The following is a 57,671-nucleotide window of genomic DNA, read 5'->3' on the forward strand; positions in this document are numbered from 1 at the left end:
AGATGGCGAGCCGCTTGAACCAGCACGGCTGGAAGCTGGAAATGAAGGATCTCTTCCAGCACCCGACGATCGAAGAACTGACACAATATGTGGAGCGTGCCGAAGGCAAACAGGCAGACCAAGGCCCTGTGGAGGGCGAAGTTATCCTGACGCCGATTCAGCGATGGTTCTTTGAAAAGAACTTCACGAACAAACATCACTGGAACCAGTCGGTTATACTTCATGCCGCGAAGGGCTTTGATCCTGAACGGGTTGAAAAGACATTGCGGGCACTGATTGAGCATCATGACGCGCTCCGCATGGTCTACCGTGAAGAAAATGGCGACATCATTCAAGCGTATAAACGGATAGACGAGTGCGAGGTCAGCTTTGAAATCGTTGATCTGTACGGCTCAGATGAAGATATGCTGAAAAGCCAGATTAAGGTTCTTGCTGACAGTCTGCAAAGCAGTCTCGACCTGCAAAACGGACCGCTTCTGAAAGGGGAGCTATACCGCACGGAAGCAGGGGATCACCTGCTCATCGCTGTACACCATCTCGTGGTCGACGGCGTATCTTGGCGGATCTTGCTTGAAGACTTTGCATCAGGCTACATGCAGGCGGAGAAAGGAGAGCAAATCGTCTTCCCGCAAAAAACGAACTCCTTCAAGGATTGGGCAGAAGAATTGGCGGCATTCAGCCAATCAGCACACCTTTTGCAGCAGGCTGAATACTGGGCGCAAATTGACGCTGAAGAGGTTTCTGCTGTTCCGAAGGATGATGAAACAGAGGAGCGGATTGTCAAACATACCTCATCCGTCATCTGTGAATTAAATGAGGAAGACACTAAACACCTCTTAACAGATGTTCATCAGCCATATGGAACCGAGATCAATGATATTCTTCTCAGCGCGCTCGGATTAACGATGAAAGAATGGACAGATGGTGTCAAAATTGGCATCAATCTTGAGGGGCACGGACGGGAAGACATCATCCCGAATGTGAACATCTCCAGAACGGTTGGCTGGTTTACGGCACAATATCCTGTTGTGCTCGACATGTCTGAAACAGATGTCTCAGCGGTCATCAAAGCAGTCAAAGAAAACCTGCGCCGCGTTCCGGACAAAGGCGTCGGATACGGCGTTCTCCGCTACTTTACAGAACAAGCGGGAGCGCAAGGCTTCACACCGGAAATCAGCTTTAACTATTTAGGCCAATTCGACAGTGAAGTGAAAACGGATTTCTTTGAACCGTCCGCTTTTGATATGGGACGCCAAGTGAGCGAAGAATCAGAAGCCCTGTACGCTTTAAGCTTCAGCGGCATGATCCGTAACGGACGTTTTGTTCTTTCTTGCTCCTACAATGAGAAGGAATATGAAAGAGCAACGGTCGAAGCACAAATGGAGCGGTTTAAAGAAAATCTCCTCCTGATCATCCGCCATTGTACGGAAAAAGAGGACAAGGAATTCACACCGAGCGACTTCAGTGCGGGAGACCTTGAAATGGATGAGATGGGCGATATCTTTGACATGCTTGAGGAGAATTTGAAATAAAAATGCAAGGGAATTACAGAAGGCGGGAGCGAAACATATGAGTCAATTTAGCAAAGATCAGGTTCAAGATATGTATTACCTATCGCCGATGCAGGAGGGGATGCTGTTTCATAGCATCCTGAATCCCGGCCAGAGCTTTTACCTTGAACAAATTACGATGAAAGTAAAGGGCGACTTTAATATCAAATGCCTTGAAGAGAGCATGAATGTCATCATGGACCGGTACGATGTATTTCGTACCGTGTTCATTCACGAGAAAGTAAAAAGGCCTGTTCAAGTCGTATTAAAAAAACGTCAATTTCATATAGAAGAAATCGATCTGACACGTTTATCCGAAAGTGAGCAAACGGACAAAATCAATGAATACAAAGCACAGGATAAGATCAAAGGCTTTGATTTAACGCGGGATATTCCGATGAGGGCAGCCATCTTCAAAAAAGCTGACAACAGCTTTGAATGGGTGTGGAGCTACCACCACATTATTTTGGACGGATGGTGCTTCGGCATCGTCGTGCAGGATCTGTTTAAGGTATACAACGCCCTGCGCGAACAAAAGCCGTACAGTCTGCCGCCTGTCAAACCGTATAAGGAATACATCAAGTGGCTTGAAAAGCAGGATAAACAAGCATCGCTCCGCTACTGGCGCGAGTACTTGGAAGACTTTGAAGGACAGACGACGTTTGCGGAGCAAAGAAAGAAACAAAAGGAAGGATACGAGCCGAAAGAACTGCTCTTCTCACTGCCGGAGGCGGAAACAAAAGCTTTTACAGAGCTTGCGAAATCTCAGCACACCACTTTGAGTACCGCTTTGCAGGCAGTCTGGAGCGTACTGCTCAGCCGTTATCAGCGGTCTGACGATTTGACCTTCGGTACAGTCGTTTCCGGGCGTCCCGCGGAAATCAAAGGCGTTGAACATATGGTCGGCCTGTTTATCAACGTTGTTCCTAGAAGAGTGAAATTGGCTGAAAACATGACATTCAACGGTTTGCTCAAGCAGCTTCAGGAGCAGTCACTTGAGTCAGAACCGCATCAATATGTGCCGCTTTATGACATCCAAAGCCAGGCCAACCAGCCGAAATTGATTGACCACATCATCGTGTTTGAAAATTATCCGCTTCAGGATGCAAGCAATGAAGAAAGCGGTCAAAACGGATTCGATATGGAGGATGTTCATGTATTTGAGAAGTCGAATTACGATCTCAATTTGATGGCCTCCCCGGGTGACGAAATGCTGATCAAGCTTTCCTATAATGAGCTTGTGTTTGATGAAGCGTTTATGCTGCGCTTAAAATCCCAGCTTCTCACAGCGATTCAGCAGCTCATTCAGCATCCGGATCAGCCTGTCAGCACCATTGATTTCATTGATGAAAAAGAAAAAGAGTACTTGCTTAACGGCTTAAATCCGACACCTCAAACGTGTGAGCCAAAACCTCTGACAGATTGGTTCAAGGAGGCGGTGGACGTCAATCCAAGTGCACCGGCGCTCACATTTGCAGGCCGAACGCTGTCCTATCACGAATTAGACGAGGAAACGAACCGCCTCGCACGCCGTTTGCAAAAGCAAGGTGCTGGCAAAGGCTCTGTTGTTGCATTGTACACAAAGCGCTCACTGGAACTGGTGATTGGGATTCTCGGTGTGTTAAAGGCGGGAGCGGCTTATGTACCGGTTGACCCTAAGCTTCCGAATGACCGAATTTCATATATGCTGACCGACAGCGGGGCGGCATGTCTGCTTACACATCAGGAGATGAAAGAGCAAGCGAATCAGCTGCCGTTTACAGGCCAAACACTCATCATTGATGATTCCATCCGTTTTGAAGAAGACGCAAGCGATCCTGAAACCGTGATTGCACCTGATGATGCGGCGTATATCATGTATACATCAGGCACAACCGGAAAACCAAAGGGAAATATCACGACGCATGCCAATATTCAAGGATTAGTGAAGCACGTTGATTACATGACGTTTTCTGAGAAAGACACGTTCTTATCTGTATCGAATTACGCTTTTGACGCATTTACTTTTGATTTCTATGCTTCCATTCTGAATGGAGCAAGACTGATTATTGCTGATGAAAATACACTGCTTGATCCAGAGCGTCTCACGAGTCTCATCCGCCAAGAGAATGTCAGCGTCATGTTTGCGACCACAGCTTTATTTAATCTTCTCACAGATGCGGGAGAGGATTGGCTGAAGGGGCTTCGCTGTGTGTTATTCGGCGGGGAACGCGCGTCTGTGCCTCACGTCAGGAAAGCGCTGCAGATCATGGGGCCGGGCAAGCTGATTAACTGCTACGGCCCGACTGAGGGCACGGTGTTTGCAACGGCTCACGTCGTGCGCGAGATTCCGGGAACTATCTCCTCTCTGCCAATCGGAAAGCCGATCAGCAATGCGAGTGTTTATATTCTCAATGAATCAAATCAGCTCCAGCCGTTCGGAGCGGTCGGTGAACTATGCATCAGCGGAATGGGCGTATCAAAAGGCTATGTTAACCGTGACGAGCTGACAAAGCAGAAATTTACCGCCAACCCGTTCAAATCGGGAGAAACACTTTACCGCACCGGGGATCTCGCTCGCTGGCTGCCTGACGGAACGATTGAATACGCCGGCCGTATTGATGATCAAGTGAAAATACGGGGGCATCGGATCGAGCTGGAAGAAATCGAAAAGCAGCTGCAGGAATATCCCGGGGTAAAAGACGCGGTTGTCGTAGTGGACCGCCACGAGTCTGGGGACGCATCAATCAACGCCTACCTCGTGAACCGGACGCAGCTTTCAGCAGAAGACGTTAAGGCACATCTGAAAAAACAGCTTCCTGCTTATATGGTGCCGCAGACATTTACGTTCTTGGACGAGCTTCCTTTAACAACAAACGGAAAAGTCAATAAACGTCTGCTGCCAAAACCGGAGCCAGATCAGATATCGCAAGAATGGATTGGGCCTCGAGATGAAACGGAAGAAACAATTGCACAAATCTGGTCCGAGATTCTCGGGAGAAAGCAAGTCAGCATCCACGACGATTTCTTCGAGCATGGCGGTCATTCCTTAAAGGCGATGACAGCCGCTTCTCGCATCAAAAAAGAGCTCGGAATTGACCTTCCGGTGAAGCTTTTGTTTGAAGCGCCGACGATTGCCGGCATTTCTGCATACCTGAAAAACGGGGGCTCAGAAGGACTTCAGGACGTAACAATCATGAATCCGGAACAGGATGACATCATTTTCGCGTTTCCTCCGGTATTGGGATATGGCTTAATGTATCAGAACCTGGCCAAGCACTTGCCGTCATACAAGCTGTGCGCCTTTGACTTTATTGAAGAGGAAAATCGTCTTGACCGGTATGCCGCTCTGATCAAGGAGCTTCAGCCGGAAGGGCCTGTGACACTGTTCGGTTATTCAGCAGGGTGCAGCCTGGCGTTTGAAGCGGCTAAAAAACTTGAAGAGCAAGGACGCACCGTACAGCGGATCATCATGGTGGATTCCTATAAAAAACAAGGCGTCAGTGATCTGGACGGACGCACGGTCGAAAACGATGTCGAAGCCCTGATGAATGTAAATCGGGACAATGAAGCGCTCAATAGTGAAGCCGTCAAGCAGGGGCTCAAGAAAAAAACACATGCCTTCTACTCATACTACGTCAACCTGATCAGCTCGGGCCAAGTAAAAGCGGACATTGATTTGCTGACCTCTGATCTTGACTTTGAAATGCCCGAATGGCTTTCCTCGTGGGAAGAGGCGACAACGGGCGCTTATCGGGTGAAAAGAGGCTTCGGAACACACGCCGAAATGCTGCAGGGCGAATGTCTTGATAGGAATGCCGGGATTTTGCGCGAATTTCTAAATAAACAAACCATAACGCTTTCTTAAGGAAGCGATGAAAGGGGGAGCCGGCCAATGAGCCAACTGTTCAAATCATTTGATGCGTCGGAAAAAACGCAGCTCATCTGTTTTCCGTTTGCCGGCGGCTACTCGGCTTCATTTCGCCCTCTCCATGCTTTTTTGCAGGGGGAATGTGAAATGCTCGCAGCTGAACCGCCGGGGCACGGCACGAATCAGACGTCAGCCGTTGAGGATCTCGAGCAGCTGACTGATTTGTACAAGCAAGAATTACATTTGCATCCAGATCGGCCGTTTGTGCTGTTCGGGCATAGCATGGGCGGCATGATCACCTTCAGGCTGGCGCAAAAACTGGAGCGTGAAGGCATTTTTCCGCAGGCCGTGATTATCTCTGCGATTCAGCCGCCGCATATTCAACGGAAAAAAGTATCGCATTTGCCTGATGATCAATTTCTCAATCATATTATGAAATTAGGCGGAATGCCCGCAGAGCTCGTTGAAAATAAGGAAGTCATGTCATTTTTCCTGCCTTCGTTCAGATCGGATTACCGTGCGCTTGAACAATTCGAACTTTACGACATGACACCGATCCAATCGCCGGTCCATGTCTTTAACGGACTGGATGACGAAAAATGCATCCGGGATGCGGAAGGCTGGAAGAAGTGGGCGAACCATACCACGTTCCATGAATTTGACGGCGGGCATATGTTTCTGCTGTCACATACGGAGGAAGTGGCGGAACGGATATTTGCGATTTTGAATCAGCATCCGATTTCCAGTTCCTGATGAAGAAGCGAACAGCGCTGTGCTGTTCGCTTTTTTGATATAGAATGTAAATTTTTTCATGATATAATAGTCGCAATACTCAAATAAAGGCAGGTCAGGAAAAAATGTCTCGGCACATCCTTCACGCGTCTCCTAAAATGAAATGGTTTGTATTGCTGTTCACGTTTGTCTTCGCCATCGGAATGAACTCATTCAGAAATTCCTTTCAATTTTTTATGCTCCCGATGGCAGAGACCTTTCACGCCGACCGGTCGCTGATTTCGGCTTCCGTCAGCATTTTTATGATCACGACGGGTGTCGTTCAGTTTTTTGTCGGCTTTTTTCTTGACCGGTTCAGCGTCAGAAAGATTATGGGGATCGGCGCCATCTGTATCAGCGCAAGCTTTTTGGCGCTCCCGCATTCGCCGAATGTTCATATATTTTCCGTGATCTACGGTGTGCTCGGCGGAATTGGCTATTCGTGCGCGGTTGGCGTGACGACCCAGTATTTTATCAGCCGCTGGTTTGACACGCATAAAGGCTTGGCACTCGCCGTTTTGACCAATGCAAATTCAGCCGGTTTGCTGCTGCTGTCACCGATTTGGGCTGCAGCTCCTTACTATGCAGGCTGGCAAACTACGTATACGATATTGGGCATTTTCTTAGCTGTTGTTCTGCTGCCTCTTTTGGCCTTCGGAATGAAGCACCCGCCCAATGTCCAAGGACAGTCCGTGAAAAAATCTTATGACTGGCAAGGATTTTGGAAGGTGTTAAAACAGTCCCGCCTCATTCATATCTTGTACTTCGGCGTATTTACGTGCGGATTTACAATGGGAATCATTGATGCTCATCTCGTTCCCATGCTGGAGGATGCGCATGTCTCTCATATCAACGGAATGATGGCTGCATTCGGGGCGTTTATTATCATTGGGGGATTATTGGCAGGCTGGCTGTCAGATTTGCTTGGCAGCAGAAGCGTGATGCTCTCCATTTTGTTTTTCATTCGTCTCATTAGCTTAATCTGCCTGCTCATTCCCGCGCTCGGCATTCATAACAGTGAGCTTTGGTACTTGGGCTTTACGCTGTTATTCGGGCTCAGCTACACAGGCGTGATCCCGCTGACCGCTGCGTCCATTTCTGAAAGCTTTCAAACCGGGCTTATCGGCTCGCTCCTAGGCATCAATTTCTTTATCCATCAAATCGCCGGTGCTCTCAGTGTGTATGTGGGCGGATTGTTTTTTGATATGAATCATAATTATTTGCTGATTATGGTTGTGTGTTTGGTGCTGGTAGGTTTATCAGCATTATTGGAGCTGGTGCCAATCAAAAAAAACAAGCATTTTCATAACGAAGAGAGTGTTGAAAATTAATTTCCATTAGCTGAAGAGAATGTTACTCGATGGAAAGAAGATAAAATATCTCATTAAATAAAAGAGGGAACACCCTCTTTTAAGTTTGTCGTTTTCCTTTTTTGGCACGTACTTGTTCTTTTACAAGCTGTCTGAATGAGTGGAGCTCATTTTCGAATACAAAAAAACGTTTAGGAACTAAGATGACCTGGTGACTAGAAGTTTTGATAGAGAATAAGTGTTTATATTCTGCAACTGCCCTTATTTCATCCCATTCAAACAACGTAACATCGTTTTTGGATTGAATTTGTATGCCTTGCCGGTTCATGGTATATGTCCTTTTGCGTTTTAGCCGTGTATTGTTCTTATAGCTGGTACGCAGCCGTATATAATGAAAAGCAATCAAAAGCAATGTAAAGATCAAAGATAGAATCGCTATGAAAATACCATTATATATCACTTCAAGTGTTTCGCTGTCATAAACAGTAAACGGAAATCCATAAAGTGAATACACCAATAAAGATAAAAGAAAAATATAAATAAAAGAAAACAATGCTGATATTCTTTGCCGGTATAAAAAGTAACATCTTATATCTTGTAATGATATGGCTCCCTCTAGGAAGACACTGTGTTGAATCATTCTTACACTGCACCTCAAACCATTTTTCCTTCAACTCTAACATAACATCTCATTTGTTCATAGAAATGGATTTTTCGGTTTGCTTTCTTTTTCGGAGACCGGCATTGCTTCCCAGCACGCCGATGATAATACAAACCGCACCAGCAAGGTGGTACCAGGCTAGGTTTTCGTTCAAAATCGCAACTCCGGCAATCATCGTCACGATGGTGGACAAATGATTAAAAGCGCTCATTTTAAACGCCTCAATCCGGGACAGCGCATAGTTGGACATAAACGAAGTCACGAGCGAAGATAACACGCCCAAATACACAATCGCGAGGATAAAGCCGGGCTCCCTGAATGGATGGAAGTAAGTGCCGACCGTTCCGGAAGCACCGTGACGCACCAAAGCGATGGCATTGAAGACGACAAATCCGATCGCTGACATGATGTAGGTAAGCTCCATCAGCCGGAAACGCTGTGTCATTTTTCTTGCGGCGGTATTGTACATAGCTGAAGACAGCGCGGACAATAGAATGAGTACAGACCCCTTTAGGCTGGCCGATTCCACGTTCACGCCCTTCATCACAAAAATAAACATGACGCCCGCAACTGATAACACGGTGAACCCTTTTTGGGCCCACGTCGATCGCTCTTTTAAAAAATAATCGGCAAAGACCATTGTAAAAATCGGAATCGCTGCTTGAATGATCCCGGCTTCAGAGGATGACGAGTACACCAGGCCGAATGCCTGAAAGCTGAAAAACAGCGCCGGATACAGCAGGGCGAGCGGCAAAATCGCCATTACATCTTTTAAACGGATGGACAGCTTCACCCATCCGAATAAGACAGGTATAGTAGCTGCTGCAAACGCAAGGGTGAACCGATGTGCAAGAATATCAAACGGTTCTGCCGATTGCAGGGCGATCTTCACGAAAAGAAAGGATAAACCGATAATCAATGCATTTAACAACGCTGCAAGATAAGCTGAGGTTTGCTGATTTTTATACATACAGGAAGTGCTCCTTTATATAAATAATAGAGCCGGCCGCTCCCTTTTATTGTATGGGGAGGATCGGAACGGTACAATGAGAAAAACAATGAACTGTACCGGTACAAAACAGGGGGAGAAAGAATGGAGAAGTATATCAGTCTCTTAATAAAGATAGAGGAAATGATGCAAGGCAGTGTCTATCAAGAAGGAGACAGGCTTCCTTCCATCCGGCAGCTGTCTACCCGCTATCAAGTCAGCAAAAGCACGGTGATCCGCGCACTGCAAGAGCTGGAAAAACGCCATCTCATCTATTCTGTTCCGAAAAGCGGCTATTATCTTGTGAAAAAGACGAAGAAGCCGCATCACGGCAAGGCAGGCCCAATCGACTTTGCAACATCTGCGCCAGACCCTGATATTTTTCCGTATGTGGATTTTCAGCATTGCATCAACAAAGCGATTGATACATACAAGCGTGATTTGTTTCTATACGGAACACCGAAGGGCCTCCCGTCGCTCATCTCTGTTCTGCGAAAGCTGTTTGCTGATCAGCAGGTATTTGCGGACGAGAGGCATATGTTTATCACATCCGGCGTACAGCAGGCACTCTCCCTGCTGTGTGCAATGCCGTTTCCCAATGGGAAAAAGAAGATCGCCATTGAACAGCCAGGCTATCATTTGATGATTGAACAGCTGGAGACACTGGGCATCCCCGCCATCGGGATAAAAAGAACGGAGGAGGGGCTTGATTTAGCAGAAGTCGAGCGGCTGTTTCAAACAGAACCGATCAAATTTTTTTATACGATGCCACGCTTCCATAACCCGCTTGGGAGTTCACTGGCCGAACGGGACAAACAAGAGCTGGTGAGATTGGCAGAAGCCTATGACGTCTATCTTGTTGAAGATGACTACCTTGGTGATCTTGAGGAAAATAAAAAGGCAGATCCGCTGTACGCATACGATCTGTCCTCACATGTGATTTATTTAAAAAGCTTTTCAAAAATGATGTTTCCCGGTCTTCGCGTGGGGGCCGCCGTTTTGCCGGATGTGCTGACTGACACATTTCATACGTATAAAAAGCTGAACGATATTGACTGCTCGATGATTTCTCAAGCCGCGTTAGAAATTTACATCAAAAGCGGAATGTTCGGCAGGCACAAGGAAAAAATCAGAAATTCCTATAAGGAACGGTCCCTCAGGCTTCATGAAGCTATCCAAACACACGGACAATCGAGCCGCGGCCGCTTTATATTTTCCAGCGGCCAAGCCCCATGCATGCATACCCATCTGGTGCTGCCTGAGGATCTGCCGGCATCAAGAGTGATTCAAAAGGCGAAAAAGCAGGAGATTCTCCTTGAAGCAATTGACCGCCATTATTTATCAGACTATCCGAAAGAAAATCTATTAAAAATCAATATTTCCAATGTGAAGACGGAAGATATTGAGCGAGGCATTAAGCTTTTAATGAGCCATTTATAAAAGCGCTTCGTACGAGATCATCGTGATGTCCTCCGGGAAATCAGGGCGGGCGGCGCACACGGCCATTTTATAGCCGGGGTCTACCTCATACGTTTTGATAAAGCAAGGCGTATGATGTTCCGGGAGCTCGACGGATACTCGGCCATCCTCATGCAGGCGCACGGAGAAGGAGTCAAGCGGCAGCGACAGGCCTTTGCCTTCCTGCTTGATAAAGCTTTCTTTCATAGACCATAGATGATAAAAATAATCGTTTTGTTCGTCTTTATGTTTGGATAAAAGATCGCTGTACTCGGTCTTCGAAAAGAAGCGTTCGGCAATCCCGAGGCTGATTGGCTTCATTTTTTCAATATCGACGCCGATCGGATCTGAATCAAATGCGCCGATGACCCAATGGCCGGAATGGGAAATGTTAAAGTGGGCATCGGGGAGGTCAGGGATGCAAGGCTTCCCGTATTCCTGCGCGCTGAAGCGGATATCGGCTTTATTCAGCTGGTACTGCTCGCTGATGACAGAGCGGACAAGCACATCTCCCAGCAGGGTGCGGTGAGCATCTTCTTTATGATAAAATCTCCGGCATTTCTCCCGTTTTTCAGCGGAAACGAAAGACATCAGCCGATCCGATTCTGCCTGTGAAAGCGGGCGGTCCATATAAATTCCGTAAATTTTCATTCTAGATCCTCCGTCTGCAAAAGATTGTCAAAACCATCCTATCATATTTTGATTTACTTCGGAGTAAGATCCTCGATGATCTCATATACATAAGGGCTTTGAGGTGTGCTGATTTTTTGTGTGTTTGTCACAGAAATGTTTGGGAGCCGTTCACCGTCCTGATTGATCGTTGTAAGCTTTCCCGTTAGGTAAACCCATTCGCCTTCCTTAATATCAGGTTTTTTAGAGAAACCAACCGGCAGCCCGTAAACCGTGGCATCGGCGATACAGCATGATATTCCATAACGGCCGATAATATAGCGGTTCAGCTGTTCGTCAAAATAGACAAACCCTTTGATATGAATCTCCTTTCCTTCATAAGATTCCGGATTCTCCATCAAAAGATGAACAACCGGAACATAATATTTATCCACTACAGAAATCGTTTCTTCTTGCTCCATTTGCCGCGCCAGTTCTTTTTCATAGCCGCTTGGAAGTGTAGAAGCCGTTCCTTCTTCACCAGCTTTTGTTTCTGATTTGATGTCATCAATCGAACCATTTGTGGAAAACATTCGGTTTTGGGCGATTTCATTTGTCAGAACATGGTTTGGGAAAAGGAAGCCTGATGCGATAGGTATCAGAAAAAAGCTGTACAGCCATGGGTGAGTCTGTGGATGCTGATGACTGCATGCACAGACGGAGCAGCTGTACCGATTGTCTTGTTTTCGCCACATGATTGACAATATCCCGAGTGTAAAAGCAGTTAAGATAAAGAACTTTGTAAACCAAATCATGCGGGGAGAAATGAAATGTAAAATGTCGCCTGTCAGATAAAGTTTTAAGGTCATAAAAGCAAAGCCGATTAATAGAAGTCCGCGAACCACAGCTTCAAAAGAATACATTGCAGTATGTTTCAATTCAACCACCCTTTATCCGAATATGACACCATAGAGCCATGCGATTCCAAGCACCGAAGCTGAAATGATCAGAAAAAATGCGATCACAAAGCGTTTTTTGAAACATGCAGCATATACAAACATATTTTTCAAATCAAGCATTGGGCCATACAGCAAAAAGGAGAGAAGGGAAGCGTGAGAATAAGTGCCGGCGAATGTAGAAGCGACAAAAGCATCCGCATGCGAGCAGAGTGAAAGGACAAATGCAAGTCCCATCATGACGGCCGAACCTGACAGATCACTCGTTCCCAGTTCAGCGAGAGCTCCCCGATTTAAAAAGGTTTGAAAAAGACTGGCGATAAATGCGCCGGCGATTAAATATCTGCCCATGTCGAAGAATTCCTCAATCGCATGGGTAACGATAGATCTCAAGCGGTTTCTGTGCTGCTGCGGGGTGTATTCTGTCCGCGCGTCTGATGTAGATTCTTTCAGCATTGATTGCTTTCTGAATAACCAATACATCATAAGGCCAGTGATGATACAAATGACGACGGCCAGCCCGATGCGCGCATAGACAAGCTCCAGGTTCTTGCTGAATGCATAGTAGGTGGACAATACGACAATCGGATTTAAGATAGGAGCTCCGGCTAAAATGACCGTGCCGACGTGCAGAGGCATGCCTTTTTGGATCAGACGGCGCACCACTGGAATCACCGCACATTCACACACTGGAGAAAGAATGCTGATCAAGAGAGCCGAGCCAATTGCGCCATATGGGTTCTTCACGATCCATTTGGTCATCCATTGATCGGATATGAACAAGTCAATCAGTGATGAAAAAAAGATGCCGAGCATGATGAAAGGAATGGACTCAAGTAAAATACTCAGAAAAATGGTATTGACGTTAAGCAGGGAATTCGGAATAGAAATAGAAAGCTTGTCGGGTTCAAGAAGGATGAAACAATAGAGTAAAAAGAAAAAGAGCAATATGCTGAAGGAGCGTCTAGCAAATTGTTGGATAACTTCCATTATGATACCTGCCGTCTCTTGTATTTCTCTTATATGAGATAGTACCAATCTATGAGACAAGCTTGCAGAACATGAGTGAAAAGCAAAAAACCGGACAAATGTAATTGGTCCGGTTTTTGTGTATCAGTAGATTAGTGCAGAGGCGGAGTCGCTTTGGCAGCGGCTGTCCGTCTCGCCATAGCATATTGTAATAATTGTGTGGACTGCGGCAATGAAAAACGCAAAATCAGCCCAGTAAGGATGGCGGTCAAAATGGTTCCGATCCCGATCGGTCCGCCCATGCCCCATGCCGCGAACAAAATCGTGATTTCAATGCCGTTTCGCACCCATTGCACATTCCAGCCGGTTTTTTCTGAAATCAGCATCATCAGCGAATCACGCGGGCCTGCACCAAGACCTGCTGATACATAAACACCGACGCCGTAGCCAATCAGCAGCACGCCGAGAGAGAAGACAATAGCGGAAGCCATGTAACCGGAGGGTTCAGGCAGGAGAAAATTGAAAAAATCTATAAAAATACCGATGAGCAGCATGTTCAGTATCGCTCCGATTTTTGGCCAAGCTCTCGTAAACAATGACGTCAACCCAACGATGATCGCACCTATAATGATGGCCCACTGGCCGATCGTAAGCCCGAAGTGCTGAAACAGGCTGTAATGAAATGCATCCCACGGACTGATCCCTAGCGCTTTTCCTTCTATCGTAAGGGATACACCAAAAGACAAAATAAGCAGACCGGCAAAATAAAATGTCCAGCGCAGAACAAGTTCTCGCTTCACGTGAAGTCCCTTCTTTCGTAAAAATCAATCGATTGTCATTGTAGCATATCTGACAGAAGGGCGGAATAGGCGAACAAGGCTCAACAAAAAAACAGGGCCGCCGGCAGGCGCCCTGTTTTGGATTTTATAACGGATTCAAAATCCGATTCAAAAACCGCTGGGTCCGTTCTTCTTTTGGGGCGGAGAAGATTTCCTCCGGCGGCCCCTGCTCCACGATGACGCCGCCGTCAATGAAGACGACTTCGTCCGCCACTTCCTGGGCGAATTTGATTTCATGGGTAACAACGACCATGGTCCAGCCTTCATTGGCTAAATCCTTGATCACCTTCAGCACGTCACCCACTAGCTCAGGGTCAAGCGCTGAGGTCGGTTCGTCAAACAGCATCAGCTCCGGCTGAATGGCCAGTGCGCGGGCAATCCCGACGCGCTGCTGCTGGCCTCCGGAAAGCTGGAACGGATATAAATCCATTTTGTCCTTCAATCCGACTTTTTCCAGAAGCTGAATCGCTTCTTTTCTGACCTCTGCCTTGTTGCGTTTTTGCACCTGAACAGGGCCCTCCATGACGTTTTCAAGGGCTGTGCGGTGAGGGAAGAGGTGATACGCTTGAAACACCATTCCCGATTTCCGGCGGAGCTGAAGGATATCCGACTGCTTCACTTTCTTTGAAAAATCGATGGAGAAATCATCAAATGCAAGCTCCCCGCGATTCGGGATCTCCAGCGCGTTCAGACAGCGAAGCAGCGTCGTTTTCCCTGAACCGGAAGGCCCAAGTATAGCGATGACTTTTCCTTTTTCTATCTTCATATCTATCTGTTTTAAAATTTCATTTTGACCGAATGATTTGTTTAATCCTTTAACGGAAAGCATACTCGGAACCTCCTTATTTGGCCACGTAGCGGTCAAGACGCCGTTCGATGACATGCTGGACGAGCGAAAGCAAGAAGCAGATCATCCAATAAATAAAGGCCGCTTCAATATAAATGACTAAGATCTGATCGAGATTCCGCGCGCCGATTTCCTGCGCTTTTCTGAACAGCTCAGCGACGAGAATCTGAGATGCAAGCGATGTATCCTTGATCAGGCTGATAAAGGTATTGGATAATGGCGGGATTGACACACGAAACGCCTGCGGCAAAATGACGCGGAACAGCGTCTTCTGGTGTGTCATGCCAATTGTATAGCCAGCTTCCCATTGCCCCTTCGGCACGGATAAAATAGATGCCCTGATGATTTCAGATGCATAGGCGCCGACGTTTAAGGAAAAGGCAATGACTGCGCTTGGAAATGGATCTAGTGTAATGTTAAAGGCCGGGAACAGATAGAAAATGATGAACAATTGAACGAGAAGTGGCGTGCCGCGTATGGCGGATACGTATACGCTGAACACCCATCTCAAAGGTCTCATTTTCGACATTCTGGCAAGCGCCGTAATCAGCGCCAGTATCATTCCGAATATAAAGGAAAGAATCGTAAGGGGAATCGTATAGTAGATTCCCCCTGAAAGTATCGGCCAGAATGACTGCTGCACCAGATCCCACGGGATCGCCGTGCCAAGCGTCAGTGCCGGTATATTATTTAGAAACATCTTCGCCGAACCATTTTTTAGAGATTTTAGAAAGAGTCCCGTCCTCTTTCATTTCTTTTAATGCTTTGTTGACTTGGTCGACAGCCTCGCCGCTTCCTTTACGGAACGTGAAATACGTTTCCTGAGGGTCGCCTGTTTCAAACGCGATTTTTACGTTCTTGTTGCCTGATGTTTTTAAATAGTTTAATACCGCGAGCTTATCGTTGTACGTCATGTCGACGCGGCCTTGCTGGATCATTTGAAGGGCCTGCGCCATGCCTTCGACGCCTTCTACTTTCGCGCCGGCATTTGCAGCTAGTTTGTTATAGTTGCTTGTCAGTGATTGAGCTGACGTTTTTCCTTTTACGTCTTTTTCAGACTTAATATCGTTGTTGTCTTTTTTCGTCACGACAACGGCTCTTGATGTTGTGTATTTGTCTGAGAAATCATATTTGTCTTCACGATCTGTTTTTCCGACTTGGTTGGCAACGACGTCAAACCGTTTGGAATTCAGGCCGGCAAACATGCTGTCCCACTGTGTTTCCTTAAATTCGGCTTTCAGTCCAAGGCGTTTTGCGACTTCTGTGATGACTTCCACATCATAGCCAGTCAGCTTGTCATTGTCTTTGTCATGATAAGTGAACGGTTCATACGTTCCTTCTGTACCGACTGTCAGTACGCCTTTTTTCTTAATTGAAGCCCAAAGATCGCCGTTTTTTCCGTTATCTTTTGACTGATTGTCATTTCCTGCTCCGCAAGCTGCGAGAACTGCAATGCTTACGACCATGAATAAAGCTAAAAGTGCTTTTTTCATTCTATTCCCCACTTTTCTGATTAATTTTATTGAAATAAAAAAATAGCTTACAAATCTAAAGGATAACTTTTTTTTAGTATGAGTCAAGTATTTGGTTTTCATGAGACAAAAACACTTAAAATAAATTCAAAAATTGCTGCACCGGTTTTGGCAAATAACTGTCAGTTCTCCACATGACAGCCGGTGTCATAACGAAGGGATTGTTTTTAATTTTAACTGTGTGAATATGGTTTCTCATATGAACAGGAATCATGGTGACGGGCAATATGGACGCGCCAAATCCTGATGAGACGAGACTGAGCAGTGTTGCTGAGTCGTGGCACTCACAAACAATACGCGGCTCCAGCTGAAGACGCTGAAATTCATTCATGACCTGATTATAAACACCTTTTCCGTTCACAGGCCGCAGCAGAATCAGCGGGAAAGAAGGGATATCCTCCATTTGGATGGTGTCTCCGCATGTATACCCGGCATCATCAGAAAGAACGAGCACACATGGAATGTCGTCAAGCTTTTTAAATTGTACGGTATCGCTTTTTATCATGGTTGTCGTGACAGCAGCGTCGATTTGCCGGCTTTCCAGCAGCTCTAACAGCGTTGCCGGCTCGTTTTCCCAAATATTAAAGGTGAGGTGCGGATATCTTTCTTTCATTTGCGTCACTTTCTCAAGCATTAGAGCCGCGCAATAAATCGTCGAACCCACAGCCAGCGTGCCGGCAACCTCCTCCCTGAGCTCTTGTACCTCTATGACTGCATCTTCAAACCTGTGCAGAATCTCTTTGGCTCTTTTGAGAAAAATGCTTCCTTCATATGTAAGGGTCATTTGTTTTTTCTTATTGCGGTCAAACAATACAACACCCAGCTCATCCTCAAGCTGTTTGAGCTGCCTGCTTAACGGCGGCTGCGCCATATGGAGCTTTTTGGCGGCAGAGGTGATCTTTTGTTCTTGGGCAATGGTAATGAAATATCGCAGCTGACGGATGTCCAAAGAAGCGCCTCCTTTTATATACCTTTTAGGTATTGAATATAGATTTAACAAATATTTTTCATATGGATATATCAGGAGTATGATTGAAATGAAGACAGAATTCAAGCGTAAAGGAGGGGCAAAATTTGAAACTCGTTGTCGGTATGACCGGGGCAACAGGGGCTATTTTCGGTGTCAGGCTATTAGAATGGCTGAAGGCAGCGGAAGTGGAAACCCATCTCGTTGTGTCTCCTTGGGCTAACGTTACCATCAAACATGAAACAGGTTATACGTTAAAAGAAGTTGAAAAGCTGGCCACATACACATACTCGCATAAGGATCAGGCGGCGGCCATCTCCAGCGGCTCGTTTGATACCGATGGCATGATTGTGGCGCCGTGCAGTATGAAATCGCTTGCGAGCATCCGTACCGGGATGGCGGATAATCTGCTGACTCGCGCGGCGGATGTCATGCTGAAAGAGCGAAAAAAGCTCGTTCTCTTAACAAGAGAGACACCTTTAAACCAGATTCATCTCGAAAATATGCTTGCACTCACAAAAATGGGTACGATTATTCTTCCGCCCATGCCGGCGTTTTATAATCAGCCGAGCAGCTTAGAAGAAATGGTCGACCATATTGTATTCAGAACTTTGGACCAATTCGGCATACGCCTTTCTGAGGCAAAGCGCTGGAATGGAATTGAAAAACAAAAAGGAGGAGCTTGATGATGGCTTATCAAGATTTCAGAGAATTTCTCGCTGCCCTTGAAAAAGAGGGACAATTGTTAACGGTGAATGAAGAGGTAAAGCCTGAGCCAGATCTGGGAGCAGCTGCACGGGCAGCCAGCAACCTCGGCGATAAAAGCCCCGCACTGTTATTTAACAATATTTACGGCTACACCAATGCGCAAATCGCGATGAATGTCATCGGCTCTTGGCCGAACCACGCGATGATGCTCGGACTGCCGAAAGATACACCGGTGAAAGAGCAGTTTTTTGAATTCGCAAAGCGATATGAACAGTTTCCGATGGAGGTCAAACGCGAAGAAACAGCGCCATTTCATGAAAATGAAATCACAGAAGACATCAATTTGTTCGATATCCTGCCTCTTTTCAGGATTAACCAAGGAGACGGCGGTTACTATTTAGACAAAGCATGCGTCATCTCTCGTGATCTTGAGGACCCTGACAACTTCGGCAAACAGAATGTCGGCATATACAGAATGCAGGTAAAGGGAAAAGACCGCCTCGGCATACAGCCTGTGCCGCAGCACGATATTGCGATCCATCTGCGCCAAGCGGAAGAACGCGGCATCAATCTTCCGGTCACGATTGCGCTCGGATGTGAACCGGTCATTACAACTGCGGCATCCACTCCGCTTCTCTATGACCAATCCGAATACGAAATGGCGGGAGCAATCCAAGGAGAACCGTACCGCATCGTAAAATCAAAGCTGTCTGACCTTGATATTCCATGGGGAGCAGAAGTTGTGCTCGAGGGAGAAATCATTGCCGGAGAACGTGAATATGAAGGCCCATTCGGTGAATTTACTGGGCATTATTCCGGCGGACGCAGCATGCCGATTATCAAAATTAAACGTGTGTATCACAGAAACAACCCGATTTTTGAACATTTATACTTAGGCATGCCGTGGACAGAATGTGACTACATGATCGGTATTAATACTTGTGTGCCGCTGTATCAGCAGTTAAAAGAAGCGTATCCGAATGAAATTGTGGCTGTGAATGCCATGTACACTCACGGGTTAATCGCGATTGTATCAACAAAAAACCGCTACGGCGGATTTGCGAAAGCGGTCGGCATGCGAGCGCTCACAACCCCGCACGGTCTAGGCTACTGCAAAATGGTTATCGTTGTCGACGAGGATGTCGATCCATTCAACCTGCCGCAGGTCATGTGGGCGCTCTCTACAAAAATGCATCCGAAACACGATGCGGTCATTATACCGGATTTATCAGTTCTGCCGCTTGACCCGGGATCAAATCCATCAGGAATCACACACAAAATGATTCTTGACGCCACAACACCTGTTGCGCCGGAAACAAGAGGCCATTACTCACAGCCGCTTGATTCTCCATTAACAACAAAAGAATGGGAACAAAAACTAATGGACTTGATGAATAAATAGGAAAGGATGATTTGATATGCATACATGTCCTCGATGCGATTCAAAAAAAGGAGAAGTCATGAGCAAATCGCCTGTAAAAGGCGCATGGGAAGTCTATCAATGCCAAACATGTTTTTTTACATGGAGATCCTGTGAACCAGAAAGCATTACAAATCCAGAAAAATATAATCCAGCCTTTAAAATCGATCCAAAAGAAACAGAAACAGCGGTTGAAGTCCCCGCTGTTCCGGAACGAAAGGCCTGATCGGCGTGAATCAACTATCAGACCGTCTCTTTGAGCTGCTTGACGGTGAACGCCTGAAAGAGAAGCAGCATGAAGCCTTCGTTCTGCAGACGGTATCAGAGGACGGCTGGCCGCATGCCGCCATGATCAGCGCCGGGGAAATCATCGCCCTGAATCGGACGGATATCCGGATCGCCCTGTGGAAAAACACAGAGACCGCGGGAAATATCCTTCGTACGGGACAAGCTCAGCTCACAGCATGGTGGAAGGGAGCTGCTCATTACGTGAAACTGCAATGTGAGCCGCTCCCGCCGCTGAACGATGCGGTCTATGACAGGGAACGCTTTGCCTGCCGTATCGCTTCAGCTAAGGAGGATGTTGCAAAGTACGCTGATGTAACTTCCGGCGTCAGGATACAGCTTCACCATGCTGACGAAGTGCTGAACAGATGGAAAGTGACGCTGGAGGAATTAAAACGATAAATGAAAAAGCCTGACGCCATGCGTCAGGCTTTTATTTTATAATGAAACATATAAAAACAAAGGGGCGTGAGGAATGGGCACAAAGGGGATCTGTCATTCAGACGGTTTTGATTTATCTTATTGTCTTGTAGGAGAGGGCGCGCCGATTCTCGTGATTGGCAGTGCGGTTTACTACCCGCGTCTATTTCATGAGGATATCAAACAGAAATATCAATGGGTCTTTGCCGATCACAGAGGTTTTGCCAAGCCGGCGCGGGCGTTGCGGCCGGAAGATCAAAGCCTGGATGCGGTGTTGGACGATATTGAAGCGGTAAGACGCCATCTTCAGCTTAAGGATTTTATCATCATGGGGCATTCGGGGCACGCGTTTATGGCATTAGAATACGCTAGAAAATATCCTGAGCATGTGCACAAGGCCGTCCTTCTCAATTCAGCGCCTGATAACAGTCAAAAGAGACAGCAGGACAGTGAAGCATTTTTTAGGGAAACAGCAAGTCCTGAGAGAAAGAAACGTTTCGAAAAAGATATTGCTAGTTTAACAGGTGACATAGAAAAAGATCCGGAAAGACGTTTCGTGCACATGTGCATTCGCGCTGAAGCGAAAAGCTTTTATAAAGAGAGACCGGATGCGGCAGCTTTATGGGAAGGTGTTTCCACCAATATGCCAATCATAGATGAATTATGGGGACATACCTTCGCGCAGATGAACCTCATACAGCGGTTAGCAGACGTTCGTGTTCCTGTCTATATCGGTTTAGGAAGGTATGACTATTTGGTTGCTCCTGTATCGTTGTGGGATGCCGTTGACGGTTTATATCCACATGTGAAAAAGGTCATCTTTGAAAAGAGCGGGCACCAGCCGATGCTAGAGGAACCGCAAACCTTCGAGCAAAGCTTAATAAAATGGATAGACAAATAAAAATCCCGCAGGGCTGATCTGCGGGATTTTCTTTATTATAGGATACCTTTCATCGCACGTTTGATGATCGGTGAAATCAGCAGCAGAATGCCGCCGAGTATGATAGAAATCAAGCCGATGGTACCGAAGTAAGTTGTTTCAGGTATTTTATCAAACAACCCGGCTACTTGGGCATTGATTGCTTGGGCTGCTGCGTTCGTCAGAAACCACATACTCATTGTCTGTGCAGAAAATGCAGCTGGCGCCAGTTTTGTTGTAACGGATAAACCGACTGGAGACAGGCACAGCTCTCCCAGTACGACAAGCAGGAAGCTGAGAACGAGCCAAAGCGGGCTTACAAGTGCTTCTTTTCCTTGCATTGCAGGGAATACCATGATGATAAATGACAAGCCGGCTAAAATAATTCCAATCGCAAATTTAACGGGTGTGGAAGGCTGGCGTTTGCCAAGTTTCATCCAAAGCCATGCGAAAATTGGTGCGAAAATGACGATAAACAAGGGGTTTAATGATTGGAACCAAGATGACTGAAGTTCTATTCCGCCCAATGAAAGCCTTGTGCGTTCGTCAGCGTAAAGTGCAAGAATGGTTGCTCCCTGTTCCTGAATGGCCCAGAACATGACAGCAGCGATAAACAAAGGTACGTAAGCGGCAAGACGAGATTTTTCTGTTTTATCCGCCTTTTTGCTTGTAAACATGATAATGAAATAAACTATAGGAATCAAAATGCCGAGAATACTTACAAGGTCGATGAACCGATTGATCGTCAGCAGGCCTGTTTGTGAAGCAATAATCGCTGCGATCGCCACAATGATAGCCCCGATGGCAGTGCCAATCGCTGATTTTTTAGACAGCGGGTTCGGCACATTTGAACCTGCAAACCCGAGGTTTTTCTTTCTTGTCAGAGCAAATACGATAAGTCCGAGTAGCATTCCGACTGCGGCAACTCCGAAGCCAAGATGATAGTTGTACTTCTGTCCGAGTGTTCCGACAATTAACGGCGCAAGTAAACCGCCGAGGTTAATCCCCATGTAGAAGATGCTAAAACCTGAGTCGCGGCGCGCGTCTTCTTTTGTATAAAGATCTCCAACCACGCTTGAAACGTTTGGTTTTAATAAACCTGTCCCGATTATGATAAGCGCCATACTGATATAGAATGCTGTCGTGCTGCCTGGAAAGGCGAGTGCAATATGGCCGAACATAATGAATATCCCGCCGTAAAACACAGTGTTTGCAGTACCGAATAACCGGTCAGCGAGCCATCCGCCAATAATAGTGGACATGTATACGAGAGATCCGTAAATTGACATAATAGCAACCGCAGTGCCTTTGTCAAAGCCGAGCCCTCCGTTTACTGTCTCTGTATACAAATAGTAAAGAAGAAGTGCTCTCATGCCATAGTAGGAGAAACGCTCCCAAAATTCAGTAAAAAACAGAGTAAATAGTCCTCGCGGGTGACCAAAGAACCCTTTTTGCGGGACGCTTTTGATGATAGTTTCGTTATCAATCGAAGCCATGTCAGCCAAACCCTTTCTTAAAAAAGTGTATTATAAAAATCATATTCTTATATAATACTTGTGTCAATATAAATTATACTTATTTCAAGAAGTTCCAGAATGGAAAAACTATAAGGGTATAAAAATAGTGAGTTTTTCCTGTTCCTTATGGCTCATTTTGTTACATTTTCTAACGATAGTATTTCTTTATACTTTTTTAATAAAATTATAGAGAAATGTACAAGCGGATCGGGCTGCCGCGAATATCATAGTAACAATCATGCAGGAGGAGGCTGGATCATTGGCTGAATTCATCTTGAATGCAGCAGATTTCGGTATTTTAGGGGACGGAAAAACGGATTCGACAGAACTGATTAATCAATGCCTCAAGGCGGCTGTTTCAAAGGGGTACCATACAGTCTGGTTCCCGAAAGGAACATATTTAATTGACGGGACGCTTGGAGGGGATAAGAATCAGGTGTTTCGCAATGCTGGGATTATTGTTCCCGGCAATCTTCATATTGTCATGGACTCTGAGTGTATTATCAAAGTCATTCCTAACAGCTCATGGGGGTATTCTGCATTTTATGTAGGCAAGCAAGAGAATATAACCATTTCTGGTGGGCAAATTATCGGCGAGCGCGATGAGCATACGTATGCGTCAGCGGGAGTAAGGTCAACACATGAATGGGGCTTCGGCATTTGTATCGAAGGGTGTTCGAATGTTGTCGTTGATGATGTCAACATTTCTGATTTTACCGGAGATGGGATCATTGTCAGTCCGCGGGGCTTAAAGACAAATGACGATTATCGAACATCAAAGCACATTACCATCCGCCGCTGTAAGGTTCGGCGATCAAGAAGAAATAACATTTCGATTACCGGATGTGACACAGTCACGGTGGAGGGCTGCGTAATTGAAGATGCCGGAACGGGAAATGGAACAGCGCCGAAATTCGGAATTGACATTGAAGGATATGGTGAAGGAAATATTGATTATGAGGAACCGATCAATGTTTCGATTCGCAATAACTATTTTAATGGAAACGTTTCAAGTTCTGTGACCAATTTTAACGGGTACGGCATTTCAATAGAAGGAAACCACTCAGACAATACGATCAGCTATGGGTACGGCACTCAAACGGTTATTAAGGGGAATATTCTCAGAAGGGCGGGAGATGGGGCTTCGGCGCCTAGAGTCGGGATTACCGGACTGGGTGTTTCACAAGGAAAAGAAAGCAGTGATGCAGTGATCGCTGGCAATCTTATTACCGGATTTTCAACCGGGATTGATGTCAGGGGAAAGAGCGTTCTTGTCACAAACAACAAAATCACCAATTTTGAAAACACTGGGATATTGGTTTATCAGTCTTCCGACGTAAAGGTAGATGGCAACCAGATTCAAAACGGGCTCTCTGGAACAAGGCGCAGTACCGGTCTTCGGGCGGTGCTGTCTGATGATACCGCATTTCTGAATAACTGTCTTATTCAAGTCATCGACGGGGTGAACATTTCAGGAGGCGATATGATTATTAAAGATAATGTACTGAGAAAATTCAGCCGCGGCATTTGGATAACTCAAGGAAACGCGGTGATCGAAGGAAATACACTTAACCCCGATGCGTTTGAAGCGCCCCTTGAGTCGTATGCCGTTTCTGTTACAAACAATGCTGGCGCGATCATTAAAAACAATACATTTAAAAACTTTAAAAATTACCCGATTTACTGTACGACAAGTGCAAAAACCTCTATAATCGGAAACCACTTTGAAAGATCTCCTCTTCTAGTAACCATCTATATCAGCACCGGCGTTCATGATATTTTTGATAACACCATATCAGTCAATAGAACAGCCGGCAAACCAATTGTGATTTATCTCAACGGCTCCTCAGGCTCTATCATTTCAGGAAACACCATCAACAATCTCTCCCCAAGCACGGCGGTGGCTATTCAAACGGACACCTCAACGAATTCCACCATTATCGGAAATCGAATCATCAAAGGAACCATCACCAATAACAGCAGAGATAAGGTAAACGGCAATATTATCGTCTGAACAAAAGCGCCTCGCTCTAGGGGCTCTTTTTGTTCGATTTATAGATCGCGAATATATCTCTCGCCAATATCAAAACAAAAAATAAAAGCATCACCCATTCCGCAACCGATGTCATCTTGAAGCTGGACATATTATTATAAATGGCTTTTCCCAAACTGAATCCTTGAAGCATGTCCATAGAAACTGAAATCACTAACAAACAAATTAATAAAACAGCCGTCACGCCTAATATTTTCATCCTTCATCACCCTCCGCTTTTAGTGTCTATCTTTATGAGAGAGTTATACCCGGTCGCCCAGTCACATGCATAATCCTGAGGCTAACAGGAAGAATATGAGAAAACGATTAGGAAAGGTATTTTGTGTATGCCGTCATTTTTTAAGCAAAAGAAAAATACCGAAACGAAAGACAGCCAGAAACAAGAAGATAGAAATCAGCAGAAAAAAGAACAAGGGCCTGTTCTGGCTTCCTCAAGTTTGGCGAAAAATGTGGCGGACGTGAAGAAGAAAGTCGGAAGCAGCTCTGATGTCATCATTCGGGAAGTGAAAGCAGGGGAACAGGATAATGTTCACCTGGCCATTATTTATGTCGCAGGTTTGGTTGATAATAATACGATTCATGAATCGTTAATCGAGCCTTTGATTCAGGATCAAGCCATCCAAAACGCCCATGCAATGAAGCAGATCCTTGAAAAAACGCTTCCGCTGGGCGGCGTAAAAGCTGAAAAGAGCTGGGACAAGCTGTTCACTGAATTGATGCTTGGAAATGCGCTGGTTTTTGCGGACGGTTCTGATGAGGCGCTTATTTGCAGCACCCAGGGGGGAGAGCACCGCTCCATTCAAGAGCCGAGCACCCAGGTGTCATTCCGGGGTCCGCGCCAAGGGTTTACAGAGTCTTTGCAAACCAATATTTCCATGATTCGGCGATATATTAAAAATCCCAATGTATGGGTCGAAAAAATGAAAATCGGTTCTGTGACCAATACGGATATCGCGCTTATGTACATTCAAGGCATTTGTGATGAAAAGGTGCTGAAGGAAGTGAAGCAGCGCCTGAAAAAAATAGACATTGACAGTATTTTGGAATCCGGATACATCGAGCAGCTGATTGAAGATGAAACGTTTACGACGTTTCCGACCATGTATCACACGGAACGCCCTGACGTCGTCGCAGGAAATCTGTTAGAAGGAAGATTTGCGATCGTTGTGGACGGAACACCGTTTGTTCTGATTGCCCCAGCCCTATTTATTCAATTTTTTCAGTCTGTTGAAGATTATTATTCACGCTTTGACATTGCGACAAGTATACGGATTTTGCGGATATTTATCTTTTTTATTTCACTTGTCGCACCGGCTGTTTATGTGGCAGCCACGACGTTTCATCAGGAAATGATTCCGACACAGCTGTTAGTCGTCATTGCTGCCCAGCGGGAAATCGTTCCGTTTCCGGCCGTTGTAGAAGCAATCACAATGGAGGTTGCGTTTGAGATTCTCAGGGAAGCTGGGGTCAGATTGCCGAGGGTTGTGGGATCGGCTGTGTCCATTGTAGGCGCGCTTGTTATCGGCCAAGCTGCTGTTCAGGCTGGTATCGTGTCTCCGGCAATGGTCATCATCGTTGCCATAACGGCCATTGCCAGCTTCGCAACGCCGGCGTTTGCCATGGCGATATCTGCCCGCCTCATTCGGTTTATTTTTATCATTGCTTCTGCCGTAATGGGTTTTTACGGGCTGGTATTAGGAATTATTATGATGTTTGTTCATTTATGCAGCCTGCGTTCCTTTGGTGTTCCTTATATGTCGCCGCTTGCGCCCTTTTCTTCACAAGGCGTGAAAGACACGCTGTTCCGTGTTCCTTGGTGGGCCGATCAAAAAAGGCCCGAATCCATCAGCAAGAAAGATAAGGTCCGCCAGGGGAAAGACCAGCGTCCTCAGCCGGATGGTTCACGCGGAATGGTGAACAAAGAGTTGAGAGAAGGAGATCATGATGATACGTAAACGTGTATTAGCTGTTATCATGCTTTTGAGCATCATTGTGCTGCCCGGCTGCTGGGATAAGCGCGAGCTGACAGATCTTGCGATTATTTCGGCAATCGGTATTGATCGGACAAATGAAGGGAACTACGTCCTGCACTTTCAGATCATTAATCCCGGAAACGTTGCCGGAGGGCTTCAGGGCGGGGGTGCGGGGGACAGACCGCCTATATCCGTCTATTCCATAGTAGGCGACAACATGACGGAAGCGCTGAGGAAAGCCTCTATGAAAGTATCCAGGCGGCTTTACTTTGCGCATACCAACCTGGTCGTGGTCAGTGAAAAGCTGGCGAGAGAGGAAGGTTTGAATTTTGTGTTAGACAACCTTGACCGTGATACGGAATTCAGGACAACGGCAACGATTGTCATCGCCCATAAAACGAAAGCCGAAAACATCGTCAAAACGCTTACGCCGATTGATAAAATTCCGTCCAATAAAGTCAACAAAACACTCGACTTCACGCAAGCGCAATATGGGCGGGTGATTAAAACCAGTATCCAAGATGTCTTGAAAACACTTGCCATCACCACAGAAGCGCCGGTGATCCCCGGATACAGGATGATCGGGGACGATAAAAAAGGAGTCAGCCTGGAAAACACACAGGCGACTGACCCGCAAGCCATTCTTCAGGCGAACGGTCTGGCGGTGTTTGATAAAACAGGCCATTTAAAATATTGGATAGAGGATAAGGAAAGCGTTGGGATCGTCTGGCTTAAGAATCAAATCCAGCACACCTTTATTAATGCTGATTGGGGCAAGACAAAAGATGCGGTAAGCTTACAGGTCACGCATCAGGCAACAAAGCTTACGCCGGAGATACGAAACGGCCGTCCCCGTATTCATGTTCACGTGACGGTTGAAGGCATAATAGACGCAGTAAAATATCCATTTCATTTGTCTGATCCAAAGGTGTTAGCCGATATCGAAAAAGCACTCAACAAACAGCTGGAAAAGGAAATTAGCCATGCGGTTGAAAACATAAAGGAACATAAAATTGACTTCATCGGATTCGGAGACACGATATACAGAAAGTATCCGAAGCAGTGGGAAAAAATGAGGGATACATGGGACAAAGAATATTTGCCTGATCTGCCTGTCGATGTAAAGGCGGAGACCTATATCAGAAGGACAGGGCTGCGAAATAATCCGCTCAGAAACCAGCTTAATCGATAAATAGGTCGAGAAAGGAGAAGTGACAGATGGAAAAAGCCAAAATCAGCATTAGGCAGCTGTTTGTCATGATGATCATATTTGAGCTGGGCAGCTCCTTATTGATTACCCCGGGAACAATGGCGGGCCGGGATGCCTGGATCGCTGTGCTATTAGGCTGTGCAGTTGGTTTATTTCTTTTTTACTTGTATCAGGGGATCTATCAATGCTATCCGGATTTCTCCCCAAAAGAATACATGGATGATATGCTCGGAAAAAAACTGAGCTGGACCTTTTCGTTTCTATATATCTTATATTTTGCATATATTGCCGCCCGGGTGCTGCGTGATTTCGGAGAAATGCTGCTGACATTTGCTTACCATGATACTCCGATTATCATCGTAAATGCTTTATTAATGTTGGTCAGCATATATGCCGTCAGAAAAGGAATTGAAGTGCTGGCGAGGGCGGGTGAGCTTCTCTTCGGGGCCATGTATCTATTGGGTGCGCTCGGTCTCGTGCTGATCATTGTATCGGGTTCTATCGATCTGAAAAATTTAAAACCGGTTTTAGCAGACGGAATTTTCCCTGTTATTCATTCTGTTTTTACACAAACCATGTACGTTCCGTTTGGTGAAATTGTTTTATTTGTCATGATTTTCCCCAATCTCAATGATCGCAAGAATGTCAAAAAGACGGGGATGCTTGCTATGGTCATCAGCGGATTGGTTGTGGCGCTTACCGTAGCAATTAATATCAGTGTGCTTGATGTTGATCTGACATTGCGATCGCAGTTTCCGCTTTTAAGTACGATTCAGACAATCAAAGTGGAAGAATTTCTGGATCGGCTTGATATCTTTTTTATGCTGGCACTGATTATCGGCGGCTTCTTTAAAGTCAGCCTCTATCTATATGCGGTGGTGGTGGGTACGTCCACTCTCTTTAAGGAAAAAAAACCTTCACAGCTGGCATATCCAATGGGACTGGGCATACTCATCCTCTCTATCACAATTGCCGCCAACTTTTCAGAGCATTTACATGAAGGGCTGAAGGTAGTGCCGCTGTACATTCATTTGCCCTTTCAATTGCTGTTTCCATTATTTCTGTTTATCCTCGCTGTTTGGAAAAAGAAAAGAAGAGAGAAATCAAAGCAGGCTGATAAACAGAAACAATAAAAAGAGCGGGGGGATGCAGCCGCCGCTCTTTTACCGTTCACTTCTATATAAAAGGGGGATATAGGTTGCGCCCCTGTCTGCACTGGCAGAGGCGCGTTTTTTTATACGACTGCGGCGTTTTCCGTCACAGTAAAGCTTCCTCGTGAAAGTCTGATGTTCATGTCAGATACCCTTGCAATTTGTTCATCATGCGTCACCATGATAATGCATTTATTTTCTTTGTGCGCCAAATCCTGAAAGAGCCGCACAATTTCTTTTGACGTATCCTCATCAAGGTTTCCGGTCGGTTCATCAGCTGCGATTAAATCGGTGTCACAGCAAAATGCTCTTGTAATGGAAACACGCTGCTGCTGTCCGCCGCTTAATGTCAGCACCTTTTGCCGGGCTTGTTTTTCGTTGATGCCGACCTTCTCCAGCATCTCCAACGCATATGCTTCTTTGTTCTTTTCCTTTGAACCTGTGATTTCCATGGCGGTTGTCACATTTTGCAGAGCTGTCATATATGGAAGCAGGTTGTACGCCTGAAAGACAATTGATACGTATTTATTTCTGAAATTCGCCAGTCCGATTTTGGAAACAGCTTTTCCGCCAAAAAGAATTTGTCCTTCTCTAGGTGCGTCAAGTCCGCCTGCCAGAGAAAGGAAGGTCGTCTTTCCTGTCCCTGAAGTGCCGACGATTGTATAAAATTTACCTTTTTCAAAGCTGATATTTATATCTTGAAACAAGGGCTGGCTTTTGTCTTTATACCAATAGCCGACTTGTTGAAATTCTAATAAGCTCATTCGATTCGCCTCTTTCTATTCCTGTTTAGTCAATATTGTTTTCGGGTGGAGCCGCAGTACTGAAATAGACGGCAGCAGCGTTGCAATCACAGCGATTACCATTCCGATTCCGCCGAGAACAAGCATATCGTTCATAGAAACGGCCACATTCAGTGAATCAATGACGTCCGCGTTTGAAGAGCTTTGGCCGAACATTCCGCGGCCCATGCCGCCCCCGCCGCCGGGCATTTGGCCGCTTGCGGTTTGTGTTGAATCAGTTGATGAACTGATCTGCTGGGATAAAAGCTGATTTCCGAGCTGGTTCGCAACTAGATTTCCCGTCAATGATGCAATGCCAATCGCGATAACAGCCACGATCAGAACCTCAGCTAAGAACTGTCCAATCAGCTTCCACCGTTTTTCACCGATCGCCATTAACACACCCATCTCATATTTGCGCTCTCTGATTGACATCATGACAATGAGGCCTAGAATGACAGCGCCTGCCGCTGATACAAGGTACACAACGTTTTTAGAGAAAGAAGCTACATTTTCGATCGGGCCGACCATTTGCTGGTAAAGCTGATCGTTTGTATTTAATGTAAACGTATCAAAGTCAATTGACGTTTTCTTCGCTGCTTTAACGAATGCATCAATATGTTCAGCATCGTCCATATCATAAACAGCTGAATCAATCGTATTTTTATAATCGTCACCTTTCAGAGCTGCTGTTGCTGTGTAAGGTGTGTAAAGCTTATTGTAAGGATTTAAGAATGAGAAATTCTGGGCTTGGTCATCGCCTGAAGACGTTGTTTTATAAATACCGACAACCTTCAGTTTGACTGTTGTGTCTTCGTCTGTTGCTGATTCAATTGTGATGGAATCCCCAACGCTTAGATCATTTTCTTCTGCTAATGTTTCATTGATCACTGTGACTTTTTTGCCGACATCAGATTTTGTAATCGCGCGCCCATCTGTGATTTTTGCATCTCCGTCAGAGAATTCCTCTAACAGCGACGTGCTGATGACACCTTCAATCGAAAGATCGGCTTGAACCAATTGTTTTCCGCCTTGCATTGGAGCGCCTTTTGTATCGCTTGAGCTTGAGTCTGTGCTCGAATCACTAGAGCTTGAGCTTTCAATCGCATCGAAATTTCCGGCGTTGGCTGAGGCTGACGTAATGAAGTTGTAGCTCTTCACATGATCAAGCGCTGTCAGCTTATTGGCATCAGACACTTTTATCGGTGTAGATTCGAAGCTGCGTTTTTCACCGCTGTCCTGCTGCTTCTCCATTTGTTTTTGGCGGTCAACTTGAAGCGTAACGGTTCCGCCCAGCTCCTGTCTGGCAAGGTCGCTGGATTTTTGAGCTGCTGACTGGATCGTGAGGCCAGACAGAACAAATATACAAATGACTGCAAACACAAATAACTGCAAAAACGTTTTTCCTTTTTTGGCCCTCATGTTCCAAAAAGCCCGTTTGATAAAATTCATTATGTTCCTCCGTATAGGTATTTTTATGGATAAGACCGCCTGTGAGGCAGGCCCGCTTGTTGATAAATTTATAGTAGTCCAAAGGTATGAAAAAAATATGAACAATCTATTTCTAGTTGATGAAATAAAAACTAACAATTGTGAAACCCAAAATCTTCTGTATAAAATGGTGCTATTATAAAAAAAGCATCTAAACAATCGGAGGAACCAATGAAAATTTTAATGATAGAAGATAACGTTAGTGTTTGTACGATGACAGAAATGTTCTTTTTTAAGGAAGGCTTTGAAGCTGAATTTGTTCATGACGGTTTAGAGGGGTATCAGCGTTTTGCGGAAGGAAATTGGGATTTGGTGATTCTGGATATTATGCTCCCGTCTATGGACGGCGTAACCATCTGCAGAAAAATAAGGGAGACAAGCACGGTTCCGATTATCATGCTGACTGCCAAAGACACCGAATCAGATCAGGTGATCGGCTTTGAGATGGGTGCGGACGATTATGTGACGAAGCCATTCAGCCCGCTGACATTGGTTGCCCGCATCAAAGCCGTGATCAGAAGATATCAGGCGACGGGCAAGGCGGCAGTGGAAGAAGATACGATTGAATCGGAATGCTTTAAAATTAATAAAAAGACAAGAGAAGTATTTTTAAACGGAAAGCCTGTTGAAAATCTTACTCCTAAGGAATTTGACCTGCTTTATTACCTTGTGCAGAACCCGCGGCAGGTGTTTTCCAGAGAGCAGCTGCTAGAGCAGGTATGGGGCTATCAGTTCTACGGAGACGAACGGACTGTCGATGTCCATATTAAACGGCTGCGGAAAAAGCTTGCAAGTGAGGACAGGCCTTTCCTATATACTGTATGGGGAGTAGGGTATAAATTTGATGAGGATTAAATATTTATATCAGCTGCTGCTGAGCCATGTCAGCATATTAATTTTAGCATTTGTTATTATTATTTCTCTTTTTTCTCACTTCGTGAAAGAGTTTGCCTACCAAAATAAAGTAGAGGAACTGACCTCATATGCGGTGCAGATTGCAAGCGAATTTCAAACCGGCCAGGTTGATATACGCCGGCTGTACCCTTATCAGGATATTTTAAGGACAAGAAAAACACAGTTTATCATCTTTAATGAAGCACAGGTGCCTTATTTTCACCCTGAAGACTTTCACCCAAGGGAAAAGCTGAAGAAAGCGGAGTGGGAGAAGCTGAAAAAAGGGCAGACGGTCATGAACAGAGCGGATGGCCGTTTTAACGATGAGGTTTCCCTTGTTGCACAGCCGATTTTTGTTAACAATGAATTTAAAGGTGCGGTACTGCTGATTTCTCCGATCAGCGGCGTTGAGCAAATGATTAATCAGGTCAATCTCTATATGTTTTACGCGATGATCAGCACGCTTGTCATTACCATTCTCGTCAGTTGGCTGCTCTCCAAATTCCATGTGAAACGAATTCAAAAGCTGAGAGAAGCAACGGATAAAGTAGCTTCCGGCGACTATGACATTCACTTGGAAAACAGCTATCGGGATGAAATCGGGGTGCTGGCGTCTGACTTTAATATCATGGCAAAGAAATTAAAGCAGTCAAGGGATGAAATCGACCGGCTTGAGAAGCGGAGAAGGCAGTTTATTGCCGATGTATCCCATGAATTAAGAACGCCGCTGACAACTATTAACGGTTTGGTTGAAGGGCTGAACAGCAATACGATTCCAGAGGAAAATAAAGAAAAATGCTTCTCGCTCATCAGTGAGGAAACGAAGCGAATGCTGCGGCTCGTTAAAGAAAATCTCGATTACGAAAAGATCAGATCACAGCAAATCACTTTGAACAAGCTTGACGTTCCGCTGATAGAGGTATTCGAAATCATTAAAGAGCACCTTGAACAGCAGGCGGAAGAAAAGCAAAATCAGCTGGTGATTCAGGTGGAGGACAGCGTGATCGTTCATGCCGACTATGACCGGTTAATTCAAATCCTCATGAACATTACGAAAAACAGCATCCAGTTTACGCAACACGGGCAAATTTGGCTGCGGGGAACAGAAGGATATAAAGAGACCATTATTGAAATTGAAGATACCGGAATCGGCATCTCAAAAGAGGATATCGAGCATATTTGGGAGCGGTTCTATAAAGCTGATATTTCAAGAACGAACACGGCGTACGGAGAATACGGCCTCGGCCTTTCCATCGTCAAGCAGCTTGTTGAAATGCATCAAGGTACAATAGACATTAAGAGTGAACAAGGGGAAGGCACAACATTCATTATCCGCTTTCCTTTACCTGCAAAACAGCAATAAATCATGTAAGGCGGCGGCATATCATCAGATGCTGCCGCCTTCTTTCTCACCTCGCTTCGGTATTCCTTTTTTTATTGCGTGCTCCCGAAATAAAGTTTGCGTGTTTTTCGGGTTAGGACAGTCTGTAAACATGATAAAATATGACATAAACAGTTTTTGATGGGAGAGGGTGAAGGAATGAAGAGCGGGGTAATTCCTTCTTCAGCGGTCGGTCAAAAAATTAACGAGTGGTACAAATATATCCGGACCTTCAGTGTACCGGATGCCGAGGTGCTAAAAGCTGAAATCCAGCAGGAACTGAAACACATGCAGCATGACTCCAACTTGCTTTTATATTACTCACTAATGGAATTTCGCCACCAGCTTATGCTTGATTATCTCGAGCCGCTGGAGAAATTAAATATCGAAGACCAGCCAAGCCTGTCTGAATTATCACGAAATATAGACAGCAACCAAGCTGACCTAAAAGGGCTTCTTGATTACTATGTGAATTTTTTCCGCGGAATGTATGAGTTTGATAAGCGGGAATTTATTTCTGCCATTACATATTACAAACAGGCGGAGAAAAAACTTTCTTTTGTTTCCGATCATATTGAACGGGCTGAATTTTATTTTAAAATCGCGGAAGCTTATTATTATATGAAGCAAACGTACTTTTCATTGATTCATATCAAGAATGCATACGAAATTTATGTAGAGCAGGAAACCTATAATGTTCGGATTATCCAATGCCATTTCGTGTTCGGGGTTAACCTCATGGATGAGAGAAATTTCGAACAAGCCGCACGGCATTTTAAATTGGCGCTGGAGATGGCGGAAGCGGAACAAAGAGCCCAATTGGTTGGAAGAGCATTTTATAATTTGGGGCTGTGTTATTACAATCAAGACCTTCTCGACCCTGCCATTGACCATTTTGAGAAAGCGGTTTCTACTTTTGAAAACAGCAGAATCACCAATTCTCTGCCTCAGGCATATTTTTTAATAACACTTATTTATTATAAACGCGGAAAACATGAGAAGGCTTCGGAATATCACAAGAGGGGCTATGAATATGCTAAAGAAACAGACGATGCAGATTACGCGGTAAAATTTGAGTTTTTACAATCCCTATATCAGGCACAGCCCAACACAGAAGGAATCGAACGATGTTTTCAATACTTAAAAAATAAAAATATGTATGCTGATATAGAGGATTTAGCCCTAGAAGTAGCAAAATATTACTATGAACAAAAATGGTTTGAACTGTCTGCTTCCTACTTTCTTAGAGTTGAAGAGGCAAGAAAACAAATACAAAGGAGTGAAGGTTTGTATGAAATTGAAATCTAAGTTATTTGTTATTTGTTTGGCTGCAGCAGCTGTTTTTACAGCGGTTGGCGTCTCTGCACATGCTGAAGCATCCGACTTCCATGTCACAGAAAGAGGAATGACGTAAGAACCAGGCCCCTTCTCCATAAGAGAAGGGGTTTTCTTCTAAAGAAACAGCGACGCAGGATATGAATCTTACGGCGCCGCCTGATTCATGGAGATTCCTTTTTCTTAGTAGCCTCCGTTAAAAAATGCAGCTCCCACGATAATCAAGAGGATAAATAACACAACAATCAAAGCAAAAGAGTTTCCGTAACCAGACATCTGATGCCACCTCCCTGTGAGATTACTTTATGATATGCTGCATAAACGCAGCGGACAGGGCTTTCGGATAGGGATTGAAAAATAAAGAAAACAACTAAAAAAACGCCGCAGGACAATGATATTGTCTTACGGCGCTGTACTGCAGACTTAGAAGCCTAGTACCTACGATAATTAATAGAATAAACAATACAACGATTAAAGCGAAAGAACCGAAGCCGTAACCGCCACCGTTAGAGTATCCTGACCTCCCTATGATGGATGCGGAATCGGCCAGATGAATAGGATAATAGTGGACAAGGCAAGAATGAAAAATTCATCGATCGACGCGGGCAATATAAAAGGCGGGCTCTGCCGCCCGCTTTTATGTATAGATTAAGAGACCAGCACTCCCGCGAAAAACTCCCGGTATAATGCTTGGACGGCTTTTCTTTCTTCGGCTTCTTTTACGCCGAACATCATGCTCACTTCAGAAGATCCTTGGTTAATCATTTCGATATTCACTTTTGCCTCTGATAAGGCTTTGGCTGCTCTTGCCGTTGTGCCGACATTATGGCGCATTGCTTCTCCTACAACCATAATGAGCGCCAGATTGTGCTCGACAATAACTTCATCGGCATGAAGATCCTCTTTAATCTGCTTCATTACGCTTCGTTCAACCGAAGCATCCATTTGACCCTGTCTTAAGATGATCGTCATGTCATCAATTCCCGATGGAACATGCTCATACGTCAAACCGTGTTCTTCAAGGATTTGCAGGGCTCTGCGGCCAAATCCGATTTCTCTGTTCATCAAATACTTGCTGATATAAATACTGCAAAAGCCGGTATCGCTGGCAATACCGACGACAGGCCCGTTTGTGTTATCGCGTTTGCTGACGACGCGTGTTCCGTTTGCCGACGGGTTGTTCGTATTTTTGATCTGCACGGGAATGCCCGCTCTGAAGGCCGGAATGAGCGCTTCATCGTGAAACACTGAAAAGCCTGCGTACGACAGCTCGCGCATCTCTCTGTATGTCAGCTCGTGGATTTCCTTCGGGTTGTCAACAATGGAAGGATTAACAGAATACACAGCATCTACATCAGTAAAGTTTTCGTACAGATCGGCCTGAAGACCATTGGCTAAAATAGAGCCTGTAATATCAGAACCGCTCCGTGAAAATGTCAACACATCGCCATCCTTGCTGAAACCGAAAAAGCCGGGGAATATGATGAGGCCTTCACGCTCTCTCAGCTGATAGAGATTTTGATACGATTCAGGCAGCACCTGCGCGTTGCCGGGTTCATTTGTTACAAATAGGCCTGCATCCTTCGGGTTTACATATTCCGCTTTCACGCCTTTGTGGCGGAAATAGGCGGCGATCAGCTTAGCGTTGTTATCCTCACCGCTTGCTTTGACAGCGTCCAGATATTGTTCGGGATTGCTTTTATCTCCTTCTAAAAGCGTAAACAAATCATCGCGGATTTTTTCTATAATACACGGCTCAAGCTGAAGCTCATTTGCGATCAGAGCATAGCGTTCAATTACCGCTTCCGCCAGTTCAGGGGAGCTTCCGGATGATAAATACTGTTCAGCACATGTGATTAAGAGATCAGTCACTTTCGTATCCTCGGAATAGCGTTTGCCCGGAGCCGACACCACTACAGCTTTGCGTGCGGGATCTGAGGTTACGATTTGAAACACCTTTTCAAGCTGTGCGCCTGAAGCGAGTGAGCTGCCTCCGAATTTAACGACCTTCATGTTTACATCTCCTAATGTTTAAAATTTTCACACAAATTTAGTATTTATTATCCCTCTTTCAGTTTTGTAAATCAAGGGGAAATTTCTATGTGGAAAGAACATTTGTATTTATAGAGAGGAATTATGTCAGGTTTGATGCCGAAGTTGAAGCATAGTGAAGATAAATATGGTAAACAGACTAACGATTTGTGATGGAAAATGGTTTGAATTATGAGTAAAATTGAATAGATAACGAGGTTAATATTTTTAAAGAATATTGACTAACACTAGAAAAGTGGTAATATGTAAATGATAATGATAATCAATTACTATATGGCCATATTGTTTTGAGTCCTTGCGGAGTAGAAGATACGTTCTTTTTGCTGTAAGGATGTAAGGAGGCAGCATGAAGCTACGTTACTTATTTTTTCTACTTATCATATTAGCAGTCACTTCTGTATTTATCGGCGTAGAAGATCTGTCGCCGCTTGATCTCTTCGATCTAAGCAAAGAAGAGGCATCAACGCTCTTTGCCAGCCGTTTGCCGCGGCTGATCAGCATTTTAATCGCAGGGATGAGCATGAGCATCTGCGGCCTGATTATGCAGCAGATCACCAGAAACAAATTCGTGTCACCGACGACGGCCGGCACGATGGACTGGGCGAGGCTGGGAATCTTAATATCCTTGCTTCTGTTTACATCGGCAAGTCCATTAATGAAAATGCTGATTGCTTTTGTCTTTGCTCTAGTTGGTAATTTTCTGTTTATGAAAATTCTTGAAAGAATTAAGTTTAACGACACCATCTTTATTCCGCTTGTCGGTTTAATGCTCGGGAATATCGTCAGCTCAATCGCGACGTTTATCGCGTATAAATATGACTTGATCCAAAACGTGTCATCATGGCTTCAGGGGGATTTCTCCTTAGTTGTGAAAGGGAGATACGAGCTTCTCTATCTGAGTATTCCGCTTGTCATCATTGCCTATGTTTATGCGGATAAATTTACAGTGGCGGGTATGGGAGAAAGCTTTTCTGTCAACCTCGGCCTCAAGTATAAACGGGTTGTGAACATCGGGCTCATTATCGTATCCCTGATTACGTCACTTGTCATTTTGACTGTCGGTATGCTTCCGTTTCTCGGTTTAATCATCCCGAACATTGTATCGATTTACAGAGGAGACAACCTAAAAAACAGCCTGCCGCACACTGCGCTGCTGGGAGCGGTTTTTGTTCTGTTTTGCGATATATTGGGCAGAGTCATTATCTTCCCTTATGAAATCTCGATTGGTCTGATGGTCGGAATCATCGGCAGCGGCATTTTCCTGTTTATGCTGTTAAGGAGAAAAGCGTATGCGTAACCAGATGAAAATTGCTTTGCTTGTTGGTATAGCTGTTGTATGTATCGGTTTATTTCTGTTTTATGACCTAGGCAATTGGGATTACACTCTGCCGAGAAGAATCAAAAAAGTCGCTGCCATTATGCTGACTGGCGGAGCGATTGCGTTTTCAACAATGATCTTCCAAACGATCTCGAATAACCGCATCCTGACGCCCAGCATTTTAGGCCTTGATTCTCTCTATATGCTGATTCAGACCGTCATCATCTTTTTGTTCGGTTCAATGAATATCGTAATCATGAATAAAAACATCAACTTCATTATCTCTGTGTTGCTGATGGTGCTGTTTTCTTTTGTTCTCTATCAAATCATGTTCAAAGGTGAAGGGAAAAATATCTTCTTCCTTCTGCTCATCGGAATCGTGTTCGGCACGCTGTTCAGCAGCCTGTCTTCCTTTATGCAGATGCTGATTGACCCGAATGAGTTTCAGGTTGTGCAGGACAAAATGTTTGCCAGCTTTAACAACATCAACACGGATCTGTTATGGCTCGCCTTTATCATCTTCCTGCTGACCGGTATCTATGTCTGGCGTTTTACGAGATTTTTTGACGTGCTGTCACTCGGCCGTGAACACGCTGTCAATTTGGGCATTAACTACGACAAAGTTGTTAAACAGATGCTGATCGTGATCGCGATCCTTGTTTCTGTTTCTACAGCGCTTGTCGGCCCGATTATGTTCTTGGGGCTTCTCGTCGTCAACCTGGCGAGAGAATTTCTGAAAACATATAAGCATTCATACTTAATTGCAGGTTCTGTTTTAATCAGCATTATTGCGTTAGTCGGGGGACAATTTGTGGTTGAGAAAGTATTCACCTTCTCAACGACGCTGAGCGTTATTATTAATTTTGCTGGCGGGATTTATTTTATCTACTTGCTGTTAAAGGAGAATAAATCATGGTAGAGGTCAAAAATGTAAGCAAACAATATGGAGGGAAAGTTGTCCTTGAAGAGACGTCAGTCACGATTCAAAAAGGCAAAATCACCTCGTTTATCGGTCCTAACGGCGCCGGCAAAAGTACGCTGCTGTCTATTATGAGCCGCCTGATCAAAAAGGATTCCGGTGAGATTTTCATAGACGGAGAAGAGATCGGAACCTGCGACAGCAAAGAGCTTGCCAAAAAAATGAGTATTTTAAAGCAGGCGAATCAAATTAATATCAGACTAACCATTAAAGACCTTGTCAGTTTCGGCAGATTCCCCTATTCACAGGGACGGCTGACAGAGGAAGACTGGGTTCATATCAACCAGGCGCTCAGTTATATGAAGCTGGAGGAGATTCAGGATAAGTACCTGGATCAGCTGAGCGGCGGACAGTGCCAAAGGGCGTTTATCGCAATGGTCATTGCCCAGGACACGGACTACATATTTCTTGATGAGCCCTTGAACAACCTGGATATGAAACATTCAGTTGAAATTATGAAGCTTCTGAAGAGGCTGGTAGAGGAGCTTGGAAAAACAATCGTGATCGTGATTCACGATATCAACTTTGCTTCCGTCTACTCTGATCATATCGTTGCTTTGAAAAACGGCCGAATCGTAAAAGAGGGGCCGCCGGAGGAGATCATTGAAACCTCTGTGCTCGAAGAAATCTACGATATGACCATCCCGATTCAGACGATAGATAACCAAAGAATAGGTGTTTATTTTTCTTAATATACAGAAGAGGTGAAGACATGAAAAAGTTTGCAATTCTATTCATCGCATTGGTGACAGCTGTTGTCATTTCTGCATGCGGAAACCAAAGCTCAAGCAGCAAAGGATCTGACACGAAAAAAGAACAAATAACGGTGAAACACCAGCTGGACAAAAACGGCACAAAAGTGACAAAGAACCCTAAAAAAGTCGTCGTATTTGATTTAGGCAGCTTAGATACATTAGATAAATTAGGTCTTGATGATAAAGTAGCGGGCCTGCCGAAACAAGCCCTTCCTAACTATCTGTCCAAATTCAAAGATGACAAATATGCTGATGTCGGAAGCTTAAAAGAGCCAGACTTTGAAAAAGTAGCTGACTTGGATCCTGATCTCATTATTATTTCAGGAAGACAATCTGAGTCTTACAAAGAATTCTCTGAAATCGCACCGACGATTTACCTTGGCGTAGATCCAGCAAAATACATGGAAACATTTAAATCAGACGCAGAGACAATCGGTAAAATCTTTGATAAAGAAGATGAAGTAAAGGACGAACTTGCAACCATCGATAACTCCATTTCAGATCTTAAGAAAAAAGCTGAAAAGCTGAACAAAAACGGTCTAGTGCTTCTGGCGAATGACGGCAAAATCAGCGCGTTTGGTTCTAAATCAAGATACGGCCTGATCCATGACGTATTCGGCGTGACACCGGCTGATAAAAATATCAAAGCGTCTACTCACGGACAAAGCGTTTCATATGAGTACATTTCAAAAACAAACCCGGATTACCTGTTTGTTATTGACCGCGGTACAGCAATCGGAGAAACATCATCTACAAAACAAGTCGTTGAAAACGACTATGTGAAAAACGTAAACGCCGTGAAAAATGATCATGTCGTATACCTTGATTCAGCTACTTGGTACTTATCAGGAGGCGGACTTGAGTCAATGACGCAAATGATTAAAGAAGTGAAAGACGGTTTAGAGAAGTAAAACGAAAAAGAGCCTCCGCTCTCAAAGCGGGGCTCTTTTTTTTATAGGATCAGCGTGCCGGCTGCTGTTCGGCGGGGCGCTGAGGTTTCTTTAATGTAAAGGATAGAAGTAAGCCGGCAAGCGCGATACAGGCTGCCACGATAAAAGCGGCGTTCATGCCGTGCAGAGCGGCGTGTTTCACATTTGTGGTTCCTGCATGTGCCGCCTGGTTGCTCATCACGGATACAAGGAGAGCAGTCCCGATGGATCCGCCGACTTGGCGAACCGTATTGTTCATTGCTGTTCCGTGCGGAATCAAGTGGCGCGGCAGCGCATTGATTCCGGCTGTTGTCACAGGCATCATAATCATCGCTGTCCCTAAGAGACGAACGGTATATAAAACGACAATCCATGCCAGTGACGTATGATCAGTCAGCTGCATAAACGGCAGTGACGTCAGGAAGATGATACAGAAACCAGCAATCGCCAAGCCTCTTCCGCCGACACGGTCAAAAATTCTTCCGATAATCGGGGACATGAAGCCCATCACAATGGCTCCCGGCAGAAGCATAAGCCCTGTATCAAAGGCTGTGACGTTTCGGACGTTTTGTGTATACAGCGGCAGAATGGTTTCCGTACCAATTAATAAAGCAAAGACAAGTGTTCCCAGCAGGGTTGTTAAGCTGAAGATACCAAACGTAAATACGCGGAATTCCAGCATCGGTTTTTCAAGCTTCATCTGTCTTGTAATAAATAAGAGCAGCGCAATCACACCTACAAGCAGTGAAACCAGAACCGTTGAGCTGGTCCATCCGTAAGAGCCGACGCTTGAGAAGCCATACAGCAGCCCGCCAAATCCAAGGGTCGACAGGATAACTGATAAAATATCAATCTGTGTTTTTCTTAATGTCGTCACGTTTTTCATAAGAATGATAGCGAGAAGCAAATCGATCACGGCAAACGGAAGAATGATATAAAACAATGATCTCCATGAGAAAGCTTCTACTGCCCATCCTGAAAGAGTCGGCCCGATCGCAGGCGCGAAGGAGATGACCAATCCGACCATACCCATAGCCTGGCCGCGCTTTTCAATCGGAAAGATCGTTAAAAATACTGTCTGCATGAGCGGCATCATAATGCCGGCTCCGGCCGCCTGAATGATACGGGCCGCCAGCAGAACCGGAAAGTTCGGGGCAAACGTGCCAACGATTGTTCCGGCAGTGAAAATACTCATCGCTGTAATGAGAAGCGTACGGCTCGTGAATTTTTCAATTAAAAATGCGGTAATCGGAATTAAGATACCGTTCGTTAACATAAATGAAGTCGTCAGCCATTGGGCTTGGTTTGCATCTATATGAAAATCCCTCATGATATGGGGGAGAGCGGTAATTAACAGTGTCTGGTTCAAAATGGCGACAAACGCCCCGGCTAACAAAATGCCGACAATGACAGAACGGTTAAACGGTTTTTTTTCAATACTTGTGTCCAATAAGATCCCTTCTTTTCTTTAAGTAATTAACAGTGTTTTTAACATAGAAATAGGCTGTGTTAAAACACCGGTTTGTTCCAGATAGCCAATCAGTGATTTCAATAAAAAGGCGCGGGGCTCTTCCTTTTTTGCTTCCTCTTCCAGCATGGCTGCAGCTGATGCCAGCTCATCGATGTCATAATCCGCGGCGGGCAGGGAAGAGATGCCTTTATGTAATTCTTTCAGGCTTTCTGATAACAGGAGTGATTTATCCTTTGGCTGGTAGGAGGACGCCGATTGGATATAGAGCTCGATGGTCTCAGGCGGAAGCAGGGACTGCCGCGTTTCTCTGTTTTTGATAATCTGATTGAGGGTGCTGATGATAAACGCTGCGATCGGGTCAAGGTCAAGCGGTTTTTCCTCTATTTTGATCAGCATTAAAAATTCCCGCATCATGCCGTGAAGAATGATGACCAAATCCCATACAAAAGGGAGGATGGCTTCTCCATAGGCCTGAATCAGCGAATCCCGGTGCCAGCAGATAATCGTCGATCTGGTCTGATGGATATGCTGTTTTACACGGTCATTGTGCAGCTTGGGGTTTCCGTAGGTCAGCATATTAAAAAACTGCTGATTCCGCCTGAATCCTTCCAGCTCCATTTTGACCTTTTGAATCAAACGCTCCTCCGGTGTCAGCGCGGTATTTTCCTGCAGTCTTGATGCCGCGGCCACCATCTGCTTTTGGTTAAACGTCAGCAGCTCCAAAAGCAAATCTTCCTTGGATTGAAACAGCTTATATATAGAAGCTTTTGACATCTTACATTCTTCCGCGATTGCCTGCATGGAAACCGACGTAAAATCCTTTTCAGAAAAAAGCTTCCGCGCGGCTAACAAGATTTCTGTTTTTTTATCAAGCATCTCATGGCTTCCTTCTTTCTTGAACAATAGAAAACCCATTGGTTCACAGAAAACCAATGAGTAACATTGATAAAATTTTACCAAATAAACAAAATGAAAGTCAATGGATTTTATCCGGACAAATAAAAAGGCCTGCCGGAATTCCGACAGGCCGGGTGAGGCTTATTTTTCAACTTTAAACCCTTGTTTTTCGAGCATTTCACGAATATGCGGATAGTACAGGCGCTCATAGTATGAGGCGATTCCTTGTGACCAGTTTCGTGTTTCTTTTCCGTTGGTCCGGTTCTTCATGTATTCGGCCATTTGTTCATCATATGACTGAATGTGTGATGTCAGCTCGTCCTGCTGCAAATACGTTTCTTTATGATAAACCGCTGCCTTTGGAAGGCGGGGTTTTTTTGCTGAACGATCAGCAGGATGGCCGATGACAAGACCAGATACAGGGAAGACGTATTTTGGAAGCTGAAGCAGCTCGATCAGTTCATTTGGGTTTCCCCGAACTGCGCCGATCGGAACAGTGCCAAGCCCGAGTGATTCAGCTGCCGCTGTCGCCGTGCCAAGTGCGATGCCGGCATCTACAGCGCCGACAAGAACGGATTCTAAACCGTTTGTGATTTCCATGTTGAAGTCATGCAGATCTTCAAGCGCAATTTTTGCCCGGTTGAAGTCTGCGCAGAAAAGCAAGAAAACCGGAGCTTGGTCAATCCAAGGCTGTCCGCCCGCCAGTTCGGAGATTTTCTTTTTCCGCTCTTTATCCTGAATCGCGATGACAGTCACTTGCTGCCCATTGATAGAAGTAGGGGCTGATTGCACCGCTTGTATAATATGGTCTAGCTGCTCTTCTGACACCGGCTCATCCGTATAGCTGCGGATGGAGCGGTGATCTGTTAATGATTTGATTACTTCGTTCATGTGAGACATCCTTTCCTTACTCGCTGAGCTCTGTGCGGACAACATCAAGAGGAGCGCTCAGCAGTTCTTTGCCTTTTGCTACAAACCCTTGGAAATGCGCAGTTTCATTGTGGGATTTCATCGCCGCTTCATCTTTCCATTGTTCAAGCATCACAAATGTATTTTCTTCGCCTACTTTTTCAAAAAGGTCGTATTGGGCGTTGCCTTCCTCAGCTCTTGAATGTTGAACCAGCGATTGTGCCTCGCTCAAAAATTCTTCACGTTTCTCGGGTTTTACTTTGATATAAGCTTGTAATACGATCATGTAAATCTCCTCCATTTGTCTTTTAAATTTATTGTTCGAATTTGATCGAACTAAATGTACCATGTAATCAAAATCAGGTAAAGGAAAAACCCTCAAATAGTAAAATTGTCATTCTAATTGTTGTGTGATACATTTGTGTCATGAACATTCCAAACCATCCAGAAACAGAAACGTTGCAGCTGACAAAGGTTCTTCACGCACTGAGTGATCCGCTTCGTTTAGAGCTGGTGAAGCAATTGGCCGAAGCAAAAGAGAAAACGTGCGGCACCTGTGCCGATGTACAGGTTGCAAAGTCGACCTTGTCCCATCATTTTAAAGTATTAAGAGAATCGGGCATCGCTCAAGTACGCATAGAAGGAAAGCGCCGTTATTATTCGCTTCGCACAGAAGATCTGGAAAGGGCATTTCCGGGCCTGCTTAAAGCAGTGCTGAACGTGGACCAGGAGCGCTGGTAAAAAATCCCCTGAACAGGGGATTTTTTTATGTCCCATAAACAGCGCGGCGAAGTCTTCGCACACCTTCCTGAATGTCCTCTTCCCTCAGCCGTGCAAAGCCGATGATGAGCGCGGGTTTGTCCGGCTGCGGACGGCTTTCTTTTAAGCGGAACCGGCTCATCCCGAAGATTTCAAGCTGCTGGGCGGCGGCATGCGCGAGTATCTCTTGTTCCGTGCGGCAGGTGTAAAATTCGGTGACGAAATGCAGTCCCGCATTTGCCCCTTTTACCGTGATCTCTCCTCTAAACTCTGATTCTAATGCGCTGATGAGGCGTTCTCTCTTTTCTTTATAATGCTGCTTCATTTTTTTTATATGCTTCTGATATTCTCCAGACTCAATAAATTCCTGCAAGGCGATCTGTGTGAGCGACGAGCAGGTCTGCAGGTCATAACCCCGCTTTTTGTAACCCCGTAACAGCTCCGGAGGCAGTACCATGTAGCTGATCCGCAATCCGGGAAGAAGTGATTTTGAAAAGGTGCCCATATAGATGACATTTTGAAAGCGGTCGAGGCTTTGGAGCGCCGGGATACTGTCTACGTCATATTTAAACTCGCTGTCATAATCATCCTCAATAATATAGCGGCTCGGCTGCTCCGCTGCCCAGTTCAGCAGCTGAATTCTCCGGGATACAGGCATAATCGCTCCGGCCGGGAATTGATGCGAAGGGGTAGTGATTAATACATCTGGGTTCTGTCTAATGATTTCAGAAATGGAAATCCCTTTTTCATCAAGCATAATCGTCTTCACCTGTTTTCCGGTATGTTGCAAAAGCTGGTACATTCGCCTGTAACCAGGCTCCTCCATCGCATAGACCGCATCCTGAGGCAAAAGCTCCGTCAGCAGCTGCATCAGCACCTGAGTGCCCGCCCCGATGACGATTTGTTCCGGCCGGCATTTCACCCCCCGCGTCAGAGAGATGAGCCTTGTAATGGCGGCTCTTACCTCATATATGCCTTGCGGATGAGACATGTCGCCGAGCGTGCGGTATGAGCGGGCAGCCGCTTTTTGCTCACAGCGAAACCAGCTTTTCATTGGAAAATGATCTGTATCGGCACTCATATGTGAAAATGATATCCAATCGCTTTGATCGATATGAACCTCTTTCAGGTCATCCGGCAGTGAAGATGAGGGCTGTTCCTCAGAGGAAAATGTGTCCAGGTGTTCCACGAAAAAACCCTTTCTTTCTTCAGCGTACAAATACCCTTCCGCGAGCAGCTGCTGATAGGCTGAATTCACAGAGTTTACGCTGACCTTCAGCTTTTCAGCCAGCTCTCGTTTGGAGGGAACCTTCGAGTGGGGCAGCAGATTACGGCTGAGGATTTCGTTTTTTAGTTTTTGATAAATCTGCTGATAGATATAATCAGCTTTTTCTGAGCGATCGAGCGTGATTGTGATGTCCATTGCGGTTTCTCCTTCTGATACCATTAAAAAGTTATAATTGGTACTTTTCATCATACCAAAAAGAAGTCAGAATGATAAGAAAACAATGACAGTGGGGGAATTCACATGAGTCAAACAACCGCATCAACTTTCACTACCGCAGAGTGGCAGCAAAAACGGGACCAATTTGTCTCAAAGGGCGTGAGCAACGGAAACCGCAGCCTGGCGGTAAAAGGAGAGGGAGCAGAGCTGTATGATTTGGACGGCCGAAGATTTATTGATTTTGCTGGCGCCATTGGAACCTTAAACGTCGGACACTCGCATCCGAAGGTGGTAGAAGCTGTGAAGCGGCAGGCGGAGGAGCTGATCCATCCCGGCTTTAACGTCATGATGTATCCGTCTTATATTGAATTAGCTGAAAAGCTTTGCGGCATTGCGCCTGGAACTCATGAGAAAAAAGCGATTTTCCTCAACTCCGGAGCGGAAGCGGTGGAAAATGCAGTGAAAATCGCCAGAAAGTATACCAAGCGCCAAGGCGTTGTCTCGTTTACACGCGGGTTCCACGGACGCACGAATATGACAATGAGCATGACAAGCAAGGTGAAGCCGTACAAATTCGGTTTTGGTCCATTTGCATCAGAGGTATACCAGGCGCCGTTTCCATATTATTATCAGAAGCCTGCCGGACTGAGTGACGATGCATATGACGATATGGTCATTCAAGCGTTCAATGACTTCTTTATCGCAGCCGTTGCTCCTGAAACGGTAGCGTGTGTTGTGATGGAGCCGGTGCAGGGAGAAGGCGGATTCATTATTCCTTCTAAACGGTTTGTGCAGCATGTTGCTTCCTTCTGTAAAGAACACGGCATCGTCTTTGTAGCCGATGAAATCCAAACCGGATTTGCCAGAACGGGTACTTATTTCGCGATTGAGCATTTTGATGTCGTCCCAGATCTAATCACGGTTTCGAAATCTCTTGCGGCCGGTCTGCCGTTAAGCGGTGTGATCGGACGCGCGGAAATGCTTGATGCGGCGGCGCCCGGAGAGCTCGGCGGCACATATGCGGGAAGTCCGCTTGGGTGCGCGGCGGCATTGGCAGTTTTGGATATTATTGAAGTAGAAGGATTGAATAAACGTTCTGAGGAAATCGGCAGGATCATTGAAGAAAAAGCGCTTGAATGGAAAACAGAATACCCGTGTATCGGCGACATCCGCAGACTTGGGGCGATGGCAGCAATCGAGATCGTCAAAGACCCTGAAACACGTGAACCTGATAAAGCGAAAGCGGCAGCGATCGCAGCGTACGCGAATCAAAACGGGTTGCTGCTGCTGACAGCCGGAATCAACGGCAATATCATCCGCTTCCTGACGCCGCTGGTTATTTCAGATGACCTTCTGAATGAAGGGCTCCACATTGTGGAAGCAGGTCTGCGAGCTTAATCATTGGAAAGACCGCACACGGGTCTGCTATCATTTTAAGTAAATCCAAGAATAGAAAGGAATGTTCAATATGCCAGATCAATTAACGGTCTACAACCCGGCTACAGGCGAGGCGATCAAAACGATTCCTCAGCAATCAGCCAAAGAAGTAGAAGAAGCCATTGAACGTTCACATCAAGCGTTTAAATCATGGTCTAAAACATCAGCGAACGAAAGAGCGTCTCTTTTGAAAAAGTGGTATGAGCTCATCGTTGAACATAAAGAAGAACTTGCAGATTTAATTACGAAGGAAAACGGAAAACCGTACCAGGAAGCTGTCGGAGAGGTGCTGTACGGCGCCGGTTATATCGAATGGTTCGCAGAGGAAGCGAAGCGTGTATACGGAAGAACCGTTCCGGCTCCGACAACCGGAAAACGAATTGTCGTGACGCGCCAGGCAGTCGGCCCAGTTGCCGCGATTACGCCTTGGAATTTCCCAAATGCGATGATTACACGTAAAGCGGCGCCTGCTCTTGCTGCCGGCTGTACGTTTATCATCAAGCCGGCGCCTGATACACCGCTGTCAGCCTATGAACTTGCACGCCTCGCATACGAAGCAGGCATTCCAAAAGATGTGCTTCAGGTTGTCATCGGTGATGGCGAGGAGATCGGAAACGTTTTTACAAGCAGTCCGAAAATCCGCAAAATCACCTTTACAGGATCAACACCTGTAGGGAAAATCCTGATGAAAAACAGCGCCGATACTGTGAAACACGTATCCATGGAGCTCGGCGGACATGCCCCGCTGATTGTGGATGAAGATGCAAACATTGATCTTGCTGTTGAACAGGCAATGGTGTCTAAATACCGAAACGCGGGTCAGACTTGCGTATGCGCCAACCGGCTCATCGTCCATGAATCCATCAAAGATGAATTTGCTGCGAAACTGAGCGAGCAAGTATCGAAGCTAAAGGTAGGAAACGGACTTGAGGAAGGCGTAAACGTCGGTCCGATTATCAACAAAAGGGGCTTTGAAAAAATCGTCAGCCAAATTGATGATGCGGTTGAAAAAGGAGCGAAGGTTGTCGCTGGGGGCACTTATGAACGAAACGATGATAAAGGCTGCTACTTTGTCAATCCGACAGTGCTCGCTGACGTCAATACGTCCATGAATATCATGCACGAGGAAACATTCGGCCCTGTTGCGCCAATCGTCACTTTTACAGATATTGATGAAGCCATTGAGCTTGCCAACGATACACCGTACGGCTTGGCTGCTTATTTCTTCACAGAAAATTACCGCCGCGGCATTTATATTTCCGAGAACCTCGAATACGGAATTATCGGCTGGAATGACGGAGGGCCGTCCGCGGTTCAAGCTCCGTTCGGCGGAATGAAAGAAAGCGGAATCGGCCGTGAAGGCGGTTCAGAAGGTATTGAACCATATCTCGAAACAAAATATATGTCCATCGGTTTATAAACGAAATGATATGCTCCTAAAGAGGTGCCGGAAAATCCGGCACCTCTTTTTGTGTTTCAGCGAATAAACACATCAATTCCAGCCAAAATAACAGCAAATACATTTTGAAAGAAGGTTCCCCAACAATGGATTTATTACTGGCTCTTCTCCCTGCTTTGTTTTGGGGGAGCATTGTTCTCTTCAATGTTAAATTAGGCGGCGGGCCTTACAGCCAAACATTGGGAACGACGATCGGGGCGTTGATTGTTTCTATCGTTATTTATTTGTTTGTCCAACCCGTCCTGTCCATGCGCATTTTTATCGTTGGAATTATATCCGGATTATTTTGGTCACTTGGGCAGAGCAACCAGCTCAAAAGCATTCAGTTAATGGGTGTGTCCAAAACGATGCCGATTTCCACGGGGATGCAGCTTGTTTCCACCTCACTGTTCGGTGTCATCGTTTTCCGAGAGTGGTCAACACCGATTGCGATTACACTTGGAATCCTCGCTCTTATCTTTATTATTGTCGGTATCGTTCTCACGTCATTAGAAGATAAGAAAGACAAAAAAGATGGAGAGCCGAGCAACTTAAAAAAGGGCATTTTAATCCTTCTGGTCTCGACACTGGGATATTTGATTTATGTTGTTGTCGCAAGGTTGTTCAATGTATCTGGATGGTCCGCCCTGTTGCCGCAGGCGATCGGGATGGTCATTGGAGGGGTCATACTAACCTATAAGCACAAGCCCTTCAATAAGTATGCCATCAGAAATATTCTCCCGGGCTTAATCTGGGCAGGTGGAAATATGTTTTTGTTTATTTCTCAGCCGAAAGTCGGCGTTGCCACAAGCTTTTCTCTCTCTCAAATGGGAATTGTCATCTCGACGCTTGGCGGTATTTTTATCCTGCGTGAAAAGAAATCAAAACGCCAGCTGATTGCGATTGCGATCGGGATTGCACTGATAATTGCGGCTGCCGTATTCTTAGGAATCGCCAAAACGAATTCATAACAATTAAGGAGGATGGATATGTATCCGGATTTAAAAGGAAAAGTCGTCGCTATTACAGGAGCTGCTTCAGGACTAGGAAAGGCAATGGCCATTCGCTTCGGAAAGGAGCAGGCAAAAGTTGTAATCAACTACTACAGTAACAAGCAGGATCCAAACGAGGTAAAAGAAGAGGTCATCAAGGCAGGCGGTGAAGCCATTGTCGTCCAAGGAGACGTAACGAAAGAGGAAGATGTAAAAAACATCGTCCAAACAGCGATTAAAGAGTTTGGCACACTCGATATTATGATTAATAATGCCGGTCTTGAAAATCCCGTACCGTCTCATGAAATGCCGCTCAAGGATTGGGAAAAAGTCATCAGCACGAACTTAACAGGCGCCTTTTTAGGAAGCCGTGAAGCGATTAAATATTTTGTTGAAAATGATATCAAAGGAAGCGTCATTAATATGTCGAGCGTCCATGAAGTGATTCCTTGGCCATTATTTGTTCACTATGCGGCAAGTAAAGGTGGAATCAAGCTGATGACGGAAACATTGGCACTGGAATATGCGCCGAAAGGCATTCGTGTCAACAATATCGGGCCTGGCGCGATCAACACGCCAATCAATGCTGAAAAATTTGCTGATCCTAAGCAGAGAGCAGATGTTGAAAGCATGATTCCGATGGGATATATCGGTGAACCGGAGGAAATTGCGGCAGTGGCAGCCTGGCTTGCTTCGAAGGAAGCCAGCTACGTCACAGGCATTACGTTATTTGCGGACGGCGGAATGACACAATACCCTTCCTTCCAGGCAGGACGCGGATAAATCAAAAAAAGCGATCCAGAACTCATCTGGATCGATTTTTCTTTAGGCGCGCTTTTTCTTTACAAGAGCTGCAACAGATAAAATAATAGCGGCTGCAGACAGCACAATTGCTGTTATATCAAGAGCTGATGAACCTGAGTCTGCAGAAGCAGAATCATCTTTCGTTTGAGTGGCGCCGTGCTCGTCTGTTACTTCTTTGGATGTAGTGATTTTTGTAATGGCATGAGGCGTATCCGCATCTTCATCGCCTGTCCATTCAACAATGCTGCCGTCTTTGTAATATTGATAAGCATCCCAAGCGGCTTCCTCCGCTTTATCAGGGTTCTTGGCAACAAAGGTAAACTGCTGGAACTGGCCTTCCTGAATGCCCCCGCCAGTGGCTTCCCACGTCACGGACACTGATTTGTCGTCGTGTTTTGCAGTAGACACCTTCCAGCCCGGAACCGGTTCGTATTGCTGGAACTCAACATTCTTTGGCATTTTTAAAACAACCTTTGTTGTCGGCTGATTTTTTTCGGAAGGAACCTTCATTGTGTAGGTCTCCCATGAGCCTGCGGCTGATTCTACCGGTTTTACAGACACGTGCGCGCTGGCAGGCGCCGTAAAGAATAAAAGAGAGCCGATAACAGCTGGACATAGTGTGAATGCGATTTTTTTAAACAATTCAAACACTCCTTAATTTGTCTTTGTAAACATGATATTGATTTCGTTAAAGTCGCCGGTCAGTCCGTGGACTTTGATCTTCCAGTTTCCCTTTTCATTAATAGACAGGTTTTCAGTCTGGAAGATGCCATCTGTTTTTTCTTTCAACTGAAACGTGCTTTTGTTTTTACTGCCTGACAGTCCCGTTTTATAAACGGTCAAGGTGATTTGCTGAATGTTTTTTGCTGGGTCTCCGTTATGATCGGTAACCCTGAGTTCAAACACGTTTTTGCCGGGCTGGTTCGGGCTGATGCTGAGAGATACACTTTGCCCGTTTTCAATCGCTTTGGTTTGATAAAACGGTTCCGGTGCAGGCTCAGGCGGACTTGGCAGACTTGTAAATACGGCGGCTGTGATCAGGACAGCGATGCCGATTGCCCATTCCGCTTTTAGCGTGCGGGTGATTTTGGACCCCTGCCGTTTTCTGGTGAGCAGAAAATGAATACCGCCCAGAATCAGCATCAAAACAAACAGTCCGCTTTTGACTAACAAGGCTTGGCCGTACGCCGTATGGAAAAGAGAATCCATTGACCGGATGATGAAAAATCCATTGAGCAAGCCCGAGAACAAAATGACACCGACTGCAGTGAGCGCCCATGGAGAGAACCGTTTTACCGTCTCCCATGCAAGCGTCTTGTCCTGCTGTCTCCACTCCTGTGAAAGCAGGAAAACGATGGCCGCTATTCCGCCGACCCAGATAGAGGCGGAGGATAAATGTAGGAAATCCATCAAGATACCGACCGTTTTTTCTTCTACAACAGCGGCATGTCCGGTAAACGCTTTGGCAAGCAGAAGACCGAAAAAGAAAATGAGCGGCGCCGTCCAATATGCGAAGGACGCAAAACGCTTTTTGCGTAACACTGGGATGGCAGAAAGGACGAGCAGTACGTACAGCACGGCTTGAATCATCCAAATTGTGCCTCCCGCGGTTTCAAACAGCGTTTCTTTCATATACCCCGGCTGAAAGGCATTGGCCCAGCCGCCGCCTGTATTTGCTTTTGTCTGTAACGGAAGCTGAAGGAGGAGCGCCAGTCCCAGCACAGTGACTGAGATGACAAGCAAACGCTTCGTCCGTTTGGCGAGGTTTTTTCCGTCCCCTTTATACCAGAAGAGATGGAAGAAAACGGTCCCGATAAACAGAGAAAAGGCTGTATACAGAATGGCACGATCTGCAGCTGTTCCCGGATTAAGCGCTGAGCTCGATGTTTTCTGGCTGCTGAACCCTCCTTCCGCTTTGCCGATGCTGAACGGAATGACGCCGGAAACAGGGTGCCCGTCTGCCGAAACGGCATTCCATTCCGCTCTGTACACGTCATGAGGCAGATTTTTTTTCAGCTTCACGGTCATGATGTGATTGTTGTCTTTTTTGATTTCTGTTTTGTCCGTATCCACCCGGTCACCGTCTGAATTATAGACTTTAATGTAGTGAAAGCCTTCTTCAACAGGTTCATTAAATTCAATTTCCACCTGTGCGGGAGCGCTTTTTAATTCACTGTTTTCTCCGGGTGAAGATTTGACAATATAGGCGTGAGCAAAGCTTGTTTTCGGCAGGAAAACAAGAAAAAGCAGAAGGAAGATCCACCATCTGTTTCGTTGCATTACTCAGACACCACCTTCCGCTAGTTATGTTGTGTTATTTCTTGGTGCATGTGCAGCGTTTTTTTCTGTCCCGTAGCATGTCTTCCAGCGCTTGATCGAAGGTGCGGACGGCTCCGCCAAAGCCTTTTTGAAACCGTTCAGCATGGTCAAGAGCCGCAAACGGTATGGCCTGCGGCTGGCAGCAGTGCAGATTTAATTCGGCGTTTACAACAAAATAAGCCGAAGCGGCACTGACCGTAGTTTGTAACAGAAAGTCTCTGCAAATCAAATGAGAAACCTCTTCCGTTTTATCTGCATACCGCAAAAACGCGCAATGTGCGCAGCACAGCTGTTCAATGTCTTGTGTCACCGTGATCAGCTGGACCGAATAAGCTTGATTCGCTGGCTTCAGGCAATAGCTGCACATGTGATCAGTCTGAGGCGCACGGACTGGGAGTGTGATGCCGCCGGCTGTTTTTATCACCTGGTTTGATTGGACAAGCTGATTCACATCTCTGTATACCGTCATTTCTGACACACCGAACCGTTGACTGATATCAGAAATTCTTAGGGCGCCTTCTTCTTTCAGCCACTCAAGTATGTGCTGCTGTCTATTAATCGGAAGCATTCATACATCCCCTCCATTAAGATCTTCTTAAGCGTAGAGGATTTCAGAGACTGAGACAAGTATGCTGATGATAAAAAATGTGAAAATGTGTTGAACAGTAACAAAACGAAACAGAGTGGTCTCTGGTATAATGGACATATGAATGGAGAGTGAAATACCATATGAAAGAAACTGTATGCCCGAACTGCGGCAAACCTTTGACAGGCGATATGGTCAGATCGTCAAATGTCCCGTGCCAATTTCGCTGCGGACACTGCCGGGAACGGCTTTATGAATATAAAGTATCAGCACCGATTATGCTGGTATCATTAGCAGTCATCGTGCTGCTCATTTATCTGATGCTGCTCCTTCGCAATGCAGCAGGCTCATTGATTCCGGCCGTTCAGCATGTGCCGATGGCTGTTTTTGCACTTGTGTGCGCCTATCCCGTTTTTATTGTGAGTGAGCGGATGATCGCAAAGTACGTAATTCAAAACGGAAACATTATTTATAGAGGAAAGAGAAAAGGCTCCTGATACCAGGAGTCTTTTTATTTTTAAAAAATTGTCACACCCATGTGCCAAAGTCCTCTTTACTTTCAATTGTATAGGGACTGTAAGCGTTTTAATATAGAGTCAAAGGGAAGCATCATTCTCTGACATTATCATTCTTTTAGCGACAAACAAAACAGGGAGGGTTTATATATGCAGCAAGAACAGCAGCAAGGCGGCATGAAAGTGAAAGTTCAGCGCTTCGGCAGTTATTTGAGCGGAATGATCATGCCGAATATCGGCGCGTTTATCGCTTGGGGCATCATTACCGCGCTGTTTATTCCGGCGGGATGGTTTCCGAATGAACAGCTGAATACACTTGTCAGCCCGATGATCACGTATTTACTGCCGCTTTTGATAGCGTATACAGGCGGAAAAATGATTTACGACCACCGCGGCGGAGTCGTCGGAGCGACAGCGGCGATCGGTGTGATTGTCGGATCGGATATTCCAATGTTTTTAGGTGCAATGATAATGGGGCCGCTTGGCGGATACCTCATTAAACAGATTGATAAATTGTTCAAGGATAAAGTCAAACAAGGCTTTGAAATGCTGATCAACAACTTTACGGCAGGGATAGTCGGCGCGGCTTTGACGATTCTCGCGTTTTACGCCATCGGTCCGGTTGTCCTGACGTTAAACAAATTGCTGGCAGCTGGTGTGGAAGTCATTGTACACGCTAATTTGCTGCCTATTGCAAGCGTTTTCGTAGAGCCGGCGAAAGTGTTGTTCCTAAACAACGCCATTAACCATGGAATCTTAAGCCCAATCGGAATCGAGCAGGCAGCCCAAACGGGAAAATCGATTCTGTTCTTAGTAGAAGCAAACCCTGGACCAGGACTCGGCATTTTACTCGCGTACATGTTCTTTGGCAAAGGATCTTCAAAATCAACGGCTCCTGGAGCAGCAATCATTCACTTCTTCGGAGGGATTCACGAAATTTACTTCCCGTATATTTTGATGAAACCGGCCTTGATTCTGGCAGCGATTGCGGGCGGAGCAAGCGGACTCCTAACGTTTACGATCTTTAATGCCGGACTTGTCGCGGCAGCGTCACCGGGAAGCATTATCGCATTGATGGCAATGACACCAAGAGGAGGCTATTTCGGCGTATTGGCGGGTGTATTGGTCGCTGCAGCTGTATCGTTCATCGTTTCAGCAGTGATCCTGAAATCCTCAAAAGCAAGTGAAGAAGACCTGGCTGCCGCAACAGAAAAAATGCAGTCCATGAAGGGGAAGAAAAGCCAAGCAGCAGCTGCTTTAGAGGCGGAACAAGCCAAAGCAGAGGAAGCGTCTGAGCTGTCTCCTGAAAGCGTGAACAAAATTATCTTTGCGTGTGATGCGGGAATGGGATCAAGTGCGATGGGGGCATCCATCTTAAGAAACAAAGTGAAAAAAGCGGAGCTTGACATCAGTGTGACCAACACGGCCATTAACAATCTGCCAAGCGACGCGGATATTGTTATCACCCACAAAGATTTAACAGACCGCGCGAAAGCAAAGCTGCCGAACGCGACGCATATATCAGTGGATAACTTCTTAAACAGCCCGAAATACGACGAGCTGATTGAAAAGCTGAAAAAGTAATCTTATAGAAAGAGAGTGATACTCATGCAAGTACTCGCAAAAGAAAACATCAAACTTAATCAAACGGTTGCAACGAAAGAAGAAGCGATCAGATTGGCGGGCCAAACACTGATTGACAACGGCTACGTGACAGACGATTATATTGAAAAAATGTTTGAACGGGAAGAAACATCTTCTACCTTCATGGGGAATTTTATTGCCATTCCCCACGGCACAGAAGATGCGAAAAGCGAGGTGCTTCACTCAGGAATTTCTATCATTCAAATTCCAGGCGGAGTAGAGTATGGAGAAGGAAACACAGCTAAAGTCGTATTCGGCATTGCCGGAAAAAATAACGAGCATTTAGACATTTTGTCAAACATCGCCATCATCTGCTCAGAAGAAGAAAACATTGAACGCCTGATTTCTGCGAAAAGCGAAGAAGATTTGATCGCGATTTTCAACGAGGTGAACTAGCATGATTGCCTTACATTTCGGTGCGGGAAATATCGGGAGGGGCTTTATCGGTGCGCTGCTTCACCACTCCGGCTATGAAGTGGTGTTCGCGGATGTAAATGACACGATGGTCGGCCTCCTTAATGAAAAACGGGCATACACTGTTGAACTCGCAGAAGAAGGGCGTTCGTCAGAGGTGATCGGCCCGGTCAGCGCCATCAACAGCGGCAGCCAGCCGGAGGAGCTGTATCGGCTGATCAATGAGGCGGCGCTCATCACGACGGCGGTCGGCCCGAATGTGTTAAAGCTAATTGCTCCGAGTATCGCAGAAGGCTTAAGACGAAGAAGCTGTGCTGACACACTGAACATCATTGCCTGTGAAAATATGATTGGCGGGAGCAGCTTCTTAAAAAAAGAAGTATACAGCCACTTAACAGAGGCGGAACAGGAGGCTGTCGGCAAAACTGTCGGATTCCCGAATTCCGCGGTTGACCGGATTGTGCCGATTCAGCATCATGAAGATCCGCTCAAAGTGTCGGTTGAGCCGTTCTTTGAATGGGTCATCGATGAATCAGGCTTTATCGGGGAAACACCGGCAATAAAAGGGGCGCTGTTTGTTGATGATTTAACGCCGTATATCGAACGAAAGCTGTTTACCGTGAATACCGGCCATGCTGTAACGGCCTATGTCGGCTATCAGCGTGGATTAAAAACGATAAAAGAAGCGATCGATCACCCGGAGATCCGCCGTGTTGTTCACTCGGCGCTGCTTGAAACCGGTGATTATCTCATCAAAACGTACGGTTTTAAGCAATCAGAGCACGAGCAATATATTAAAAAAATCATCGGCCGCTTTGAAAATGAATTTATCACTGACGATGTGACCCGTGTGGCGAGATCGCCGCTCAGAAAGCTTGGAGAAAATGACAGGCTTGTAGGTCCGGCGAAGAAAATCAAAGCGCCGAATGCACTGGCTGAAGGCATTGCGGCGGCGCTGCGATTCGACTTTGCCGGTGATCCGGAAGCGGTCGAGCTGCAAGCGCTGATCGCGGAAAAAGGATACAGCGGAGTGCTTCACGAGGTGTGCGGTATCCCGTCCCATGAACCGCTCCATGCCATCGTTTTAAAAAAACTGAATCAATAACCGACCCGTGACAGCACGTCACGGGCTTTTTTTGCCATCTCGTAATCTAGTATAATAG

General features: G+C 45.6%; 54 protein-coding genes and 2 pseudogenes. 31 read left to right on the forward strand and 25 right to left on the reverse strand.

Features of this window, described 5'->3' with window-relative positions:
* The 4 genes from LJF29_RS17380 to LJF29_RS17395 all read left to right on the forward strand — a co-directional run.
* Positions 1-1,532: condensation domain-containing protein (locus tag LJF29_RS17380; protein WP_229149867.1), on the forward strand; the 1,532-nt coding region annotated here is incomplete at its 5' end.
* A gap of 37 nt (positions 1,533-1,569) precedes the next feature.
* Complete coding sequence (gene srfAC / locus LJF29_RS17385; protein WP_229149869.1) at positions 1,570-5,397, forward strand: surfactin non-ribosomal peptide synthetase SrfAC; 3,828 nt, start codon at positions 1,570-1,572, stop codon at positions 5,395-5,397.
* A 27-nt stretch (positions 5,398-5,424) separates the two neighbouring features.
* Complete coding sequence (gene srfAD, locus LJF29_RS17390; RefSeq protein ID WP_010332992.1) at positions 5,425-6,153, forward strand: surfactin biosynthesis thioesterase SrfAD; 729 nt, start codon at positions 5,425-5,427, stop codon at positions 6,151-6,153.
* Between the two features lie 104 nt (positions 6,154-6,257).
* Entirely contained in the window at positions 6,258-7,502 is a 1,245-nt protein-coding gene (locus LJF29_RS17395) for an MFS transporter (protein WP_229149871.1), read from the forward strand.
* Positions 7,503-7,581: 79 nt separating this feature from the next.
* Here LJF29_RS17395 and LJF29_RS21270 read toward each other — a convergent pair whose 3' ends face one another.
* Positions 7,582-8,121, reverse strand: a complete 540-nt coding sequence (locus LJF29_RS21270; RefSeq protein ID WP_324255131.1) for a YcxB family protein — start codon at positions 8,119-8,121, stop codon at positions 7,582-7,584.
* Between the two features lie 49 nt (positions 8,122-8,170).
* Positions 8,171-9,112, reverse strand: a complete 942-nt coding sequence (locus tag LJF29_RS17405; protein ID WP_229149874.1) for a DMT family transporter — start codon at positions 9,110-9,112, stop codon at positions 8,171-8,173.
* Positions 9,113-9,235: 123 nt separating this feature from the next.
* Between LJF29_RS17405 and LJF29_RS17410 the strand changes: the two genes are divergently transcribed.
* Positions 9,236-10,570, forward strand: a complete 1,335-nt coding sequence (locus LJF29_RS17410) for a PLP-dependent aminotransferase family protein (protein ID WP_229149876.1) — start codon at positions 9,236-9,238, stop codon at positions 10,568-10,570.
* Here the strand turns inward: LJF29_RS17410 and LJF29_RS17415 are convergent.
* The 8 genes from LJF29_RS17415 to LJF29_RS17450 all read right to left on the reverse strand — a co-directional run bounded on the left by LJF29_RS17415 (position 10,565) and on the right by LJF29_RS17450 (position 17,289).
* Entirely contained in the window at positions 10,565-11,239 is a 675-nt protein-coding gene (locus LJF29_RS17415; RefSeq protein WP_010332998.1) for a 4'-phosphopantetheinyl transferase family protein, read from the reverse strand. The genes LJF29_RS17410 and LJF29_RS17415 overlap by 6 nt on opposite strands.
* A gap of 53 nt (positions 11,240-11,292) precedes the next feature.
* A complete protein-coding gene (locus LJF29_RS17420; RefSeq protein WP_229149878.1) occupies positions 11,293-12,135 on the reverse strand; it encodes a TIGR03943 family putative permease subunit in 843 nt (280 codons plus the stop codon).
* Between the two features lie 12 nt (positions 12,136-12,147).
* On the reverse strand, positions 12,148-13,143 hold the full coding sequence (locus LJF29_RS17425; RefSeq protein ID WP_229149879.1) for a permease: 996 nt from the start codon (positions 13,141-13,143) through the stop codon (positions 12,148-12,150).
* Positions 13,144-13,274: 131 nt separating this feature from the next.
* Complete coding sequence (locus tag LJF29_RS17430; RefSeq protein WP_010333001.1) at positions 13,275-13,922, reverse strand: YczE/YyaS/YitT family protein; 648 nt, start codon at positions 13,920-13,922, stop codon at positions 13,275-13,277.
* Positions 13,923-14,046: 124 nt separating this feature from the next.
* A complete protein-coding gene (gene tcyC, locus LJF29_RS17435; RefSeq protein ID WP_229149880.1) occupies positions 14,047-14,790 on the reverse strand; it encodes a cystine ABC transporter ATP-binding protein TcyC in 744 nt (247 codons plus the stop codon).
* A 13-nt stretch (positions 14,791-14,803) separates the two neighbouring features.
* Positions 14,804-15,508 (reverse strand): cystine ABC transporter permease TcyB, encoded by a 705-nt coding sequence (gene tcyB, locus LJF29_RS17440; RefSeq protein ID WP_168746920.1) that lies wholly within the window; start codon positions 15,506-15,508, stop codon positions 14,804-14,806.
* Positions 15,495-16,301, reverse strand: coding sequence for a cystine ABC transporter substrate-binding lipoprotein TcyA (tcyA, locus tag LJF29_RS17445; RefSeq protein WP_229149881.1), 807 nt, complete (start codon positions 16,299-16,301; stop codon positions 15,495-15,497). Before tcyA ends, tcyB begins: the two co-directional genes overlap by 14 nt.
* 115 nt (positions 16,302-16,416) lie before the next feature.
* Complete coding sequence (locus tag LJF29_RS17450; protein WP_229149882.1) at positions 16,417-17,289, reverse strand: LysR family transcriptional regulator; 873 nt, start codon at positions 17,287-17,289, stop codon at positions 16,417-16,419.
* Between the two features lie 88 nt (positions 17,290-17,377).
* Between LJF29_RS17450 and LJF29_RS17455 the strand changes: the two are divergent.
* The 5 genes and pseudogenes from LJF29_RS17455 to LJF29_RS17475 all read left to right on the forward strand — a co-directional run bounded on the left by LJF29_RS17455 (position 17,378) and on the right by LJF29_RS17475 (position 21,041).
* Positions 17,378-17,993 (forward strand): annotated as a pseudogene (locus LJF29_RS17455) (non-oxidative hydroxyarylic acid decarboxylases subunit B).
* A gap of 2 nt (positions 17,994-17,995) precedes the next feature.
* Positions 17,996-19,417, forward strand: coding sequence for a phenolic acid decarboxylase BsdC (gene bsdC / locus LJF29_RS17460; protein WP_229149883.1), 1,422 nt, complete (start codon positions 17,996-17,998; stop codon positions 19,415-19,417).
* A 16-nt stretch (positions 19,418-19,433) separates the two neighbouring features.
* Entirely contained in the window at positions 19,434-19,661 is a 228-nt protein-coding gene (gene bsdD / locus LJF29_RS17465; RefSeq protein ID WP_010333008.1) for a phenolic acid decarboxylase subunit BsdD, read from the forward strand.
* The gene (locus LJF29_RS17470) at positions 19,658-20,122 is read left to right on the forward strand and encodes a pyridoxamine 5'-phosphate oxidase family protein (protein ID WP_229150010.1); all 465 of its coding nucleotides are present in this window, start codon (positions 19,658-19,660) and stop codon (positions 20,120-20,122) included. The genes bsdD and LJF29_RS17470 overlap by 4 nt, the downstream gene beginning before the upstream one ends.
* A 73-nt stretch (positions 20,123-20,195) precedes the next feature.
* Entirely contained in the window at positions 20,196-21,041 is an 846-nt protein-coding gene (locus LJF29_RS17475) for an alpha/beta fold hydrolase (RefSeq protein WP_229149884.1), read from the forward strand.
* Positions 21,042-21,076: 35 nt separating this feature from the next.
* On the opposite strand, the gene LJF29_RS17480 is transcribed toward LJF29_RS17475, so the two are convergent.
* Positions 21,077-22,555 carry a peptide MFS transporter gene (locus LJF29_RS17480; protein ID WP_229149885.1) on the reverse strand — a complete coding sequence of 493 codons (1,479 nt, stop codon included), beginning with the start codon at positions 22,553-22,555 and terminating at the stop codon, positions 21,077-21,079.
* A gap of 280 nt (positions 22,556-22,835) precedes the next feature.
* Here LJF29_RS17480 and LJF29_RS17485 point away from each other — a divergent pair, with 280 nt between their 5' ends.
* The gene (locus LJF29_RS17485) at positions 22,836-24,590 is read left to right on the forward strand and encodes a right-handed parallel beta-helix repeat-containing protein (protein ID WP_229149887.1); all 1,755 of its coding nucleotides are present in this window, start codon (positions 22,836-22,838) and stop codon (positions 24,588-24,590) included.
* A 16-nt stretch (positions 24,591-24,606) separates the two neighbouring features.
* On the opposite strand, the gene LJF29_RS17490 is transcribed toward LJF29_RS17485, so the two are convergent.
* A complete protein-coding gene (locus tag LJF29_RS17490) occupies positions 24,607-24,828 on the reverse strand; it encodes a hypothetical protein (protein ID WP_229149888.1) in 222 nt (73 codons plus the stop codon).
* 127 nt (positions 24,829-24,955) lie between these two features.
* Here LJF29_RS17490 and gerKA point away from each other — a divergent pair, with 127 nt between their 5' ends.
* Genes gerKA through LJF29_RS17505 form a run of 3 tightly spaced genes read left to right on the forward strand, consistent with a single transcriptional unit; the run spans position 24,956 to position 28,945 of the window.
* Entirely contained in the window at positions 24,956-26,584 is a 1,629-nt protein-coding gene (gene gerKA, locus LJF29_RS17495) for a spore germination protein GerKA (RefSeq protein ID WP_010333014.1), read from the forward strand.
* Positions 26,574-27,794 (forward strand): Ger(x)C family spore germination protein, encoded by a 1,221-nt coding sequence (locus LJF29_RS17500; protein ID WP_229149890.1) that lies wholly within the window; start codon positions 26,574-26,576, stop codon positions 27,792-27,794. The genes gerKA and LJF29_RS17500 overlap by 11 nt, the downstream gene beginning before the upstream one ends.
* A gap of 26 nt (positions 27,795-27,820) precedes the next feature.
* Positions 27,821-28,945 carry a spore germination protein gene (locus tag LJF29_RS17505; protein ID WP_229149892.1) on the forward strand — a complete coding sequence of 375 codons (1,125 nt, stop codon included), beginning with the start codon at positions 27,821-27,823 and terminating at the stop codon, positions 28,943-28,945.
* Positions 28,946-29,046: 101 nt separating this feature from the next.
* Here LJF29_RS17505 and LJF29_RS17510 read toward each other — a convergent pair whose 3' ends face one another.
* Together LJF29_RS17510 and LJF29_RS17515 are read right to left on the reverse strand one after the other, a co-directional pair.
* Positions 29,047-29,727 carry an ABC transporter ATP-binding protein gene (locus LJF29_RS17510; RefSeq protein WP_229149894.1) on the reverse strand — a complete coding sequence of 227 codons (681 nt, stop codon included), beginning with the start codon at positions 29,725-29,727 and terminating at the stop codon, positions 29,047-29,049.
* Between the two features lie 15 nt (positions 29,728-29,742).
* A complete protein-coding gene (locus LJF29_RS17515) occupies positions 29,743-31,197 on the reverse strand; it encodes an ABC transporter permease (RefSeq protein ID WP_229149896.1) in 1,455 nt (484 codons plus the stop codon).
* A 210-nt stretch (positions 31,198-31,407) separates the two neighbouring features.
* On the opposite strand from LJF29_RS17515, the gene yclJ reads away from it, so the two are divergent.
* The 4 genes from yclJ to LJF29_RS17535 all read left to right on the forward strand — a co-directional run bounded on the left by yclJ (position 31,408) and on the right by LJF29_RS17535 (position 34,925).
* On the forward strand, positions 31,408-32,091 hold the full coding sequence (yclJ, locus tag LJF29_RS17520; protein WP_010333020.1) for a two-component system response regulator YclJ: 684 nt from the start codon (positions 31,408-31,410) through the stop codon (positions 32,089-32,091).
* Positions 32,078-33,493 (forward strand): sensor histidine kinase, encoded by a 1,416-nt coding sequence (locus LJF29_RS17525; RefSeq protein WP_229149897.1) that lies wholly within the window; start codon positions 32,078-32,080, stop codon positions 33,491-33,493. The genes yclJ and LJF29_RS17525 overlap by 14 nt, the downstream gene beginning before the upstream one ends.
* A gap of 177 nt (positions 33,494-33,670) precedes the next feature.
* Complete coding sequence (rapC, locus tag LJF29_RS17530; protein WP_168746930.1) at positions 33,671-34,819, forward strand: response regulator aspartate phosphatase RapC; 1,149 nt, start codon at positions 33,671-33,673, stop codon at positions 34,817-34,819.
* Positions 34,803-34,925, forward strand: coding sequence for a PhrC/PhrF family phosphatase-inhibitory pheromone (locus tag LJF29_RS17535; RefSeq protein WP_010333023.1), 123 nt, complete (start codon positions 34,803-34,805; stop codon positions 34,923-34,925). Before rapC ends, LJF29_RS17535 begins: the two co-directional genes overlap by 17 nt.
* A 104-nt stretch (positions 34,926-35,029) precedes the next feature.
* Here LJF29_RS17535 and LJF29_RS17540 read toward each other — a convergent pair whose 3' ends face one another.
* From LJF29_RS17540 to LJF29_RS17550, 3 genes are all read right to left on the reverse strand, one after another.
* Positions 35,030-35,122 carry a YjcZ family sporulation protein gene (locus tag LJF29_RS17540; RefSeq protein ID WP_026014660.1) on the reverse strand — a complete coding sequence of 31 codons (93 nt, stop codon included), beginning with the start codon at positions 35,120-35,122 and terminating at the stop codon, positions 35,030-35,032.
* A gap of 94 nt (positions 35,123-35,216) precedes the next feature.
* On the reverse strand, positions 35,217-35,375 hold the full coding sequence (locus LJF29_RS17545; protein ID WP_229150011.1) for a YjcZ family sporulation protein: 159 nt from the start codon (positions 35,373-35,375) through the stop codon (positions 35,217-35,219).
* Positions 35,376-35,494: 119 nt separating this feature from the next.
* Positions 35,495-36,859, reverse strand: coding sequence for an aspartate kinase (locus LJF29_RS17550; RefSeq protein WP_010333024.1), 1,365 nt, complete (start codon positions 36,857-36,859; stop codon positions 35,495-35,497).
* 385 nt (positions 36,860-37,244) lie between these two features.
* Here LJF29_RS17550 and yclN point away from each other — a divergent pair, with 385 nt between their 5' ends.
* The 4 genes from yclN to LJF29_RS17570 are packed head-to-tail and all read left to right on the forward strand — an operon-like array spanning position 37,245 to position 40,861.
* Positions 37,245-38,195, forward strand: coding sequence for a petrobactin ABC transporter permease YclN (yclN, locus tag LJF29_RS17555; RefSeq protein ID WP_010333025.1), 951 nt, complete (start codon positions 37,245-37,247; stop codon positions 38,193-38,195).
* Positions 38,188-39,135 (forward strand): petrobactin ABC transporter permease YclO, encoded by a 948-nt coding sequence (yclO, locus tag LJF29_RS17560; protein WP_010333026.1) that lies wholly within the window; start codon positions 38,188-38,190, stop codon positions 39,133-39,135. Before yclN ends, yclO begins: the two co-directional genes overlap by 8 nt.
* Positions 39,129-39,887, forward strand: coding sequence for a petrobactin ABC transporter ATP-binding protein YclP (gene yclP / locus LJF29_RS17565; protein WP_229149899.1), 759 nt, complete (start codon positions 39,129-39,131; stop codon positions 39,885-39,887). The genes yclO and yclP overlap by 7 nt, the downstream gene beginning before the upstream one ends.
* A gap of 20 nt (positions 39,888-39,907) precedes the next feature.
* Complete coding sequence (locus LJF29_RS17570; RefSeq protein WP_229149900.1) at positions 39,908-40,861, forward strand: siderophore ABC transporter substrate-binding protein; 954 nt, start codon at positions 39,908-39,910, stop codon at positions 40,859-40,861.
* 49 nt (positions 40,862-40,910) lie between these two features.
* On the opposite strand, the gene LJF29_RS17575 is transcribed toward LJF29_RS17570, so the two are convergent.
* From LJF29_RS17575 to LJF29_RS17590, 4 genes are all read right to left on the reverse strand, one after another.
* Positions 40,911-42,329 (reverse strand): MDR family MFS transporter, encoded by a 1,419-nt coding sequence (locus LJF29_RS17575; RefSeq protein WP_010333029.1) that lies wholly within the window; start codon positions 42,327-42,329, stop codon positions 40,911-40,913.
* Positions 42,330-42,347: 18 nt separating this feature from the next.
* Positions 42,348-43,226 (reverse strand): TetR/AcrR family transcriptional regulator, encoded by an 879-nt coding sequence (locus tag LJF29_RS17580; protein ID WP_168746934.1) that lies wholly within the window; start codon positions 43,224-43,226, stop codon positions 42,348-42,350.
* 162 nt (positions 43,227-43,388) lie between these two features.
* On the reverse strand, positions 43,389-44,138 hold the full coding sequence (locus tag LJF29_RS17585; RefSeq protein ID WP_010333031.1) for an NADPH-dependent oxidoreductase: 750 nt from the start codon (positions 44,136-44,138) through the stop codon (positions 43,389-43,391).
* 16 nt (positions 44,139-44,154) lie between these two features.
* Complete coding sequence (locus tag LJF29_RS17590; protein WP_003225015.1) at positions 44,155-44,442, reverse strand: putative quinol monooxygenase; 288 nt, start codon at positions 44,440-44,442, stop codon at positions 44,155-44,157.
* Between the two features lie 140 nt (positions 44,443-44,582).
* On the opposite strand from LJF29_RS17590, the gene LJF29_RS17595 reads away from it, so the two are divergent.
* Positions 44,583-44,897, forward strand: coding sequence for an ArsR/SmtB family transcription factor (locus LJF29_RS17595; RefSeq protein ID WP_010333032.1), 315 nt, complete (start codon positions 44,583-44,585; stop codon positions 44,895-44,897).
* Positions 44,898-44,900: 3 nt separating this feature from the next.
* Here LJF29_RS17595 and LJF29_RS17600 read toward each other — a convergent pair.
* Positions 44,901-46,338, reverse strand: a pseudogene (locus LJF29_RS17600) (PLP-dependent aminotransferase family protein); the annotation flags it as partial.
* 105 nt (positions 46,339-46,443) lie between these two features.
* Between LJF29_RS17600 and gabT the strand changes: the two are divergent.
* The 4 genes from gabT to gdh all read left to right on the forward strand — a co-directional run bounded on the left by gabT (position 46,444) and on the right by gdh (position 51,009).
* The gene (gene gabT / locus LJF29_RS17605; protein WP_229149902.1) at positions 46,444-47,757 is read left to right on the forward strand and encodes a 4-aminobutyrate--2-oxoglutarate transaminase; all 1,314 of its coding nucleotides are present in this window, start codon (positions 46,444-46,446) and stop codon (positions 47,755-47,757) included.
* A gap of 70 nt (positions 47,758-47,827) precedes the next feature.
* A complete protein-coding gene (gabD, locus tag LJF29_RS17610) occupies positions 47,828-49,216 on the forward strand; it encodes a succinate-semialdehyde dehydrogenase (RefSeq protein ID WP_101863991.1) in 1,389 nt (462 codons plus the stop codon).
* 125 nt (positions 49,217-49,341) lie between these two features.
* Positions 49,342-50,205 (forward strand): glucose uptake protein GlcU, encoded by an 864-nt coding sequence (gene glcU, locus LJF29_RS17615; RefSeq protein WP_229149911.1) that lies wholly within the window; start codon positions 49,342-49,344, stop codon positions 50,203-50,205.
* A gap of 18 nt (positions 50,206-50,223) precedes the next feature.
* Entirely contained in the window at positions 50,224-51,009 is a 786-nt protein-coding gene (gene gdh, locus LJF29_RS17620; RefSeq protein WP_010333037.1) for a glucose 1-dehydrogenase, read from the forward strand.
* Between the two features lie 42 nt (positions 51,010-51,051).
* On the opposite strand, the gene LJF29_RS17625 is transcribed toward gdh, so the two are convergent.
* The 3 genes from LJF29_RS17625 to ycnK are packed head-to-tail and all read right to left on the reverse strand — an operon-like array spanning position 51,052 to position 53,917.
* Complete coding sequence (locus LJF29_RS17625) at positions 51,052-51,672, reverse strand: YcnI family protein (RefSeq protein ID WP_229149912.1); 621 nt, start codon at positions 51,670-51,672, stop codon at positions 51,052-51,054.
* Between the two features lie 12 nt (positions 51,673-51,684).
* Positions 51,685-53,310, reverse strand: a complete 1,626-nt coding sequence (locus LJF29_RS17630) for a copper resistance CopC/CopD family protein (RefSeq protein WP_229149913.1) — start codon at positions 53,308-53,310, stop codon at positions 51,685-51,687.
* A gap of 34 nt (positions 53,311-53,344) precedes the next feature.
* Positions 53,345-53,917 carry a copper uptake transcriptional regulator YcnK gene (gene ycnK / locus LJF29_RS17635; RefSeq protein WP_229149914.1) on the reverse strand — a complete coding sequence of 191 codons (573 nt, stop codon included), beginning with the start codon at positions 53,915-53,917 and terminating at the stop codon, positions 53,345-53,347.
* 161 nt (positions 53,918-54,078) lie between these two features.
* On the opposite strand from ycnK, the gene LJF29_RS17640 reads away from it, so the two are divergent.
* From LJF29_RS17640 to LJF29_RS17655, 4 genes are all read left to right on the forward strand, one after another.
* The gene (locus LJF29_RS17640; protein ID WP_010333041.1) at positions 54,079-54,432 is read left to right on the forward strand and encodes a hypothetical protein; all 354 of its coding nucleotides are present in this window, start codon (positions 54,079-54,081) and stop codon (positions 54,430-54,432) included.
* Positions 54,433-54,600: 168 nt separating this feature from the next.
* Positions 54,601-56,034 (forward strand): PTS mannitol transporter subunit IICB, encoded by a 1,434-nt coding sequence (locus tag LJF29_RS17645; protein WP_229149920.1) that lies wholly within the window; start codon positions 54,601-54,603, stop codon positions 56,032-56,034.
* Between the two features lie 24 nt (positions 56,035-56,058).
* On the forward strand, positions 56,059-56,490 hold the full coding sequence (locus tag LJF29_RS17650) for a PTS sugar transporter subunit IIA (protein ID WP_059291950.1): 432 nt from the start codon (positions 56,059-56,061) through the stop codon (positions 56,488-56,490).
* 1 nt (position 56,491) lies between these two features.
* On the forward strand, positions 56,492-57,613 hold the full coding sequence (locus LJF29_RS17655) for a mannitol-1-phosphate 5-dehydrogenase (RefSeq protein ID WP_229149921.1): 1,122 nt from the start codon (positions 56,492-56,494) through the stop codon (positions 57,611-57,613).
* Positions 57,614-57,671 lie beyond the last annotated feature (58 nt).

This window comes from Bacillus sp. LBG-1-113 (assembly GCF_020708615.1).
Taxonomy (GTDB): domain Bacteria; phylum Bacillota; class Bacilli; order Bacillales; family Bacillaceae; genus Bacillus; species Bacillus mojavensis.

Coding starts and splice junctions, on each gene's coding strand:
- LJF29_RS17510 (WP_229149894.1), bottom strand. CDS start 29,727: ATGAGCTTATTAGAATTTCAACAAGTCGGCTATTGGTATAAAGACAAA.
- tcyA (WP_229149881.1), bottom strand. CDS start 16,301: ATGAAAAAAGCACTTTTAGCTTTATTCATGGTCGTAAGCATTGCAGTT.
- LJF29_RS17490 (WP_229149888.1), bottom strand. CDS start 24,828: ATGAAAATATTAGGCGTGACGGCTGTTTTATTAATTTGTTTGTTAGTG.
- LJF29_RS17500 (WP_229149890.1), top strand. CDS start 26,574: ATGATACGTAAACGTGTATTAGCTGTTATCATGCTTTTGAGCATCATT.
- LJF29_RS17590 (WP_003225015.1), bottom strand. CDS start 44,442: ATGATCGTATTACAAGCTTATATCAAAGTAAAACCCGAGAAACGTGAA.
- glcU (WP_229149911.1), top strand. CDS start 49,342: ATGGATTTATTACTGGCTCTTCTCCCTGCTTTGTTTTGGGGGAGCATT.
- LJF29_RS17475 (WP_229149884.1), top strand. CDS start 20,196: ATGGGCACAAAGGGGATCTGTCATTCAGACGGTTTTGATTTATCTTAT.
- LJF29_RS17540 (WP_026014660.1), bottom strand. CDS start 35,122: ATGTCTGGTTACGGAAACTCTTTTGCTTTGATTGTTGTGTTATTTATC.
- LJF29_RS17645 (WP_229149920.1), top strand. CDS start 54,601: ATGCAGCAAGAACAGCAGCAAGGCGGCATGAAAGTGAAAGTTCAGCGC.
- LJF29_RS17415 (WP_010332998.1), bottom strand. CDS start 11,239: ATGAAAATTTACGGAATTTATATGGACCGCCCGCTTTCACAGGCAGAA.
- yclO (WP_010333026.1), top strand. CDS start 38,188: ATGCGTAACCAGATGAAAATTGCTTTGCTTGTTGGTATAGCTGTTGTA.
- LJF29_RS17585 (WP_010333031.1), bottom strand. CDS start 44,138: ATGAACGAAGTAATCAAATCATTAACAGATCACCGCTCCATCCGCAGC.
- bsdD (WP_010333008.1), top strand. CDS start 19,434: ATGCATACATGTCCTCGATGCGATTCAAAAAAAGGAGAAGTCATGAGC.
- LJF29_RS17550 (WP_010333024.1), bottom strand. CDS start 36,859: ATGAAGGTCGTTAAATTCGGAGGCAGCTCACTCGCTTCAGGCGCACAG.
- LJF29_RS17515 (WP_229149896.1), bottom strand. CDS start 31,197: ATGAATTTTATCAAACGGGCTTTTTGGAACATGAGGGCCAAAAAAGGA.
- LJF29_RS17595 (WP_010333032.1), top strand. CDS start 44,583: ATGAACATTCCAAACCATCCAGAAACAGAAACGTTGCAGCTGACAAAG.
- LJF29_RS17580 (WP_168746934.1), bottom strand. CDS start 43,226: ATGCTTGATAAAAAAACAGAAATCTTGTTAGCCGCGCGGAAGCTTTTT.
- bsdC (WP_229149883.1), top strand. CDS start 17,996: ATGGCTTATCAAGATTTCAGAGAATTTCTCGCTGCCCTTGAAAAAGAG.
- LJF29_RS21270 (WP_324255131.1), bottom strand. CDS start 8,121: ATGATTCAACACAGTGTCTTCCTAGAGGGAGCCATATCATTACAAGAT.
- tcyC (WP_229149880.1), bottom strand. CDS start 14,790: ATGCTTTCCGTTAAAGGATTAAACAAATCATTCGGTCAAAATGAAATT.
- LJF29_RS17640 (WP_010333041.1), top strand. CDS start 54,079: ATGAAAGAAACTGTATGCCCGAACTGCGGCAAACCTTTGACAGGCGAT.
- LJF29_RS17535 (WP_010333023.1), top strand. CDS start 34,803: ATGAAATTGAAATCTAAGTTATTTGTTATTTGTTTGGCTGCAGCAGCT.
- yclN (WP_010333025.1), top strand. CDS start 37,245: ATGAAGCTACGTTACTTATTTTTTCTACTTATCATATTAGCAGTCACT.
- LJF29_RS17505 (WP_229149892.1), top strand. CDS start 27,821: ATGGAAAAAGCCAAAATCAGCATTAGGCAGCTGTTTGTCATGATGATC.
- ycnK (WP_229149914.1), bottom strand. CDS start 53,917: ATGCTTCCGATTAATAGACAGCAGCACATACTTGAGTGGCTGAAAGAA.
- gdh (WP_010333037.1), top strand. CDS start 50,224: ATGTATCCGGATTTAAAAGGAAAAGTCGTCGCTATTACAGGAGCTGCT.
- gabD (WP_101863991.1), top strand. CDS start 47,828: ATGCCAGATCAATTAACGGTCTACAACCCGGCTACAGGCGAGGCGATC.
- yclP (WP_229149899.1), top strand. CDS start 39,129: ATGGTAGAGGTCAAAAATGTAAGCAAACAATATGGAGGGAAAGTTGTC.
- LJF29_RS17425 (WP_229149879.1), bottom strand. CDS start 13,143: ATGGAAGTTATCCAACAATTTGCTAGACGCTCCTTCAGCATATTGCTC.
- LJF29_RS17480 (WP_229149885.1), bottom strand. CDS start 22,555: ATGGCTTCGATTGATAACGAAACTATCATCAAAAGCGTCCCGCAAAAA.
- tcyB (WP_168746920.1), bottom strand. CDS start 15,508: ATGTTTCTAAATAATATACCGGCACTGACGCTTGGCACGGCGATCCCG.
- LJF29_RS17655 (WP_229149921.1), top strand. CDS start 56,492: ATGATTGCCTTACATTTCGGTGCGGGAAATATCGGGAGGGGCTTTATC.
- LJF29_RS17410 (WP_229149876.1), top strand. CDS start 9,236: ATGGAGAAGTATATCAGTCTCTTAATAAAGATAGAGGAAATGATGCAA.
- LJF29_RS17570 (WP_229149900.1), top strand. CDS start 39,908: ATGAAAAAGTTTGCAATTCTATTCATCGCATTGGTGACAGCTGTTGTC.
- LJF29_RS17405 (WP_229149874.1), bottom strand. CDS start 9,112: ATGTATAAAAATCAGCAAACCTCAGCTTATCTTGCAGCGTTGTTAAAT.
- yclJ (WP_010333020.1), top strand. CDS start 31,408: ATGAAAATTTTAATGATAGAAGATAACGTTAGTGTTTGTACGATGACA.
- LJF29_RS17395 (WP_229149871.1), top strand. CDS start 6,258: ATGTCTCGGCACATCCTTCACGCGTCTCCTAAAATGAAATGGTTTGTA.
- rapC (WP_168746930.1), top strand. CDS start 33,671: ATGAAGAGCGGGGTAATTCCTTCTTCAGCGGTCGGTCAAAAAATTAAC.
- LJF29_RS17650 (WP_059291950.1), top strand. CDS start 56,059: ATGCAAGTACTCGCAAAAGAAAACATCAAACTTAATCAAACGGTTGCA.
- LJF29_RS17630 (WP_229149913.1), bottom strand. CDS start 53,310: ATGCAACGAAACAGATGGTGGATCTTCCTTCTGCTTTTTCTTGTTTTC.
- gabT (WP_229149902.1), top strand. CDS start 46,444: ATGAGTCAAACAACCGCATCAACTTTCACTACCGCAGAGTGGCAGCAA.
- srfAD (WP_010332992.1), top strand. CDS start 5,425: ATGAGCCAACTGTTCAAATCATTTGATGCGTCGGAAAAAACGCAGCTC.
- gerKA (WP_010333014.1), top strand. CDS start 24,956: ATGCCGTCATTTTTTAAGCAAAAGAAAAATACCGAAACGAAAGACAGC.
- srfAC (WP_229149869.1), top strand. CDS start 1,570: ATGAGTCAATTTAGCAAAGATCAGGTTCAAGATATGTATTACCTATCG.